Source organism: Pseudomonas sp. PA-1-3F, assembly GCF_021609665.1.
Taxonomy (GTDB): Bacteria; Pseudomonadota; Gammaproteobacteria; order Pseudomonadales; family Pseudomonadaceae; genus Aquipseudomonas; species Aquipseudomonas paracarnis.
In genome coordinates, this window is sequence record NZ_WJZD01000004.1 from 115,343 (window position 1) to 173,013 (window position 57,671).

At 61.8% G+C, this 57,671-nt stretch carries 51 protein-coding genes and 2 pseudogenes (2 of these 53 running past the window's edge); 36 read left to right on the plus strand and 17 right to left on the minus strand.

Annotated features, from left to right (window positions below):
* The 13 genes in view from GIV26_RS03990 to GIV26_RS04050 are tightly spaced (at most 33 nt apart) and all read left to right on the plus strand, a layout consistent with a single transcriptional unit that may run on beyond the window.
* Positions 1 to 886, plus strand: partial view of an LpxL/LpxP family acyltransferase gene (locus GIV26_RS03990; RefSeq protein ID WP_236279535.1) — the 3' portion only. The gene continues 50 nt to the left of window position 1, outside the view; 886 of the gene's 936 nt are visible here — the last part of the coding sequence; its start codon lies off the left edge, out of view; the stop codon is at positions 884 to 886.
* The gene (locus tag GIV26_RS03995) at positions 870 to 2,411 is read left to right on the plus strand and encodes an HAL/PAL/TAL family ammonia-lyase (protein WP_032893923.1); all 1,542 of its coding nucleotides are present in this window, start codon (positions 870 to 872) and stop codon (positions 2,409 to 2,411) included. The genes GIV26_RS03990 and GIV26_RS03995 overlap by 17 nt, the downstream gene beginning before the upstream one ends.
* On the plus strand, positions 2,404 to 2,829 hold the full coding sequence (locus GIV26_RS04000; protein ID WP_034125591.1) for an acyl-CoA thioesterase: 426 nt from the start codon (positions 2,404 to 2,406) through the stop codon (positions 2,827 to 2,829). The genes GIV26_RS03995 and GIV26_RS04000 overlap by 8 nt, the downstream gene beginning before the upstream one ends.
* Entirely contained in the window at positions 2,826 to 3,509 is a 684-nt protein-coding gene (locus GIV26_RS04005; RefSeq protein ID WP_052199929.1) for an outer membrane lipoprotein carrier protein LolA, read from the plus strand. Before GIV26_RS04000 ends, GIV26_RS04005 begins: the two co-directional genes overlap by 4 nt.
* Positions 3,481 to 5,811 carry an MMPL family transporter gene (locus GIV26_RS04010; RefSeq protein WP_236279536.1) on the plus strand — a complete coding sequence of 777 codons (2,331 nt, stop codon included), beginning with the start codon at positions 3,481 to 3,483 and terminating at the stop codon, positions 5,809 to 5,811. Before GIV26_RS04005 ends, GIV26_RS04010 begins: the two co-directional genes overlap by 29 nt.
* A 33-nt stretch (positions 5,812 to 5,844) precedes the next feature.
* Positions 5,845 to 7,092, plus strand: coding sequence for an NAD(P)/FAD-dependent oxidoreductase (locus GIV26_RS04015; RefSeq protein WP_236279537.1), 1,248 nt, complete (start codon positions 5,845 to 5,847; stop codon positions 7,090 to 7,092).
* A complete protein-coding gene (locus tag GIV26_RS04020; protein WP_197900275.1) occupies positions 7,089 to 7,838 on the plus strand; it encodes a class I SAM-dependent methyltransferase in 750 nt (249 codons plus the stop codon). The genes GIV26_RS04015 and GIV26_RS04020 overlap by 4 nt, the downstream gene beginning before the upstream one ends.
* The gene (locus GIV26_RS04025; RefSeq protein ID WP_236279538.1) at positions 7,835 to 8,317 is read left to right on the plus strand and encodes a hypothetical protein; all 483 of its coding nucleotides are present in this window, start codon (positions 7,835 to 7,837) and stop codon (positions 8,315 to 8,317) included. The genes GIV26_RS04020 and GIV26_RS04025 overlap by 4 nt, the downstream gene beginning before the upstream one ends.
* Positions 8,314 to 9,480: a beta-ketoacyl-[acyl-carrier-protein] synthase family protein gene (locus GIV26_RS04030; protein ID WP_236279539.1), complete on the plus strand. Its 1,167-nt coding sequence runs from the start codon at positions 8,314 to 8,316 to the stop codon at positions 9,478 to 9,480. The genes GIV26_RS04025 and GIV26_RS04030 overlap by 4 nt, the downstream gene beginning before the upstream one ends.
* On the plus strand, positions 9,477 to 9,938 hold the full coding sequence (locus GIV26_RS04035) for a hotdog family protein (protein ID WP_236279540.1): 462 nt from the start codon (positions 9,477 to 9,479) through the stop codon (positions 9,936 to 9,938). The genes GIV26_RS04030 and GIV26_RS04035 overlap by 4 nt, the downstream gene beginning before the upstream one ends.
* Positions 9,935 to 10,663: a 3-oxoacyl-ACP reductase FabG gene (gene fabG / locus GIV26_RS04040; RefSeq protein WP_057975401.1), complete on the plus strand. Its 729-nt coding sequence runs from the start codon at positions 9,935 to 9,937 to the stop codon at positions 10,661 to 10,663. Before GIV26_RS04035 ends, fabG begins: the two co-directional genes overlap by 4 nt.
* Complete coding sequence (locus GIV26_RS04045; RefSeq protein WP_032893933.1) at positions 10,663 to 11,889, plus strand: beta-ketoacyl-ACP synthase; 1,227 nt, start codon at positions 10,663 to 10,665, stop codon at positions 11,887 to 11,889. The genes fabG and GIV26_RS04045 overlap by 1 nt, the downstream gene beginning before the upstream one ends.
* A gap of 26 nt (positions 11,890 to 11,915) precedes the next feature.
* A complete protein-coding gene (locus GIV26_RS04050; RefSeq protein WP_003187927.1) occupies positions 11,916 to 12,335 on the plus strand; it encodes a hypothetical protein in 420 nt (139 codons plus the stop codon).
* Between the two features lie 101 nt (positions 12,336 to 12,436).
* On the opposite strand, the gene GIV26_RS04055 is transcribed toward GIV26_RS04050, so the two are convergent.
* Positions 12,437 to 13,330 (minus strand): LysR family transcriptional regulator, encoded by an 894-nt coding sequence (locus tag GIV26_RS04055; protein ID WP_034125583.1) that lies wholly within the window; start codon positions 13,328 to 13,330, stop codon positions 12,437 to 12,439.
* Positions 13,331 to 13,454: 124 nt separating this feature from the next.
* Here GIV26_RS04055 and GIV26_RS04060 point away from each other — a divergent pair, with 124 nt between their 5' ends.
* Complete coding sequence (locus GIV26_RS04060; protein ID WP_236279541.1) at positions 13,455 to 14,729, plus strand: MFS transporter; 1,275 nt, start codon at positions 13,455 to 13,457, stop codon at positions 14,727 to 14,729.
* A 115-nt stretch (positions 14,730 to 14,844) separates the two neighbouring features.
* Here the strand turns inward: GIV26_RS04060 and hemE are convergent, their stop codons facing one another.
* From hemE to pilM, 10 genes and pseudogenes are all read right to left on the minus strand, one after another.
* Positions 14,845 to 15,912 (minus strand): uroporphyrinogen decarboxylase, encoded by a 1,068-nt coding sequence (hemE, locus tag GIV26_RS04065; protein ID WP_034125581.1) that lies wholly within the window; start codon positions 15,910 to 15,912, stop codon positions 14,845 to 14,847.
* Positions 15,913 to 16,108: 196 nt separating this feature from the next.
* Positions 16,109 to 17,527: an FAD-dependent oxidoreductase gene (locus tag GIV26_RS04070; protein WP_034125580.1), complete on the minus strand. Its 1,419-nt coding sequence runs from the start codon at positions 17,525 to 17,527 to the stop codon at positions 16,109 to 16,111.
* Between the two features lie 32 nt (positions 17,528 to 17,559).
* On the minus strand, positions 17,560 to 22,005 hold the full coding sequence (gene gltB / locus GIV26_RS04075; protein ID WP_057709583.1) for a glutamate synthase large subunit: 4,446 nt from the start codon (positions 22,003 to 22,005) through the stop codon (positions 17,560 to 17,562).
* Positions 22,006 to 22,357: 352 nt separating this feature from the next.
* A complete protein-coding gene (locus tag GIV26_RS04080) occupies positions 22,358 to 23,935 on the minus strand; it encodes an SPOR domain-containing protein (RefSeq protein ID WP_054896205.1) in 1,578 nt (525 codons plus the stop codon).
* Positions 23,936 to 23,944: 9 nt separating this feature from the next.
* Positions 23,945 to 25,045 (minus strand): 3-dehydroquinate synthase, encoded by a 1,101-nt coding sequence (gene aroB, locus GIV26_RS04085; protein ID WP_236279542.1) that lies wholly within the window; start codon positions 25,043 to 25,045, stop codon positions 23,945 to 23,947.
* 126 nt (positions 25,046 to 25,171) lie between these two features.
* Entirely contained in the window at positions 25,172 to 25,690 is a 519-nt protein-coding gene (gene aroK, locus GIV26_RS04090) for a shikimate kinase AroK (RefSeq protein WP_003187914.1), read from the minus strand.
* Positions 25,691 to 25,694: 4 nt separating this feature from the next.
* A pseudogene (locus GIV26_RS04095) lies at positions 25,695 to 26,951 on the minus strand (type IV pilus secretin PilQ); the annotation flags it as partial.
* Between the two features lie 138 nt (positions 26,952 to 27,089).
* Positions 27,090 to 28,061, minus strand: coding sequence for a pilus assembly protein PilP (locus GIV26_RS04100; protein ID WP_236279543.1), 972 nt, complete (start codon positions 28,059 to 28,061; stop codon positions 27,090 to 27,092).
* Positions 28,058 to 28,609 (minus strand): PilN domain-containing protein, encoded by a 552-nt coding sequence (locus tag GIV26_RS04105; protein ID WP_034125574.1) that lies wholly within the window; start codon positions 28,607 to 28,609, stop codon positions 28,058 to 28,060. The genes GIV26_RS04100 and GIV26_RS04105 overlap by 4 nt, the downstream gene beginning before the upstream one ends.
* On the minus strand, positions 28,606 to 29,262 hold the full coding sequence (gene pilM, locus GIV26_RS04110; protein WP_034125864.1) for a type IV pilus biogenesis protein PilM: 657 nt from the start codon (positions 29,260 to 29,262) through the stop codon (positions 28,606 to 28,608). Before pilM ends, GIV26_RS04105 begins: the two co-directional genes overlap by 4 nt.
* Positions 29,263 to 29,494: 232 nt before the next feature.
* Between pilM and GIV26_RS04115 the strand changes: the two genes are divergently transcribed.
* A complete protein-coding gene (locus GIV26_RS04115; protein WP_374956610.1) occupies positions 29,495 to 31,957 on the plus strand; it encodes a penicillin-binding protein 1A in 2,463 nt (820 codons plus the stop codon).
* A 212-nt stretch (positions 31,958 to 32,169) separates the two neighbouring features.
* On the opposite strand, the gene GIV26_RS04120 is transcribed toward GIV26_RS04115, so the two are convergent.
* The 3 genes from GIV26_RS04120 to rpmE all read right to left on the minus strand — a co-directional run bounded on the left by GIV26_RS04120 (position 32,170) and on the right by rpmE (position 34,675).
* Positions 32,170 to 33,438, minus strand: a complete 1,269-nt coding sequence (locus tag GIV26_RS04120; protein WP_005784034.1) for a malic enzyme-like NAD(P)-binding protein — start codon at positions 33,436 to 33,438, stop codon at positions 32,170 to 32,172.
* Positions 33,439 to 33,620: 182 nt separating this feature from the next.
* Positions 33,621 to 34,427 carry a thermonuclease family protein gene (locus tag GIV26_RS04125; protein ID WP_236279544.1) on the minus strand — a complete coding sequence of 269 codons (807 nt, stop codon included), beginning with the start codon at positions 34,425 to 34,427 and terminating at the stop codon, positions 33,621 to 33,623.
* Positions 34,428 to 34,441: 14 nt separating this feature from the next.
* Positions 34,442 to 34,675, minus strand: a complete 234-nt coding sequence (gene rpmE / locus GIV26_RS04130; protein ID WP_005784030.1) for a 50S ribosomal protein L31 — start codon at positions 34,673 to 34,675, stop codon at positions 34,442 to 34,444.
* 357 nt (positions 34,676 to 35,032) lie between these two features.
* Between rpmE and GIV26_RS04135 the strand changes: the two genes are divergently transcribed.
* From GIV26_RS04135 to GIV26_RS04180, 10 genes are all read left to right on the plus strand, one after another.
* The gene (locus tag GIV26_RS04135) at positions 35,033 to 37,252 is read left to right on the plus strand and encodes a primosomal protein N' (RefSeq protein ID WP_200583263.1); all 2,220 of its coding nucleotides are present in this window, start codon (positions 35,033 to 35,035) and stop codon (positions 37,250 to 37,252) included.
* Positions 37,253 to 37,456: 204 nt separating this feature from the next.
* Positions 37,457 to 39,193, plus strand: coding sequence for an arginine--tRNA ligase (argS, locus tag GIV26_RS04140; protein WP_236279545.1), 1,737 nt, complete (start codon positions 37,457 to 37,459; stop codon positions 39,191 to 39,193).
* A 1-nt stretch (position 39,194) separates the two neighbouring features.
* A complete protein-coding gene (locus GIV26_RS04145; protein WP_003187899.1) occupies positions 39,195 to 39,896 on the plus strand; it encodes an SPOR domain-containing protein in 702 nt (233 codons plus the stop codon).
* 219 nt (positions 39,897 to 40,115) lie between these two features.
* Positions 40,116 to 40,646, plus strand: coding sequence for an ATP-dependent protease subunit HslV (gene hslV / locus GIV26_RS04150; protein ID WP_003171209.1), 531 nt, complete (start codon positions 40,116 to 40,118; stop codon positions 40,644 to 40,646).
* Between the two features lie 37 nt (positions 40,647 to 40,683).
* Positions 40,684 to 42,021, plus strand: coding sequence for an ATP-dependent protease ATPase subunit HslU (hslU, locus tag GIV26_RS04155; RefSeq protein ID WP_044270712.1), 1,338 nt, complete (start codon positions 40,684 to 40,686; stop codon positions 42,019 to 42,021).
* Between the two features lie 160 nt (positions 42,022 to 42,181).
* On the plus strand, positions 42,182 to 42,559 hold the full coding sequence (locus GIV26_RS04160) for a gamma-butyrobetaine hydroxylase-like domain-containing protein (RefSeq protein WP_236279546.1): 378 nt from the start codon (positions 42,182 to 42,184) through the stop codon (positions 42,557 to 42,559).
* A 249-nt stretch (positions 42,560 to 42,808) separates the two neighbouring features.
* Entirely contained in the window at positions 42,809 to 44,488 is a 1,680-nt protein-coding gene (phaC, locus tag GIV26_RS04165) for a class II poly(R)-hydroxyalkanoic acid synthase (protein WP_054896198.1), read from the plus strand.
* A 165-nt stretch (positions 44,489 to 44,653) separates the two neighbouring features.
* Positions 44,654 to 45,499, plus strand: a complete 846-nt coding sequence (gene phaZ, locus GIV26_RS04170) for a poly(3-hydroxyalkanoate) depolymerase (RefSeq protein WP_019820034.1) — start codon at positions 44,654 to 44,656, stop codon at positions 45,497 to 45,499.
* A gap of 90 nt (positions 45,500 to 45,589) precedes the next feature.
* Positions 45,590 to 47,272, plus strand: coding sequence for a class II poly(R)-hydroxyalkanoic acid synthase (phaC, locus tag GIV26_RS04175; RefSeq protein WP_060764879.1), 1,683 nt, complete (start codon positions 45,590 to 45,592; stop codon positions 47,270 to 47,272).
* A 28-nt stretch (positions 47,273 to 47,300) separates the two neighbouring features.
* Positions 47,301 to 47,921: a TetR/AcrR family transcriptional regulator gene (locus GIV26_RS04180; RefSeq protein ID WP_054919462.1), complete on the plus strand. Its 621-nt coding sequence runs from the start codon at positions 47,301 to 47,303 to the stop codon at positions 47,919 to 47,921.
* A 186-nt stretch (positions 47,922 to 48,107) separates the two neighbouring features.
* On the opposite strand, the gene GIV26_RS04185 is transcribed toward GIV26_RS04180, so the two are convergent.
* The 3 genes from GIV26_RS04185 to GIV26_RS04195 form a co-directional block, all read right to left on the minus strand.
* The gene (locus GIV26_RS04185; protein ID WP_205547791.1) at positions 48,108 to 49,043 is read right to left on the minus strand and encodes a phasin family protein; all 936 of its coding nucleotides are present in this window, start codon (positions 49,041 to 49,043) and stop codon (positions 48,108 to 48,110) included.
* A gap of 12 nt (positions 49,044 to 49,055) precedes the next feature.
* On the minus strand, positions 49,056 to 49,478 hold the full coding sequence (locus GIV26_RS04190; protein ID WP_034125563.1) for a phasin family protein: 423 nt from the start codon (positions 49,476 to 49,478) through the stop codon (positions 49,056 to 49,058).
* 104 nt (positions 49,479 to 49,582) lie between these two features.
* Entirely contained in the window at positions 49,583 to 49,858 is a 276-nt protein-coding gene (locus GIV26_RS04195) for a polyhydroxyalkanoic acid system family protein (RefSeq protein ID WP_034125562.1), read from the minus strand.
* A gap of 145 nt (positions 49,859 to 50,003) precedes the next feature.
* Here GIV26_RS04195 and ubiE point away from each other — a divergent pair, with 145 nt between their 5' ends.
* The 11 genes and pseudogenes from ubiE to GIV26_RS27310 form a co-directional block, all read left to right on the plus strand.
* Entirely contained in the window at positions 50,004 to 50,774 is a 771-nt protein-coding gene (gene ubiE / locus GIV26_RS04200) for a bifunctional demethylmenaquinone methyltransferase/2-methoxy-6-polyprenyl-1,4-benzoquinol methylase UbiE (protein WP_003171186.1), read from the plus strand.
* Complete coding sequence (locus GIV26_RS04205; RefSeq protein WP_054919467.1) at positions 50,774 to 51,397, plus strand: ubiquinone biosynthesis accessory factor UbiJ; 624 nt, start codon at positions 50,774 to 50,776, stop codon at positions 51,395 to 51,397. Before ubiE ends, GIV26_RS04205 begins: the two co-directional genes overlap by 1 nt.
* A complete protein-coding gene (gene ubiB, locus GIV26_RS04210; RefSeq protein ID WP_019820016.1) occupies positions 51,394 to 52,998 on the plus strand; it encodes a ubiquinone biosynthesis regulatory protein kinase UbiB in 1,605 nt (534 codons plus the stop codon). The genes GIV26_RS04205 and ubiB overlap by 4 nt, the downstream gene beginning before the upstream one ends.
* 41 nt (positions 52,999 to 53,039) lie before the next feature.
* Positions 53,040 to 53,432: a phosphoribosyl-AMP cyclohydrolase gene (gene hisI, locus GIV26_RS04215; protein WP_003187884.1), complete on the plus strand. Its 393-nt coding sequence runs from the start codon at positions 53,040 to 53,042 to the stop codon at positions 53,430 to 53,432.
* 2 nt (positions 53,433 to 53,434) lie between these two features.
* Entirely contained in the window at positions 53,435 to 53,767 is a 333-nt protein-coding gene (locus GIV26_RS04220; protein WP_003187881.1) for a phosphoribosyl-ATP diphosphatase, read from the plus strand.
* A gap of 27 nt (positions 53,768 to 53,794) precedes the next feature.
* Positions 53,795 to 54,073 carry a twin-arginine translocase TatA/TatE family subunit gene (locus tag GIV26_RS04225; protein ID WP_003187877.1) on the plus strand — a complete coding sequence of 93 codons (279 nt, stop codon included), beginning with the start codon at positions 53,795 to 53,797 and terminating at the stop codon, positions 54,071 to 54,073.
* A 10-nt stretch (positions 54,074 to 54,083) separates the two neighbouring features.
* A complete protein-coding gene (gene tatB, locus GIV26_RS04230) occupies positions 54,084 to 54,491 on the plus strand; it encodes a Sec-independent protein translocase protein TatB (RefSeq protein ID WP_054897529.1) in 408 nt (135 codons plus the stop codon).
* Positions 54,488 to 55,279, plus strand: a complete 792-nt coding sequence (gene tatC / locus GIV26_RS04235) for a twin-arginine translocase subunit TatC (RefSeq protein WP_034125559.1) — start codon at positions 54,488 to 54,490, stop codon at positions 55,277 to 55,279. The genes tatB and tatC overlap by 4 nt, the downstream gene beginning before the upstream one ends.
* On the plus strand, positions 55,276 to 55,983 hold the full coding sequence (locus GIV26_RS04240; RefSeq protein ID WP_054897530.1) for a 16S rRNA (uracil(1498)-N(3))-methyltransferase: 708 nt from the start codon (positions 55,276 to 55,278) through the stop codon (positions 55,981 to 55,983). The genes tatC and GIV26_RS04240 overlap by 4 nt, the downstream gene beginning before the upstream one ends.
* A gap of 183 nt (positions 55,984 to 56,166) precedes the next feature.
* Positions 56,167 to 57,225 (plus strand): annotated as a pseudogene (locus GIV26_RS27305) (methyl-accepting chemotaxis protein); the annotation flags it as partial.
* A gap of 144 nt (positions 57,226 to 57,369) precedes the next feature.
* Positions 57,370 to 57,671: the 5' end (the start) of a methyl-accepting chemotaxis protein gene (locus tag GIV26_RS27310; RefSeq protein WP_370712509.1), read on the plus strand. Its footprint extends 412 nt past the window's final position; the window shows 302 of its 714 coding nt (coding positions 1–302); the start codon lies at positions 57,370 to 57,372; its stop codon lies off the right edge, out of view.

A 57,671-nucleotide genomic window follows, 5' to 3' on the forward strand; every position in this document is an offset into this window, starting at 1 on the left:
CTGGCTGATGAAATTCACCGCGGTCGCGGTGAAAGTCCTCGGCCGTCGCCTATTGAGCCCGTTGCTCTACAGCATCGTCTTTTACTTCTTCCTGTTCGGCCGCACCGCACGCCACAGCGCCTGGCAATACCAGCAGCGGCTGGCGCAATGGAGCGGGCGCAATGACTTGCTGCCGAGCCACCGCACAGTCTTTGCCCAGTTCATGGCCTTCGCCGATTCGCTGCTCGACAAGCTGGACGTGTGGAACGGCAAGCTGCGCCTGGAGCAAATCGAGATCAACGACCCGGCGCAGTTGCGCAGTCAACTGCGTGGCGAGCGCGGGCAGATGTTGGTGGGTGCGCACCTGGGTAACCTGGAAGTGTGCCGCGCCCTGGCGGAAATTGGTGAACAGGTCACCATGAACGTGCTGGTGCACACCAAGCACGCCGAGCGTTTCAACCGCCTGCTGGGCGAGGCCGGCGCGACCCATTTGCGCCTGATCCAGGTCAGCGAATTGGACCCGGCCACCATGCTGCTGCTCAGCCAGCGCCTGGACGATGGCGAGTGGCTGGCGATTGCCGGCGACCGCATCCCGCTGCACGGCGGGCGTACGGTGCGCGTGGACTTCCTCGGCCATACGGCGGCATTTCCCCAAGGCCCATGGCTGCTGGCGGGCTTGCTCAAGTGCCCGGTCAATCTGCTGATGTGTCTTAAGCACCAGGGCCGCTATCGCCTGACTATCGAGCCCTTTGCCGATTTGATCGAGTGGAAGCGCAGCACCCGCGAGCAGGTCATCGCCCTGTGGACCGCCCGCTACGCCGCACGCCTGGGCCAGTTCTGCCTGCAAGCCCCCCAACAGTGGTCCAACTTTTACCCTTTCTGGAAGACCGATGACGACGCCTCTTGAGCCCATCACCTTTGGTGAACGCCCCCTGCGCATCGAAGACGTGCTGGCCCTGGCCAACCGCCAGGTGCCCACTCGTCTGCAGGACGACGCCGCGTACCGCCAGCGCATCGCCAAGGGCGCGCAGTTCCTCGACTCGCTGCTGGACAAGGAAGGCGTGATCTACGGCGTGACCACCGGCTACGGCGACTCCTGCGTGGTGGCGGTGCCGCTGGAACACGTCGAAGCGTTGCCGCGTCACCTGTACACCTTTCACGGTTGCGGCCTGGGCAAGTTGCTCGACGCCCAGGCTACCCGCGCCGTACTGGCGGCGCGTTTGCAGTCGCTGTGCCATGGCGTGTCCGGGGTGCGTGTGGAACTGCTGGAACGCCTGCACGCCTTCCTCGAAAACGATGTGCTGCCACTGATCCCGGAAGAAGGCTCGGTAGGCGCCAGTGGTGATCTGACGCCGCTGTCCTATGTGGCTGCGACCTTGTCCGGCGAACGTGAAGTGCTGTTCCGTGGCGAACGCCGCCCGGCGGCCGACGTACACCGCGAGCTGGGCTGGGAGCCGCTGGTACTGCGGCCCAAGGAAGCCCTGGCACTGATGAACGGCACCGCAGTGATGACTGGCCTGGCCTGCCTGGCCTTTGCCCGCGCCGACTACCTGTTGCAACTGGCCACGCGCATCACCGCGCTCAACGTGGTGGCGCTGCAAGGCAACCCGGAACACTTCGACGAGCGCCTGTTCGCCGCCAAGCCGCACCCTGGGCAGATGCAAGTCGCCGCGTGGCTGCGCAAGGACCTGGCCATCGACGCGCCCACCGCCCCCCTGCATCGCCTGCAAGACCGTTATTCGTTGCGCTGCGCGCCCCACGTGCTCGGCGTATTGGCCGACAGCCTGAACTGGCTGCGCTCGTTCATCGAGATCGAACTGAACAGCGCCAACGACAACCCGATCATCGACGCCGAAGAAGAACGTGTGCTGCATGGCGGGCACTTCTACGGCGGGCATATCGCCTTCGCCATGGACAGCCTCAAGACCCTGGTCGCCAACGTTGCCGACCTGCTCGACCGCCAGCTCGCACTGTTGGTGGACGTGCGCTACAACCATGGCCTGCCGAGCAACCTCTCAGGCGCCCCGGCTGACCGCGCCATGATCAACCACGGCTTCAAGGCCGTGCAGATCGGCACCAGCGCCTGGACCGCCGAAGCACTGAAAAACACCATGCCGGCCAGCGTGTTCTCGCGCTCCACCGAGTGCCACAACCAGGACAAGGTGAGCATGGGCACCATCGCTGCCCGCGATGCGATCCGCGTGCTGGAGTTGACCGAACAGGTCGCCGCCGCGACCTTGCTCGCCGCCAACCAAGGCGTGTGGCTGCGCGCCCAGGCCGAGGATGCCCGCCCACTGCCACCGGCACTGGCCGCGATGCACGCCGAACTGGCCCAGGACTTTGCGCCGGTCATCGAAGACCGCGCCCTGGAAGGCGAACTGCGCCTGTGCCTGCAACGTATCGCCGCGCAACACTGGAGGCTGCATGCGTAGCCCCGGCGTGTTGCACAGCGACACTGAAATCCTTGTGCCTTTTTTCGACATCGACACCATGAACGTGGTGTGGCACGGGCATTACGTGAAGTACCTGGAAGTGGCGCGCTGTGCGTTGCTGGACAAGATCGGCCATAACTATACGGCGATGCTCGAAGCCGGCTACGCCTGGCCGGTAATCGACATGCAGCTACGCTATGTACGCGGCGCGACCTTCGGCCAGACCATCAACGTGCGCGCCAGCCTGGTGGAGTGGGAGAATCGTTTGAAGGTCAATTATTTGATCACCGACCTGGCCAGCGGCGAGCGCTTGACCCGCGCCAGCACCGTGCAAGTGGCGGTGCAAATCGCCAGTCGCGAAATGCAGCTGGCCTCGCCCAAAGTCTTTACCGACGCCGTAGAGAGAGCCCTGGAATGAGACCCCCTGTAGGAGCGAGCTTGCTCGCGAAGATCGCCAACGATAACGCGGGGCGCCTGACACCCCGTGGGGCCCTCAGGTTTTTCGCGAGCAAGCTCGCTCCTACGGTGGCTGCGTTGTTGCTGAGCTTCAGCGCCCAGGCTTTTGACTTGCAGCAGTTGAGCGATCAGCTTGCCAAACCCTCCGTGATCCACGGCAACTTCACCCAGGAAAAGCACCTGCGCGCCCTGCCCCAGCCATTGGTGAGCAAAGGCACCTTCGTGCTCGCCAAGGATCACGGCCTGCTGTGGCTGTTGAAAACTCCGCTGCAACAGGACTACCGCATCACCTCCCAAGGCATTGCCCGCCGTGACGCCAATGGCTGGCAACTACTGCCAAACAAGAGTGCCGGCGCCGAACAGAATCGTTTGTTCCTGGCGGTACTGCAGGGCGACAGCAGTGGCCTGCAGCGCGACTTCGACCTGCAACTGCAAGGCGAGGCCCAACAATGGAAGCTCACGCTGACCCCGCGTTCGCTGCTGCTCAAGCAAGTGTTCACCCAGATCAATATCGACGGTGGCGCACTGGTGCGCACCATTGAACTGCTGGAAACCCAAGGCGACAGCACGCTGTTGCGCATGCAGGACAGTACCGCCGACCAGCCGTTGAGCAATGCGGAGCAACACGACTTTGCCCAGTGAGCGCCTGCTGCCGCGCCTGTTCCTGACCTTGCTGGTGGCCGTGCTGGCCCTGGCAGGCTGGCAGTGGCGTGACGGCGCGCCGTTGTCGGCCAACCTGATGGAACTGGTGCCCGGCAGCACGCCGGACGCCTTGGAACTGCAAGCCGAACAGCGCATGCAAGAGCCGCTCAACCGCGAAATGCTGGTACTGGTGGGGCATGCCGACCGCCAGCAAGCGGTGGCCGTGGCGCAGCAACTGGGTGAGCGTTGGCAGGCCAGCGGCCTGTTTGAAAAAGTGCAGTGGAACCTGCAAGCCGACTTGCCAGCGTTGCGCGAACAACTGCTGCGTGGGCGTTTGTCGATGCTCTCGTCCAAGGACCGCGAACAACTGATCCAGCAGCCTGAGGCGTTCATCCAGCAACGCGTGCAATCGCTGTTCGACCCCTTCACCGGTTTCAGCCTGGTGCCAAGCCAGGACGATTGGCTCGGCCTCACCGGGCGCATCCAGAACAGCCAACCGCAACACGGTGCGGTGCAAATGGACATCGGTAGCGGCGCCTTGATCGCCGATGCCGACGGCAAAAGCTGGGTGCTGCTGCGGGCCCGCACTACCGGCAACGCCTTCGACATGAAGTTGCCGCTTCAAGTGGCGGACTTGCTGAAGGCCAGCCGCGAGCAAGCCAGCGCACACGGCGCGCAACTGCTCGCCGCCAGCGGTTTGCTCTATGCGGCCAACGGGCAACAGCAGGCCACTCGGGAAATGACCTGGGTCGGCGGCGGCGCCACCCTGGGCATCCTGTTATTGCTGCTGCTGGCGTTCCGACGCTGGCGAGTGTTGCTGGCATTCGTGCCGGTACTGGTGGGCATGCTGTTTGGCGCGGTGGCATGTGTGGCGCTGTTTGGGCATATGCATGTGATGACCCTGGTGCTGGGTTCCAGCCTGATCGGCGTGGCAGTGGATTACCCGCTGCATTACCTGTCCAAAAGCTGGAGCCTGCAGCCGTGGCGCAGTTGGCCGGCGTTGCGCCTGACCCTGCCAGGGCTGAGCCTGAGCCTGGCCACCAGCGCTATCGGCTACCTGGCTCTGGCCTGGACGCCGTTCCCGGCGCTGACCCAGATTGCGGTGTTTTCGGCTGCCGGTTTGGTCGGTGCCTATTTGTGTGCCGTGTGCCTGTTGCCCGCGCTGCTCAAGGGCGTGGAACTGCGCCCGGCGCAATGGCCGCTGCGTGTCGCCCAAAGCCTATGGCAGCTGCGCACGGCCTTGCTCAAACGCGTGCCCAGTTCGGTACTGCTGGTGGGGGTGCTGCTGTTCTGCGCGGCGGGCCTGTGGCAACTGAACACTAAAAACGATATCCGCCAATGGATCGGTGCGCCGCCGCAGTTGCTGCACGAAGCCCAGGCCGTGGCGCGCATCACCGGGTTCCAGCCCACCAGCCAGTTTTTCCTGGTGCGAGCGGACAATCAGCAGCAGTTGCTGGAGCGCCAGGCCGCCCTGGGCAAACGCTTGGACCAGTTGGTGCAGATGGACAAGCTCCAGGGCTACCTGGCGCTCAATCAACTGGTCAACCTGCCCGCCGAACAACAACAGTTGCGCGAGGCGCTGAACAACCTGGCGCCACACTGGCAACCGCTACTGGACCTCGGCGTGCCCCTCAGCGCCCTGCAAGCCGAAGTGGCGCAGTTGCAGGCGCTGCCCACCGCAGACATCGACGCCGCATTGCAAGGCCCGCTGGCCGAGCCGTGGCGCACGCTGTGGCTGGGCCCGGTGGACGGTGGCGTGGCGGCCATGGTCAGCCTGCAAGGCTTGAGCAACCCGGCGCTGCTGCGGGTGCAGGCACTGGACTTGCCCGGCGTGCAGTTGGTGGACCGCTTGGGTGACTTGAACCGGGTGTTTGCCGACACGCAGATCAGCGCTGCCGAATTGAAGTTGCTGTCTTGCGTGCTGATCGTGCTATTGCTGATTGCGCCCTTCGGCTTTGGCGGCGCCTTACGTATCGTTGCCTTGCCGCTGCTGGCTGCGTTGTGCAGCCTGGCCAGCCTCGGTTGGCTGGGCCAGCCGCTGACTTTGTTCAGCCTGTTTGGCCTGCTGCTGGTCACGGCCATCAGCGTCGACTATGCGATTTTGATGCGCGAGCAGATCGGCGGCCCTGCCGTCAGCCTGTTGGGAACACTGCTGGCGGCACTGACGACCTGGTTGTCGTTCGGCCTGCTGGCGGTCTCCAGTACACCGGCCGTGAGCAATTTCGGCTTGTCTGTCAGCCTGGGCCTGGCGTTCAGCTTTATGCTGGCGCCCTGGGCCGGTCGGCAGAAACACGCCTTATGAATGTGATTAGCGCCCATGCGGCAAGGAGCCCTCGTGCCCACAGTTGAAATGGAACGTCGCCAGGTGGTGGTGATCGGTGCCGGGCCTTCCGGTGCCATCGCGGCCGCGCTGTTAAAGCGCAAAGGGCATGATGTATTGATCATCGAGCGCGAGCATTTCCCGCGTTTCTCGATTGGCGAAAGCCTGCTGTCGCACTGCATCGACTTCATCGAAGAAGCCGGCATGCTCGACGCTGTGCAAGCTGCAGGCTTCCAGGTAAAAACCGGCGCGGCCTTCGCCTGGGGCGAGCGCTACAGTGCCTTTGATTTCAGCGACACCTTCAGCAACGGCAAGCCCACCACCTTCCAGGTGCAGCGCGGCGAGTTCGACAAATTGCTGGCCGACCAGGCGGCGTTGCAAGGCGTGGAAATCCGCTACGGCCAAACCATTGTCGGCGTGGATTTTTCTGCCGAGAGCCGGTATTTGCATGTGCGCCGCCAGAATGGCAGCGAGTACCACCTCAAGGCCAGGTTCGTGCTCGATGCCAGCGGCTACGGCCGTGTGTTGCCACGCCTGCTGGACCTGGAAGCACCGTCGAATTTCCCGCTGCGCCAGGCCGTATTCACCCACGTCGAAGACCGTATCGAACACCCAGGCTTTGACCGCAGCAAAATCCTGGTGACCACTCACCCGACCAAGCGCGATATCTGGTTCTGGACCATCCCGTTCAGTAACGGCCGTTGCTCGGTAGGCGTGGTCGCAGCCAAAGAGCATTTCGAGGGTGCCGACAGCGACCTCGACGCCTGCCTGCGCGGCTTTATCGAGCAAACCCCAAGCCTGTCCGCCGTGCTGCAAAATGCCGTCTGGGATACCCCGGCGCGCACCATCGGCGGCTACTCGGCCAACGTCAAAACCCTGCACGGCCCAGGCTTTGCGCTACTGGGCAATGCGGCGGAATTCCTCGACCCGGTGTTCTCTTCCGGCGTGACCATTGCCATGCGTTCGGCCAGCATGGCCGCAGGAGTGCTGCACCGCCAATTGAGCGGAGAAACGGTGGACTGGCAAACCGAGTTCGCCGAACCGCTCAAGCGCGGTGTTGATACCTTCCGCTGCTACGTCGAGGGCTGGTACGCGGGCACGTTCCAGGACGTGATTTTCCATCCTGGCAGTTCACCGGAGATTCGCCGCATGATCAGCTCTATCCTGGCCGGTTACGCCTGGGATGAACACAACCCGTTTGTCAGCGAGCCGAAACGGCGCTTGCGGATGTTGTCGGATATTTGTGCGAGTGAAGCGGTATGAGCAGCCCTGGCGTCGAAAAAAACTACCTGAGTCAAAACTACGTCGAAGAAACCCGCTTCGGCTTCTGGTTCCTGCGCAGCCATACCTGGCAGCATCACGTATTGCGCGTGGCGATCAATGACCTGCGCAGCTTGTTCAGCGAGCCGCTGCCGGTGGCGCCGGTGTTGCTGGATGCCGGTTGCGGCCAGGGCAAATCCTTCCAGTTGCTGCATCAGGTGTTCGCGCCTTCGCGCCTGATCGGCCTGGATGCCGACCCTCACAGCCTGGCACTGAGCCGCGAAGAGGCCGCGCGCCTGGGCCTGGACGTCGAGCTGATCGGCAGCGACTGCGCGACCCTCAACCTAGCGGATGCCAGCGTCGATATCCTGTTCTGCCACCAGACCTTCCATCATCTGGTGGAACAACATCGCGCACTCAAGGAGTTCTATCGGGTGCTCAAGCCGGGCGGCTATCTGCTGTTTGCCGAATCCACCGAAGCCTACATCGACACCTGGGTGATTCGCTGGCTGTTCCGCCACCCGATGCATGTGCAAAAGAGCGCCGACGAGTACTTGGAGATGCTGCGAGAGCAGGGCTTTGAGTTCGCTGCTCAGAACATTTCGTACCCTTACTTGTGGTGGAGCCGTTCCAGTGACTTCGGCCTGCTGGAACGTTGGGGCCTGCGCAAGGCACCGCCGGTGGGTCAGCGCGAGGAAACCCTGGTCAACTGCGTGGCCCGTAAACCTGTGGAGAATGCGGCCCCATGATGCGCCTGCTGTTGATAAGTTGCCTGTTGCTGCTCGGCGCCTGTGCCAGCCAGGCGCCGCTGCCGGAAAAAATGCCGGCCCTGGCCTTGCCGATGCAATTGCATGTGCAGCGCCTGGCGGACAGCCAGAGCCAGGACTGGCTGCTGGTGATCCAGCGCGAAGGCCGCGCGATTCGCTGGTCGATGATGGACCCGCTGGGCATTCCCCTGGCCCGGCAAAAACTGCTTGATGGACAGTGGCAGGCAGACGGCTTGCTGCCGCCCAACCCCCAGGCGCGCACGCTATTTGCCGCGCTGCTGTTTGCCCTGACCGCGCCCGGTGACGTACCGGCGTTGTATCCCACTGCCCAGGCGATGGACCTGACGCGCACGCTGCCGGGCCACTGGCAGATCGTCTATCAGTCTTCCGAGGTGTTCAGCGTGAACATGGCCGACCCGCCGCTGAGTTACCGCATCAGCCCGCTGGGTGTGAGCCGATGACCGCCTACCTCAACGCCCTTGGCGTGATCTGCGCCCTTGGCCGTGGCCAGGCGCAAGTCAGCCGCAAGCTGTTTGCCGGCGACTGTTCGGGCATGCGTGCCGAAAGCGGCTGGGTGCCGGAACGCGTAGTGCCGGTGGCCGCCGTATACGGCGAACTGGCGAGCCTGCCCCCTGAACTGGCCCAGCAAAGCAGTCGCAATAACCAGTTGCTGTTGGAAGCGGCGCTGCAGATCGAAGATCAGATTCGTCAGGCCATCCAAACCTACGGCGCTGACCGGGTCGGGGTTGTGCTCGGCACCAGCACCTCGGGCATTGACGAAGCCAGCCGTGGCATTGCCCATTACCTGCAGAACACGCAGTTCCCCGCTGACTACGACTACCAGCAACAGGAACTCAGCGCTCCGGCCAACTTCCTCGCCGACTGGTTGAACGTGAGCGGCCCGGCCTATGTGATTTCCACCGCCTGCACCTCCAGCGCCCGTGCATTGATGAGTGCCCAGCGCCTGTTGGACCTGGGGGTGTGCGATGCGGTGATCTGCGGCGGCGTGGACAGCCTGTGCAAGCTGACGCTGAACGGGTTTACCGCGCTGGAAGCAGTGTCTGCCGAGCGCTGTAATCCGTTCTCGGTGAACCGCAACGGCATCAATATCGGTGAAGCGGCGGTGCTGTTCCTGATGAGCCGCGAGCCGGCCCCCATCGCCTTGCTGGGCAGCGGCGCCAGTTGCGACGCGCACCATATCTCTGCGCCCGAGCCCAGTGGCAAGGGCGCGTTGCTGGCCATGCGCAAGGCCTTAGCCTGCGCGAAGCTTTCGCCCGAGCAGATCGGCTACCTGAACCTGCACGGCACCGCGACCCAACACAACGACGCCATGGAAAGCCTGGCGGTCGCCAGCCTGTTTCCCGGCGGCGTCGCCTGCTCATCGACCAAGCCCATGACCGGCCACACCCTCGGCGCTGCCGGGGCACTGGAAGCCGCGTTCTGCTGGCTGAGCCTGACCCATCGCCTGCTGCCACCCCACGTATGGGACGGCCATCCCGACCCGGCGCTGCCCGCCTTGCAATGGGTGCGCAGCGGCGACAGCTTGAAAAAACCCTGCCTGATGAGCAACTCGTTTGCATTCGGCGGAAACAATGTCAGCCTGATAATCGCAGAGGCCCCATGATCGATTGGCCACTCGCCGAACTGCTGCCCCATGCGGGCGACATGATCCTGATCGACCAGGTGCTGTCGTTCGATGAAGAGCAGATCCACACCCGCGTCACCGTCAAGCCCGGCGGCCTGTTCAACCGTGCTGACGGCAGCCTGCCAGCCTGGGTCGGCATCGAGCTGATGGCGCAAAGCGTCGCCGCGTATGCCGGTTGCCATGCACGCCAGCAAGGCAAGGCCGTGGAACTCGGTTTCCTGTTGGGCACACGTAAGTTCGAGTGCAACGTGGAGCACTTTCCGGTCGGTGCCGAGCTGCATATCCACGGCCTGCGCTCCCTGGAAGACGACAACGGCATGGGTGTGTTCGAATGCCACCTCACCGGCGACGGTATCCAGGCCAGCGCGCGCCTGAACGTATTTCGACCGCCCCAGGCGGCCAACTATTTAGATGAATCGAAGGACGATACGCCATGACTGAATCCGTACTGGTCACCGGCTCCAGCCGTGGTATCGGCCGCGCCATTGCCCTGCGCCTGGCCCAGGCCGGCCATGACATCGTGCTGCATTGCCGCAGCGGTCGTGCCGAAGCCGACGCGGTACAGCTCGAGGTCCAAGCCCTGGGGCGCGAGGCACGCGTGCTGCAGTTCGACGTGGCGGATCGCGCTGCGTGCAAAGAGATCCTTGAGGCCGATGTGGAGCGGCATGGCGCCTATTACGGCGTGGTGCTCAATGCCGGCCTGACCCGCGACGGCGCCTTTCCTGCGCTGTCGGAAGACGATTGGGATGTGGTGATGCGCACCAACCTGGATGGTTTCTACAACGTGCTGCACCCGGTGATGATGCCGATGATTCGGCGCCGCGCCGCCGGGCGTATCGTGTGCATCACCTCGGTGTCCGGGCTGATCGGCAACCGCGGCCAGGTCAACTACAGCGCCTCCAAAGCCGGCTTGATCGGCGCGGCCAAGGCGCTGGCCATCGAGCTGGGCAAGCGCAAGATCACCGTCAACTGCGTGGCGCCGGGCCTGATCGACACCGCGATGCTGGATGAAAACGTGCCGGTAGAAGAACTGATGAAAATGATCCCGGCCCAACGCATGGGCACGCCGGAAGAAGTCGCCGGCGCCGTGAACTTCCTGATGTCGGCCGAAGCCGGCTATATCACGCGCCAGGTGCTGGCCGTGAACGGGGGCCTGTGCTGATGAAGCGCGTTGTCGTCACCGGCATGGCCGGCGTGACCTCCCTGGGCAGCGACTGGGACACCATCGCCGCCAACTTTCGCGCCAACCGCAGCGGCATTCGGCGCATGGATGAGTGGGACCGTTTCACCGAACTGAACACGCGCCTGGCCGGCCCTATCGACGATTTCGTCGTGCCTGCTCACTGGACGCGCAAGCAACTGCGCAGCATGGGCCGCGTCTCGCGCCTGGCCGTGTGGGCGGCGGAGCAGGCGTTGCAAGACGCCGGCCTGCTCGGTGACGAGTCGATCAAGGACGGGCGCATGGGCGTGGCCTGTGGCTCGTCCACCGGCAGCACCGATGAGATCAAGGCGTTTGGCAATATGCTGCTCAACTCGGTGGCCGAGGGGCTCAATGCCAACTCCTATGTGCGCATGATGCCCCACACCACGGCAGCGAATATCAGCATCTTCTTTGGCCTCACGGGCCGGCTGATTCCTACCTCCAGCGCCTGCACCAGCGGCAGCCAGGGCATCGGCTACGCCTATGAGGCAATCAAGTTCGGGCGCCTGCCGTTGATGCTCGCGGGCGGCGCAGAAGAGCTGTGCCCCACCGAAGCCATGGTCTTCGATGCGCTCTACGCCACCAGCCTGAAGAACGATGCGCCGCAAACCAGCCCGCGTCCCTACGACAGCGGCCGCGATGGCCTGGTGATCGGTGAAGGTGGCGGCATGCTGGTGCTGGAAGAATTGGAGCACGCGTTGGCGCGGGGCGCGCATATTCACGCTGAACTGGTTGGCTTCGGCAGCAATGCCGACGGCCAGCACACCACCCGCCCGGAACAGAAAACCATGCGCCGCGCCATGGAGCTGGCCCTGGAAGACGCAGGTCTTGAACCGTCCGCCATCGGCTACGTGAACGGCCATGGCACGGCTACCGATCAGGGCGACATCGCCGAAACCCTGGCCACCAGCAGCCTGTTTGGCAGCCGCATGCCGATCAGTTCACAGAAGAGTTTCCTCGGCCACACCTTGGGTGCCTGCGGCGCACTGGAGTCGTGGTTCAGCATCGAGATGATGAACCGCGACCAGTACGTGCACACCTTCAACCTGGACGCGGTCGACCCGCAATGCGGCGAGCTGGACTACCTGCAAGGTGGCTTTCGCCAGATGCACAACGACTACGTGATGAACAACAACTTTGCCTTCGGCGGCGTCAACACCTCGTTGATCTTCCGCCGCTGGAGCTGACTTTTTAATCGACTGGAGAAAACGGAATGTCTTCCCTGCTACGCGCTACCCTGATCACGCTGGCCCTGCTGACCACGGCTGGCTGCACCAGCAAACCGGTGCTCAACACCCAGCACGAGTTGCCGGCCACGAGCCAGGTCAGCGAAGAAAAAATGAAACAGGTGATCGTCGCCGCCCTGCAAAAACGCGAGTGGACGGTACAACGCCTGAGCCCGCAACTGGTGCAGGCCGAGATCACCGTGCGCGGCCAGTTCTACGCCGCAATCGACATCCGCTACACCCGCAACAGCTACGCCATCACCTACCGCGACAGCCGCGACCTGGGCTACAAGGACGGTAAGATCCATCGCAACTACAACCGTTGGGTGAGCATGCTGGATCGGGATATTCTGGCGGGGTTGCGTACTTACAGCGTGAATGAAGCAAATACTTCGCCCCAAAACTGACCCCCTTGTGGCGAGGGAGCTTGCTCCCGCTGGACTGCGCAGCAGGCCCATTTTTTAGGGCCGCTACGCGACCCAGCGGGAGCAAGCTCCCTCGCCACAGGTTATTGAGCGGCCTTACGCGTCAACAACTCCACAAACCCTTTCGCCATTGGCGTTTGCGCGCCCTTGCGCTGCACCAGCCACACCGCCGTCACTGCCTGCGGGTCGAGCAAGGTGCGATAGACCACGCCATCAATGCGGATGCGCTGGTAAGACGCCGGCAGCACCGACACCCCCAACCCCGCCGCCACCAGGCCGATGATGGTCATTGCTTCCCCTGCTTCCTGAGCAAAGTGCGGGCTGAACCCGGCGTCGCGAGCGAGGTTGAGCAACTGCGCGTACAAGCCGCTGCCGTAACTGCGCGGGAAGAACACGAAAGGCTCCTCGGCCAATTGCTCCAGATGCAAGCCGCGCTCACTGCCTTGCGCCAACGGGTGGCCGGCGCTCAATACCGCGACCAAGGGTTCGCGCATCAACTCGATCACGTTCAGTGAGTCGGGCAAGGGCAAAGGCCGCATCAACCCAACCTGAATCGACTCGTCCACCAGCGACTCGGCTACTTGGGTGCTGCTCATTTCTTGCAGGTTCAGATGCACCGCCGGGAATGCCTGGCGGAAGGCGAAGATCGCCTGGGGAATGCTGGCGTTGAACGGCGCAGACGAGGTGAAGCCGATCTTCAATTCACCCAGTTCCCCCAACTGCGCACGCCGCGCCACATCTGCCGCCTTGTCGACCTGGGCCAGCACCAACCGTGCCTCTTGCAAGAACAAACGCCCGGCCTCGCTCAGCTCGACCCGACGATTGGTACGCTCGAACAAGCGTGCGCCCAGCTCGTGTTCCAGCGCCTGGATCTGCTGGCTCAGGGGCGGCTGCGAGATGCCCAGCACCTGCGCGGCGCGGCCGAAGTGCAGTTCTTCGGCAACGGCGATGAAGTAGCGCAAATGGCGAAATTCCATGCAAGCCTCATTAGGTCGTAAAAGCTATCAAACAGGTCGAACAATATATTGGAAAGAATCATTAGCCAGCTATATGCTTTTTCGTATTGTCAGTCCTGGCAGACTTTCCTCCCCGAGGTCCCTCGTGAATCCTGCTGTTGCTCCACTTGCCCAACACACCCCGCCCTCAGCCCTTGATGACGTGGTGGCGCAGCTCAACGACGCGTACATCGAAAAAGGCACGCCGATGTTCATCCGCACCGTGCTGGCACTGTTCTCCGGCGGCTTCGCCACCTTTGCGCTGTTGTATTGCGTGCAGCCGATGATGCCGGCGCTGTCCCACGAGTTTTCCATCAATGCGGCGCAAAGCAGCCTGATTTTGTCCGTCGCGACCGCCATGCTCGCCTGCGGCCTGCTGATCACCGGGCCGATATCCGACAGGCTGGGGCGCAAGCCGGTGATGGTCGCTGCGTTGTTCTGTGCGGCGCTGGCCACCATCGCCAGCGGCTTGATGCCGAGCTGGGAGGGCATCCTGTTGATGCGTGCACTGGTGGGCTTGTCCTTGAGCGGCCTGGCCGCCGTGGCCATGACCTACCTCAGCGAAGAGATCCACCCGCAGCACATCGGCCTGGCCATGGGCCTGTACATCGGCGGCAACGCGATTGGGGGCATGAGCGGGCGCCTGATCATCGGCGTGTTGATCGACTTCGTCAGCTGGCACACCGCAATGCTGATCATCGGCGCCCTGGCGTTGATCGCTGCCACGGTGTTCTGGAAGATCCTCCCCGAATCGCGCAACTTCCGCGCCAGCAGCCTCAAGCCACGCAGCCTGGTGGACGGCTTTGTCATGCACTTCAAGGACGCCGGCCTGCCGTGGCTGTTTCTCGAAGCCTTCCTGCTGATGGGCGCGTTCGTGACGATGTTCAACTACATCGGCTATCGCCTGCTGGCCTCCCCCTACGATCTGAGCCAGGCGGTGGTCGGTTTGCTGTCAGTGGTGTACCTCTCGGGCATCTACAGCTCGGCCAAGATCGGCTCACTGGCCGACCGCCTCGGCCGCCGCCGCGTGCTATGGGGCACCATCGTGCTGATGCTCGCCGGCATGGCCCTGACGCTGTTCACCCCGCTGTGGTTGGTGGTGCCAGGCATGCTGGTGTTCACCTTCGGCTTCTTCGGCGCCCACTCGGTCGCCAGCAGCTGGATCGGCCGCCGCGCAGTGAAAGCCAAGGGGCAGGCGTCGTCGCTGTACCTGTTCTGCTATTACGTGGGGTCGAGCATTGCCGGGACTGCGGGTGGGTTTTTCTGGCACTTTGCCGGGTGGAACGGGATTGGCGGGTTTATCGTCGCGCTGCTGATTGGCGCGTTGCTGGTGGCGTTGAAGCTGGCGAAGTTGCCGCCACTGGGCCATGTGAAAGCCTGAGGCGACTGGCTTTATGTGGGAGCTGGCTTGCCTGCGATAGCGGTGTTGAATTCGCCGCCGCCATCGCAGCGATGCGGCGACCCGACAAGCCAGCTCCCACATTTTGTTTTCCGTTTTACTCGTGGTATTGCGCCGACAGTTCGTGCACTGCGCGCAAGAACGCACCCGCGTGCTCCGGGTTCACTTCCGGTGTGATGCCGTGGCCAAGGTTGAACACGTGGCCACTGCCCTTGCCATAGCTGGCCAGGATGCGTCCGACTTCGGCGCGGATCGCTTCTGGCTTGGCGTACAGCACGGTCGGGTCCATGTTGCCTTGCAGGGCAACCTGGTTGCCGACGCGACGGCGCGCTTCGCCGAGGTCGCAGGTCCAGTCCAGGCCCAATGCATCGGCGCCCGCGTCAGCGATGCTTTCCAGCCACAGGCCGCCGCCTTTGGTGAACATGATCACCGGAACCTTGCGGCCTTCGTGTTCACGGATCAGGCCGCTGACGATCTTGCGCATGTAGGCCAGGGAGAACTCCTGGTACGCCGCCGACGACAAGTTGCCACCCCAGGTGTCGAAAATCTGTACCGCTTGGGCGCCTGCCATGATCTGGCCGTTGAGGTAGGACGTGACCGACTGCGCCAGCTTGTCCAGCAACAGGTGCATGGCTTGCGGGTTGTCGTAGAGCATGGCCTTGGTCTTGCGGAAGTCTTTCGACGAGCCGCCTTCAACCATGTAGGTGGCCAGGGTCCAGGGGCTGCCGGAGAAACCGATCAGCGGCACGCGGCCGTTGAGCTCGCGGCGGATGGTGCTCACAGCATCCATCACGTAGCCCAGGTCTTTGTGTGGGTCAGGGATCGGCAGGGCTTCGATATCGGCCAGGGTGCTGACGACTTTCTTGAAGCGCGGGCCTTCGCCGGTTTCGAAGTACAGGCCTTGGCCCATGGCGTCCGGGATGGTGAGGATATCGGAGAAGAGGATGGCCGCATCCAGTTGTGGGTAGCGGTCCAGCGGCTGCATCGTGACTTCGCAGGCGAACTCCGGGTTCATGCACAGGCTCATGAAATCACCGGCGTTGGCGCGACTGGCACGGTATTCCGGCAGATAGCGACCGGCTTGACGCATCATCCACACCGGGGTGACGTCTACGGGTTGCTTGAGCAGGGCACGAAGGAAACGGTCGTTCTTGAGGGCAGTCATGTCGGCATCCGCAAAAAAAGTGCGGGCATTTTCTCAGAGCGCGACGCAAAAGGCACGGAATGCACCGTGCCTTTTGTCTATCGGGTCAATTTGTCGCGGCAATGCCGCCGCAGGATCGCTCCCACGCTCCGCGTCATGCTGTTCGGGACGCGGAGCGTCCCTGGCGGCATTCCCACGCAGAGCGTGGGAACGATCATCAGACTTGCAGGTAGTCCAGGATGCCTTCGGCGGCGTTACGGCCTTCGAAGATCGCGGTGACCACCAGGTCCGACCCGCGCACCATGTCGCCACCGGCGAAGATCTTCGGGTTGCTGGTCTGGTGCTTGTACTGGCCTTGTTCCGGGGCCACGACGCGGCCCTGGCTGTCGGTCTGGATTTCGAACTGCTCGAACCACGACGCCGGGCTTGGACGGAAACCGAAGGCGATGACCACGGCGTCGGCCGGGATGATCTCTTCGGAACCCGGAATCGGCTCGGGGCTGCGACGGCCACGGGCGTCCGGTTCGCCGAGACGGGTCTCGACCACCTTCACACCCTCGACGCGGTCTTCACCGACGATGGCAATCGGCTGGCGGTTGTAGAGAAATCTCACGCCTTCTTCCTTGGCGTTCTTCACCTCTTTGCGCGAGCCGGGCATGTTGGCTTCGTCACGGCGATAAGCGCAGGTCACCGACTTGGCGCCCTGGCGGATCGAGGTGCGGTTGCAATCCATCGCGGTGTCGCCACCGCCCAGCACCACGACCTTCTTGCCCTTCATGTCGACGAAATCTTCCGGCGACTTTTCAAAGCCCAGGTTGCGGTTGACGTTGGCGATCAGGAAGTCGAGCGCGTCATACACGCCGGGCAAGTCCTCACCGGCAAAGCCGCCCTTCATATAGGTGTAGGTGCCCATGCCCATGAACACCGCATCGTATTCGGCGAGCAGTTGCTCCATGGTGATGTCTTTGCCGATTTCGGTATTGAGGCGGAACTCGATACCCATGCCAGTGAACACTTCACGACGGTGGCTGAGTACGGTTTTTTCCAGCTTGAACTCAGGGATACCGAAGGTCAGCAGGCCACCGATTTCTGGGTTCTTGTCGAACACCACCGGAGTCACGCCGCCACGCACCAACACGTCGGCACACCCCAGGCCAGCAGGGCCCGCGCCGATGATCGCGACGCGCTTGCCTGTTGGCTTGACCTTGGACATGTCCGGGCGCCAGCCCATGGCGAACGCCGTATCGGTGATGTACTTCTCCACCGAACCGATGGTCACCGCGCCGAAGCCGTCGTTGAGGGTGCAGGCACCTTCACACAGACGGTCTTGCGGGCACACCCGGCCGCAGACTTCCGGCAGGGTGTTGGTCTGGTGCGACAGCTCGGCGGCGGCGAGGATGTTGCCCTCGGCCACCAGTTTGAGCCAGTTGGGAATGAAGTTGTGCACCGGGCACTTCCATTCGCAATACGGGTTACCGCACCCCAGGCAGCGGTGGGCCTGGTCGGCCGAGTGCTGGGGTTTGAAGGGTTCGTAGATTTCCACGAACTCTTTCTTGCGTTGACGCAACAGTTTCTTCTTCGGATCTTTGCGCCCGACATCGATGAACTGGAAGTCGTTATTCAGACGTTCAGCCATGTTAAAACCTCATCAAACTGTTCAGGCGCATATCACTGCGGGTTGGCACGGATGCTGGAAAGCAACGATTTCAGGTTGGCAGCCTTGGGCTTGACCAGCCAGAAACGACGCAGGTAATCATCGAGGTTTTCGGCGAGGTTACGACCCCATTCGCTGCCGGTTTCCTCGACGTACTCGTCCAGCACGTGCTGCAAGTGGTTCCGGTAGGATTCCATGGCTTCGCCGCTGATACGCTGGATCTCGACCAACTCGTGGTTGACCTTGTCGACGAAGGTGTTGTCCTGGTCGAGCACGTAGGCGAAACCGCCGGTCATGCCCGAACCGAAGTTGTAACCGGTCTTGCCCAGTACCGCGACAAAGCCTCCGGTCATGTACTCGCAGCAGTGATCGCCAGTGCCTTCCACCACGGTGTGGGCACCGGAGTTACGCACGGCGAAACGCTCACCGGCAGTACCTGCGGCAAACAGCTTGCCACCGGTGGCGCCGTACAGGCAGGTGTTGCCGATGATGGCACTGTCCTGGGTCTTGTACACGCTGCCAGCCGGCGGAACGATGACCAGTTTGCCGCCAGTCATGCCCTTGCCCACGTAGTCGTTGGCGTCGCCTTCCAGGTACATGTGCAGGCCGCCGGCGTTCCACACGCCGAAGCTCTGGCCCGCAGTGCCCTTGAAGCGGAAGGTGATCGGCGCTTTCGCCATGCCCTGGTTGCCGTGCTTGCGTGCGATTTCGCCGGAGATGCGTGCGCCGATGGAACGGTCGCAGTTGCAGATATCCAGGGCGAACTCGCCACCGCTGGCGTCGTTGATCGAGGAGCCGGCCATTTCGACCATTTTCTCGGCCAGCAGGCCTTTGTCGAACGGTGGGTTGCGATCCACCTGGCAGAATTGTGGCTTGTCTGCCGGGATGTGATCGCTGCCCAACAGCGGCGTGAGGTCCAGATGTTGTTGCTTGGCGGTCTGGCCTTCGAGGATGTCCAACAGGTCGGTGCGACCGATCAGCTCTTCCAGCGAACGCACGCCCAATTTGGCCAGCCACTCACGGGTTTCTTCGGCGACGTAGGTGAAGAAATTCACCACCATGTCGACGGTGCCGATGTAGTGATCCTTGCGCAGTTTCTCGTTCTGAGTCGCCACGCCGGTGGCGCAGTTGTTCAGGTGGCAGATGCGCAGGTATTTGCAGCCCAGGGCGATCATGGGCGCAGTACCGAAGCCGAAACTTTCGGCTCCGAGGATCGCGGCCTTGATCACATCGAGGCCGGTTTTCAGGCCGCCGTCGGTCTGTACTCGCACCTTGCCGCGCAGGTCGTTGCCGCGCAGGGTCTGGTGGGTTTCGGCCAGGCCGAGTTCCCACGGTGCACCGGCGTACTTGATCGAGGTCAGCGGCGAAGCGCCGGTGCCGCCGTCGTAGCCGGAGATGGTGATCAGGTCGGCATAGGCCTTGGCCACACCGGCGGCGATGGTGCCGACGCCGGCTTCTGCCACCAGTTTCACCGAGACCAGGGCCTGGGGGTTGACTTGTTTCAAGTCGAAAATCAGCTGCGACAAGTCTTCAATCGAGTAAATGTCGTGGTGCGGCGGTGGCGAGATCAACGTCACGCCCGGCACCGCATAGCGCAGCTTGGCGATCAAACCGTTGACCTTACCGCCTGGCAATTGACCACCCTCACCCGGCTTGGCGCCTTGGGCCACCTTGATCTGCAGCACCTCGGCATTCACCAGGTACTCCGGGGTCACCCCGAAACGGCCGGTGGCCACCTGCTTGATCTTCGAGCTTTTGAGCGTGCCGTAGCGCGCCGGGTCTTCACCGCCTTCGCCGGAGTTGGAACGCGCACCCAGGCGGTTCATGGCTTCGGCCAGGGCTTCGTGAGCCTCGGGCGACAGGGCGCCCAGGGAAATACCGGCGGAGTCGAAGCGCTTGAGGATCGACTCCAGCGGCTCGACCTGGCTGATGTCCATCGGCGTGTCCAGGGTCTTCACTTTGAACAGATCGCGGATCATCGACACCGGGCGGTTGTCCACCAGGCTCGTGTATTCCTTGAACTTGGCGTAGTCGCCCTGCTGCACAGCGGCTTGCAGGGTGTTGACCACGTCCGGGTTGTAGGCATGGTATTCGCCACCGTGCACGAACTTGAGCAGGCCACCTTGCTGGATCGGCTTGCGCGCGCTCCAGGCTTCGGCGGCCAGGGCTTTTTGCTCGGCTTCGATGTCGACGAAACGCGCACCCTTGATGCGGCTCGGTACGCCACGGAAACTCAGCTCGCAGACTTCTTCGGACAGGCCGATGGCTTCGAACAACTGCGCGCCACGGTAGGAAGTGACGGTGGAGATACCCATCTTCGAGAGGATCTTCAGCAGGCCCTTGGTGATGCCCTTGCGGTAGTTCTTGAACACCTCATAGAGGTCTCCCAGCACTTCACCGGTACGGATCAGGTCACCCAGCACTTCGTACGCGAGGAACGGGTACACCGCCGAAGCGCCGAAACCGATCAGCACCGCAAAGTGATGCGGGTCGCGGGCAGTGGCGGTTTCCACGAGGATGTTGGAGTCGCAGCGCAGGCCTTTTTCAGTCAGGCGGTGGTGCACCGCGCCGGTCGCCAGGGACGCGTGGATCGGCAACTTGCCCGGCGCGATATGGCGGTCGGTCAGTACGATCTGGGTACGACCGGCACGCACGGCTTCTTCAGCCTGGTCAGCAACGTTACGCACTGCGGCTTCAAGGCCCAGGCTCTCGTCGTAGTTCAGGTCGATGATCTGACGATCGAAGCCCGGACGCTCAAGGGTCATCAGCGAGCGCCATTTGGCCGGGGAAATGACCGGCGAGCTGAGGATCACACGGGAGGCATGCTCAGGCGATTCCTGGAAGATGTTGCGCTCGGCGCCGAGGCACACTTCCAGGGACATCACGATGGCTTCACGCAGCGGGTCGATCGGCGGGTTGGTCACCTGGGCGAACTGCTGGCGGAAGTAGTCGTACGGCGTGCGTACGCGCTGGGACAGCACGGCCATTGGCGTGTCATCGCCCATGGAGCCGACGGCCTCGTAGCCTTGCTCACCGAGCGGACGCAGCACCTGGTCGCGCTCTTCGAACGTGACCTGGTACATCTTCATGTACTGCTTGAGCTGGTCGACGTCATAGAAAGCCGAACCGTGGTCGTTGTCTTCCATGGTCGCCTGGATGCGCAGGGCGTTCTTGCGCAGCCATTGCTTGTACGGGTGACGGGACTTCAAGCGGTTGTCGATGGCGTCGGTGTCGAGGATCTGCCCGGTCTCGGTGTCCACGGCCAGGATCTGGCCAGGGCCCACACGGCCTTTGGCGATCACGTCTTCAGGCTTGTAGTCCCACACGCCGATTTCCGAGGCGAGGGTGATGAAACCGTTGGTGGTGGTCACCCAACGCGCCGGGCGCAGGCCGTTACGGTCGAGCAGGCACACCGCATAGCGGCCGTCGGTCATGACCACGCCGGCCGGGCCGTCCCACGGTTCCATGTGCATCGAGTTGTACTCGTAGAACGCACGCAGGTCCGGGTCCATCGTCTCGACGTTCTGCCACGCTGGCGGAATGATCATGCGCACGCCACGGAACAGGTCGATGCCGCCGGTGACCATCAGTTCGAGCATGTTGTCCATGCTGGAGGAGTCGGAACCCACGCGATTGACCAGCGGGCCGAGCTCTTCGAGGTCCATCAAATCGTTGGCGAACTTGGTGCGACGGGCCTGGGCCCAGTTGCGGTTGCCAGTGATGGTATTGATCTCGCCGTTGTGGGCGAGGAAGCGGAATGGCTGGGCCAGCGGCCATTTCGGCAGGGTATTGGTGGAGAAGCGCTGGTGGAACACGCAGATTGCGGTTTGCAGGCGCTCATCGCTCAGGTCTGGATAGAAGGCGGTGAGGTCCGCCGGCATCATCAGGCCTTTATAAATGATGGTCTTGTGGGAAAAGCTGCAGATGTAATGGTCAGTGTCGGCGGCGTTGAGCACCGACGAACGACGACGGGACGTGAACAGCTTGATCGCCATGTCCTGGTCGCTCAGGCCATCGCCGGCGATGAACACTTGTTCGATCTGCGGCAGGCGCTCCAGGGCCAGGCGGCCGAGTACGCTGGTGTCGATGGGCACTTTGCGCCATCCGACGATTTGCAGGCCGGCGGCGGCGATCTCGCGGTTCATGTTCTCGCGAGCGGCTTCGGCTTTTACCGGGTCCTGGTTGAAAAACACCATGCCCACGGCGTACTGCTTGGGCAGTTCGACCGCGAATTGCTCTTTGGCGACAGCGCGCAGGAACTGGTCGGGCTTTTGAATCAGCAAGCCACAGCCGTCACCGGTCTTGCCGTCGGCGTTGATCCCACCGCGGTGGGTCATGCAGGTCAGGGCCTCGATGGCCGTTTGCAAAAGGGTATGACTGGGTTCGCCCTGCATGTGGGCTATCAGGCCGAAACCGCAGTTATCCTTGAATTCATCGGGTTGGTACAGACCTGCTTTCATAGACACTTTCTCACCAGGCTGCCTCTTTTACCGAGGCAAATTTCTTTTCAATTCAACCGGTTACCTTCCACGCCGAACGTACGCCGGCTTAGCGGGGGCAAAAGGGAGGTCATTGTACACACCGACACAGACGCTCACAAATTTAGCGACGAAATGTCGCAAATCTATGTCGCATTTATGAAAGGTTTAAAGCGATATGCTGTGCTAGTCAAAACTTTTTTAATTCTGACCGCTACGACTCAAAAGCCACTGTGACGCAGACACCACAAAGCGCGCGGTCTCTGGAGACTGCACGCACTTGCGGATTTTTTTGAGGTGCCGGGAGGGCGGCCTGGGTAAGGCCGCCGGATCTTCAGCGAGTTGCTGCCAGTTCTTGTTGAACGCTGGCAACAGTGCGAGGCCAAGGTTTACCAGCCTGAACCTTCGCTGGCAAGGCTTTGATAGCAGAATCGGCTGCGGCGCGGCTTGGGAAGCTGCCGTAGGTGATCACGTAGAGAGGTTTGCCGTTGAGCACTTTCTTGAAATAACGGTACTGGCCGCCCTGCTCTTTGACGAACGCCTGGGCGTTGGCTTCGGAGCTGGTGCCGAGGATCTGTACCACAAAGTTACCGGTAGGCTGGCTGCTGTACCAGCTGCTGCCAGCAGCGCCGGCCTTGGCAACGGTGGCGGCTGGTTTTTCCGCAGGCTTGGCGGCCGGGGCTGGTTTGGCGGCTGGCGCTGGTGCGACAGGCTTGGTCACCGGAGCAGGCTTGGCGGTAGCAACGGTGGGCGCCGGCGTAGGAGTCGGCTTGGCGACCGGAGCAACCGGCGTCGCTGGCACACCGGCCGGTACGCCTGCAGGTGGCGCGGTGGTGGTCACGGTCGGCGGCGTGGCGCTGGAGCCTTCCACCGGCACACCGTCGTCGCCTTCGGAGATGCCACCGGCTTCTTCAGCCAGAGGGCCGCGCATCACAGGTTGGCCGACCATCGGCAGGTTGGTCGGTTGGCCGGAGTTGGCAAATTCGACGTTTGGCGTGGGCTTGCCCAGTGGCAACTGCGCCTGTTCGGTTGGCGCGCCAGTGGTTGTCGGTGCTTTGTTGCGGCCCGGGATCAACCAGGCGGCGGCAACAGCGACCACGACAACGGCGGAAATAGCCAATACGTGCTTCTTAGGCATAGTGAACCCCATCTTTGGACGCTTGACCGCAGAGCGGCTGGCAATCATGGCTTCGATCATGGCATCGCGGGCAACCTGGTTGATGTTTCCAGGCCAGCCATCGGAGCTTTCGTGAATATCAGAGATCTGCGCAGCGGTGAAAAGTTCGATACCCGCCCCTGCGCCTTCAAGACGTTGTGCAAGGTATTCGCGGGTTTCTTCCTCTTCGTACGGCTGCAACTCGATGACGTGAAACAGCTCCTGCTCACCGCTGATCTGCTCCAGATCGGCGATCAACGACGACTCACCGAACAGGAACACATGCGGGCGACCTTCCGGCGTACCCGCTGCCAGCGCCAGCAAGGCTTCCAGGGCCGATTCGTCGAGCTGCTCGGCGTCGTCTACCAGCAGGTAGACTTCCTGGCCGGTCAGGCCCAATTGCACCACCTGCTTGAGAATCGCGTTCGGCTCGGCGTTGGAGACGTTCAACGCTTGCGCCACCTCGCGCAGTACGCCAGCCGCATCACCGGCACCGCGGGCAGACACCACCACGCTCTGCACCGATTGTTTGTTGGTGCTGGCCACCAGCGCCTGGCGCAGCAAGGTCTTGCCGCTGCCCAGAGGGCCGGTCACCACCAGCAGCAACTGGCTGTAGCGCGCAAGGTGATGCAACTGCCCAAGTACCGGCTTGCGCTGGGCGGGGAAGAACTTGAAACCCGGCACCCGTGGTGCGAAGGGGTCGTGGCTCAAGTGATAATGGCCGAGGAACGCCTCGTCGGCATGCAAACTAGTCATCGGGTCTTATTAACCTTTGAGCTGGGCCAGGGCGCGGTAATCCGCTCCCAGCGTGGCCTGTAGAATCTCTTTTGGATAATCGTCGGTCACCACGGCTTCGCCGATGTGGCGCAGCAGTACCAGTCGAAGTCGACCGTCGATCACTTTCTTGTCTATCGCCATATGTTCAAGGAAATCCGCCTCGGCCATCTCCGTGGGCGGAACGACCGGCAAACCGGCACGCTGGAACAGGCGGATACCGCGATCACGCTCTTGGGCGCTGATCCAGCCCAGGCGCTGCGACATATCCAATGCCATCACCGTACCAGCCGCCACGGCCTCCCCATGCAGCCACACACCATAGCCCATGTGCGTTTCGATCGCATGGCCGAAGGTGTGGCCCAGGTTCAGCGTGGCCCGCACGCCGGACTCGCGCTCGTCGGCATTGACCACCAGCGCCTTGGCCGCGCAAGAGCGGGAGATCGCTTCGGTCAGGGCTACCTGATCGAGGGCGCGCAAGGCGTCCATGTGTTCTTCCAGCCAGGTCAGGAACGGCTCATCGCAAATCAGGCCGTACTTGATGACTTCCGCCAGCCCCGCCGACAGCTCGCGCGGCGGCAAGGTGTTGAGGGTAGCGGTGTCGATCAGCACAGCCTGAGGCTGGTAGAACGCGCCGACCATGTTCTTGCCCAACGGGTGGTTGATACCGGTCTTGCCACCCACCGACGAATCGACCTGGGACAGCAAGGTGGTCGGCACCTGGATGAAATCCACGCCGCGCTGGTAGCAGGCCGCGGCAAACCCGGCCATGTCGCCAATCACACCGCCGCCCAGGGCGACCACAGTGGTTCGACGGTCATGGCGCGCAGTCAGCAGGCCATCAAAGATCAGTTGCAGGGTTTCCCAGTTTTTGTGGGCTTCGCCGTCAGGCAACACCACGGAGATCACCGAGTACGCCGCCAGGCTGCGGCTCAGACGCTCAAGGTACAGCGGCGCGACCGTTTCGTTGGAGATGATTGCCACCTGTCGGCCGGCAATATGCGGCGCAAGCAGTTCGGGCTGGTCCAACAGACCTGCGCCAATGTGGATCGGGTAGCTGCGCTCGCCTAGATCGACCTTAAGTGTCTGCATGTGTCCCCGCGTTGAAGATGTATTAACGACCGGCACTGTCGACATCTCGACACCGCCTGGTGGCTCTACGCCATACCTTATAAGGTCATGGCGCGCCGCCGAGAATAGCGCATTTCGGGCCAGGCTTTAACGGGGTGGCAACCGTTGCAGGCGCTCAAGGATGTCAAGTACGACCATCCGAGGTGGCCGTTCATCGGTTTCCACCACCAGATCGGCGATTTCCCGATACAGCGGATCGCGCAGCGCCAGCAGGTCCCGCAGGGTTTTCGCCGGGTCGGCGGTGCGCAGCAACGGGCGATTGCGATCACGGGCGGTACGGCCCACCTGCTGTTCGACCGACGCGTGCAGATACACCACCCGACCACCGGCATGCAGCGCCCGACGGTTTTCATCGCGCATGACGGCGCCACCGCCGGTCGCCAATACCACGCCATCGCAGCCGCACAGCTCGGCAATCATCGCCTGCTCGCGGTCACGAAAGCCCAGCTCGCCTTCTTTATCGAAGATCCATGGGATATTGGCACCCGTGCGCAATTCAATTTCCTTGTCGGAATCTTTGAATGGCAGGCGCAGCTCTTTGGCCAGCAAACGGCCGATGGTGCTTTTTCCAGCCCCCATCGGCCCTACAAGAATCAAATTTCGCACAGAATCAACGACTCACAGCAATCGCCTGGTTATTCATGATACGCGGAGTCAGGAATACCAGCAGCTCGGATTTTTTCTCCGCCAGCACATCGCGCCGGAAAAGGCGGCCAAGATACGGCACATCGCCCAAAAATGGCACTTTATCTACCACTTTGCTTTGGGTGTTGGAGAAAACCCCGCCAATGACGATGGTCTCGCCATCCCTGACCAGAACCTTGGCGTTGACCTCGTTTTTCTTGATCGGCGGCACGTCATTGAGTCGGTTCAGGTAGTCGGGCTCATCCTTGGTGACCTTGACCGCCATGATCACATGGTCGTCGGGAGTGATTTGCGGCGTGACTTCAAGCGACAGCGAGGCCTCTTTGAACGACACCGAGGTGGCACCCTGGGAGGTGGATTCCTGATAAGGAATCTCGGTGCCTTTGAGGATGCGTGCAGTCTCTTTGTCGGAGGTGACGACCTTGGGCTGCGAGACGATCTCACCGTTGCCGGTTTTTTCCATGGCGGTCAGCTCAAGGTCCAGCAACAGGTTGTCGGTGATATAGGCGATCCCCAGGCCCGAGGTTCCGGCCAGCGACCCCAAGTCGACAAAGGGTGAACTGGGTGGGTTTTGCGGCGGCTCGGCACCCTCCGCCAGCGGCTTGCCAATACCGCCAACCCCGCTGTTGCCACGGGTGAGCCGCCCACCCCAGCGCACACCCAGGCTTTTGTCGTAGTCGACATTGGCCTCCACAATCCGCGCCTCGATCATGACCTGGCGTACCGGGATATCCAGTTGCGCCACGATGCGCCGCAGCTCTTCGAGCCGCTCGCCAGTCTGGTAGGCGATGATGTTGTTGGTGCGGTCATCCACCGCCACCGAACCGCGCTCATCGGTGGCGCCCTCAAAGCCGGTCACCGACTGAAACAGCTTGGCCAGGTCGGCGGCCTTGGCGTAATTGACCTGCAGCAGCTCCCGACGCAAGGGCGCCAGCTCGGCCATCTGCTTGCGCGACTCCAGCATCAACAGCTCGCGAGCAGCCAATTCATCGGCGGGCGCCACCAGCAGCACGCCCGCCTTGACTCGCTTGTCCAAGCCCTTGGTTTGCAGTACCAGGTCCAGAGCCTGGTCCCAGGGCACATCCTTGAGCCGCAGGGTGATCGAGCCCTGCACCTCATCGCTGGTCACCAGGTTGAGCCCGGCGACATCGGCAATTTGCTGCAAGACCGCGCGCAGGTCGATGTCCTGGAAATTCAGGGTCAGCTTGGCGCCTGTATAGCTGACCGGCTGGGCACTGTCGGGCGGCGGCAGTTGGATAAGGTCCAGGCGATTGGGCACAGCAGCAGCCATCGGTGCCGTGAACGCTATCCATAGCGCCACACCGAAGGACGAGAAGGTCCTTTTCATTGTTTGATTCCGTTATGAGTTGACGTTCAGCACAAGGGTTCGCGGGCGTTCCAGCCAGGCGCCCTGTCCATCGGGAAACAGCTCCACCAGCTCGACAGCAGCGTCTTGAATGGCCGTGACCTGGCCATGGTCCGGCCCCAGGTAATCACCCACCGCCAGCCGATACACCCTGGCCCCAGCCCGCAACAAGGCAAAGGCCTGCGCACCACGGGACAACGTACCGACCATTTCGAACTGATCGAGGCGCATACCTTCCAACAGTCCCCGTGGCCGGGTGAAATCCGGGGCAAGGGCCGGGCGGCCCGGAACGTGCGGTGCCTGCAAGGCGGGCGGCGTGAACGGATCGCGCAAGGACGAGGGTTCGTAGACAAATTGCGGCCCTGGGTCCAGCACCTGACGGGCCTTGCCGTTTTGCAGGGTGCTGCGATAGGTCTTGGCGAGCATGTTCAGACGCAACAAGGCGCCCTGATGCCCGAGCGCAATATCCTGCACGGTAACGACCCGTGGCAACCCACCCAAGGCACTGACAAACGTCGCCAGGTCGTGGTAAACCCCGGACGCGCCTATCTGCATGGGTTGTTCGATATAAAGCTGCCGAGGCGCTTCATCCAGCACGGTGATGCCTTCGACCCACACCCCATGAACAGCCGCCAGCCGGGCGATGTCTTCCAGCACGGCAGGCACCTCGGACTCGCCGGGCAATTGCCCTAGAAGGCTGGCGAGATTGTCTTCCATGCTCCGGACTTGCCGGGTGCGCAGCTCAAGGCTCGCGGCCAGGCCGGTCTTTTCTGTGAGTTGCTGCTGCAGCGCCTGCTCCCGCGCCTCAAGCCCGTGCAATCGCTCCCGCTGCGGCCCCCCATGCGAAACCTCGCCCAGCACCAGCACCAGGCCGGCCAGCACACAGCCAAGCAGCACCTTGCCCGGCAGGGACCATTTGGCAGCGTTGTAAGAGAGCGTGGAAAAATCGAGCCTGGGCAGGCTCATGGTTGCGCCTCGCTGGACTCTCCCTGGCGCACCATCAGTTGGAATTCACTTTCGCCGCGTGCACCTTCGCTTTGCACGCGCTGCAGACGGGTCGAACTGGAGCCGTGGATTGGCTTGAGTTGCTGCATCAAACGGGCGATATCCTGGTTGCTTTCTGCCGTGCCGCGAATGCTGATGGTGTCGCCGTTGGCAACCACCTCATGCAGATGGACACCTTCAGGCACCGAGCGAGCCAATTGCTCGAACAATCGGGCACCGGAAGAGCGGGCATCGTGCAGGTCCTGAACCACCTTCATGCGTTCGGCCAGTTGCTGGCTTCGCGCCTGCAAGTCGTCGATAGTCCTGATCCGCGAGTCCTGGGTAGCGATGTGCTCTTCCAGGCGGCTGTTGCGGCTTACCTGCCGGTCTATCGCCTGGTCGATCACTTGATCAGCCAACCACAGTGCCGCGAGCGCCACGCAGGCAAACGCCAGCAATAGCACCAACAGGTATTTGCGCCTGCGCTCCGCGAGGGCCTGGCGCCAAGGCAAAAGATTGATTCGTGTCATCCAGCGAAACTCCTAAGGGCCAGCCCGCAAGCCACTCCCATCCCTTGGGCATCCAAGGCCCATTGTGCACCATCGACTCTATGACCCGGCGTGAAGCTGGCAAAATCCTGAAGGCAAGCGCGCTCCAATGCAAACCCTTCTACATCGACCACCCGCGGCACCAGCCCCGCCAGGGCCAAAACCGCCTCGCGCGCTTCGACCTGCTCACGCAGGCACGCCGCCAGCATCACCTCTACCCACTGCGGGCCTTGAGCCGATGGCCCTTGAACCTGAAAGTCGATGGCCACCTCGTCCAATGGATAGGGGATGAACTGGTCGGCTTCCATCTGGATCTTCCAGGCCATTTCCTCATCACTGAGGCCGGCGTCCATGTCAATCAGCCGGGTAATTACCGACGGGCCCGCAACCGCCACGGCGGCGTACCGGGCCGAGGTACCCAGGCGCGACAGTGCCTGTTGCAGCATACGGCCCACTCCCTCAAGGTCCAGCAAGGTGCCGTCCACCACCGCCTGGGGCGGCAGCATTTGCATAACGTAGCCCTGGACGCTGAAACCGCCTGATGAACGGCCCAGTTCGATCAGCTTGATGCCGCTGTCATTGATATCGACCCCCAACACCGTGTCGACTTTTCGCCTGAAAAATCCCTTTCCCATAAAACTCCCCAAAACTTTCCCTGTCATACCGGCTGTCATCTCGCCTGATTGCTGCCAGGCACCTTGCATTCGGTCGGCTTGTTCAAGGCTCGCGAATGACGCCCCAAGCTGAAAAATGCTTTAATGCCCAGCGTTTTTTCCCGCTTTTTATCTGCTGCCCGGGTCGATCCATCGTTTGCCATGCATCCCCGACGCGTAACTCATTCTTTTCTCTGGAAATCCAAAAGCCTTGATTCGTCTGCTGAAGTTTTTCGGGTACTCCATTGTCGCCATCGTTTGCGGGCTGCTGCTCGTACTCAGCGGGGCCTACCTCTACCTTAGTCCGGGTTTGCCCTCCGTAGAGGCCCTCAGAAGTATCCAGTTGCAGATTCCTTTGCGGGTCTACAGCAGCGATGAAAAACTGATCGCGGAGTTCGGCGAAATGCGCCGCACACCGATCCGTTTCGCCGACATTCCACCCAATTTCATCAGCGCTTTGCTGTCTGCCGAAGACGATAATTTCGCCAACCACTACGGCGTAGACCCCAGCAGCCTGGTGCGTGCAGCCACGCAATTGGTAAAAAGTGGACACATTCAATCGGGTGGCAGCACCATCACCATGCAGGTGGCGAAGAACTTCTTCCTCACCAGCGAACGCAGCTTTTCCCGCAAGGCCACCGAAATCCTGCTGGCGCTGCAGATCGAACGCCAGTTGACCAAGGATGAAATCCTCGAGCTGTACGTCAACAAGATCTACTTGGGCAACCGCGCTTACGGCATCGAGGCCGCGTCCCAGGTCTACTATGGCAAGTCGATTCGTGACGCCAGCCTGGCGCAAATGGCGATGATCGCCGGCCTGCCCAAGGCACCGTCGCGCTTCAACCCGCTGGCCAACCCGGCGCGCAGTAAAGAACGCCGTGACTGGATCCTGGGCCGCATGTACAAACTGGGCAAGATCGACCAGGCCGCTTATGAAAGTGCCGTAGCCGAGCCGCTGAACGCCAGCTATCACGTGCCGACCCCAGAAGTGAATGCACCCTATATCGCCGAAATGGCCCGCGCCGAGATGGTTGGCCGTTATGGCAGCGAGGCCTACACCGAAGGTTTCCGCGTCACCACGACGGTGCCGAGCAACTTGCAGGAAATCGCCAACCATTCGGTACATGAAGGCCTGATCACTTATGACCAGCGTCACGGCTACCGTGGCCCCGAGTCGCGCCTGCCGGGCAAGACCCTGAGTGCCTGGACCACCGAATTGGGCAAACAGCGTTCGATCAGCGGCCTGGACCCGGCCATCGTCACCCAGGTAACCAAGGACGGCATCCAAGTGCTGACCCGCTCTGGCGAAGCCCATGTAGCCTGGGACAGCATGAAGTGGGCACGCCCGTTCCTGAACACCAACAGCATGGGCCCGATGCCCAAGCAGCCATCCGACGTGGCCCAGGTGGGTGATTTGATCCGCGTGCAACGCCAAAAGGATGACAGCCTCAAATTCAGCCAGGTGCCGCTCGCCCAGGGCGCCCTGGTGTCCCTGGACCCGCAGAACGGTGCGATCCGCGCACTGGTCGGCGGCTTTGCCTTCGAGCAGAGCAACTACAACCGCGCTACCCAGGCCAAGCGCCAGCCGGGCTCCAGTTTCAAGCCGTTTGTCTACAGTGCCGCGCTGGACAACGGCTACACCGCCGCCAGCCTGGTCAACGACGCGCCAATCGTGTTTGTCGATGAATATCTGGACAAGGTCTGGCGCCCGAAGAATGACACCAACACGTTCCTCGGCCCGATCCGTATCCGCGAGGCGCTGTACAAGTCACGCAACCTGGTGTCGATCCGCCTGTTGCAGGCGATGGGCGTAGGCAAGACCATCGACTATATGACGCGCTTTGGCTTCGCCAAGTCGGACCTGCCGCCAAACCTGTCCCTGGCCCTGGGTACCGCGACCCTCACGCCGATGGAAATCGCCACCGGCTGGAGCACCTTTGCCAACGGCGGCTACAAGATCGCGCCGTACCTGATCGACAAGATCGAAAGCCGCAATGGCGACACCCTGTTCACCGCCAACCCGCCACGGGTACCCGGCGACGTGGTCAATGGTGTGGCCGCGACCGACGGGCTTGCGGTACCGAGCAACGGCGGTATCACCATCGAGGCGACGCCAGGCACACCGCCGGCCGCAAACGCCGGCGCACCGGCCGAACCGCAAGCGCCAGCGGTTGCCGAGCGCATCGTGGACGGCCGCACTACCTACATCCTCAACAGCATCCTGCAAGACGTGATCAAGAAGGGCACCGGCCGCCGCGCACTGGCTCTGGGCCGTGCGGATATCGCTGGCAAGACCGGTACCACCAACGAGTCCAAGGACGCGTGGTTCTCCGGCTACAACGGCGACTACGTGACCACCGTGTGGACCGGCTATGACCAGCCTGAAAGCCTGGGCCGCCGCGAGTTTGGTGGCACCGTCGCCCTGCCGATCTGGATGAGCTACATGGGCGCAGCGCTCAAGGACAAGCCGCTGCACACCCAGCCAGAGCCAGAAGGCATCCTCAGCCTGCGCATCGACCCGATCAGTGGCCGCGCAGCTTCACCGAGCACGCCGAATGCGTACTTCGAGCTGTTCAAGAGCGAAGACACACCGCCATCGGTCAACGAACTGGGCAACGGCGCAGTGCCGGGCAGCCCGCTGCCGGCGGATGAAGGCGCGCCGATCGATTTGTTCTGACCTGATCACGCTGATCGGCCGATCGTTCCCACGCTCCGCGTGGGAATGCATCCTGTGACGCTCTGCGTCACGATCTTAAAAGCAGACGCGGAGCGTCCAGGTGGGCATTCCCACGCAGAGCGTGGGAAAGATCAGCCACGGGACATCAGCCACAAAAAAGCCCCGACTGATCACTCAGTCGGGGCTTTTTTTGCGGGTGTGTCTACAACGGCTTAGCCGTTGAACACATCATCCACGCTTTGCAGCGGGTAGTTCTTTGGATACGGCAGGGTAGCCACACCAGTCTCGATAGCGGCCTTGGCCACGGCATCGGAGATCAGGGTGATCAGGCGCTTGTCCATTGGTTTCGGAATAATGTACTCACGACCGAATTCCAGCTTGGCGCCACCGTAGGCGTCACACACATCCTGAGGTACCGGCAGCTTGGCCAGTTCACGCAGGGCGTTGGCAGCGGCCACTTTCATTTCTTCGTTGATGCGCTTGGCGCGAACGTCCAGGGCACCACGGAAGATGAACGGGAAGCCCAATACGTTGTTGACCTGGTTCGGGTAGTCCGAACGGCCGGTGGCCATGATCACGTCGCTGCGAGTGGCGTGGGCCAGTTCTGGAGAGATTTCCGGATCCGGGTTGGAGCAGGCGAACACGATAGGGTTCGGCGCCATGGATTTGAGGCCTTCAGCGCTCAGCAGGTTCGGGCCGGACAGGCCAACGAACACGTCGGCACCGTCGAGGGCGTCAGCCAGGGTGCGCTTGGAGGACGGATGGGCAAACATCGCCTTGTACTGGTTCAGGTCGGTGCGCTCGGACTGAATCACGCCCTTGCTGTCGACCATGTAGATGTTTTCCAGCTTGGCGCCCATGCTGATGATCAGCTTCATGCAGGAAATGGCCGCGGCACCGGCGCCCAGGCAGACGATTTTCGCCTCGCCCAGGGTTTTGCCAGCAATTTCCAGGGCGTTGATCATGCCGGCTGCGGTAACGATCGCGGTGCCGTGTTGGTCATCGTGGAATACCGGAATGTCGCACTGCTCGATCAGGGCCTTTTCGATCTCGAAGCACTCAGGTGCCTTGATGTCTTCCAGGTTGATGCCACCGAACGTGATGGAAATGCGCTTGACGGTGTCGATGAACGCCTGCGGGCTTTCGGAATCGACTTCGATGTCGAAAACGTCGATGCCGGCAAAGCGCTTGAACAGCACGCCCTTGCCTTCCATGACTGGCTTGGAAGCCAATGGGCCGAGGTTACCCAGGCCCAGAATCGCGGTGCCATCGGAAATCACTGCAACCAGGTTGCCTTTGCCGGTGTACTTGTACGCCAGCTCTGGGTCACGGGCGATTTCACGTACGGGTTCGGCAACACCAGGGCTGTAGGCCAGCGACAGGTCGCGGGCAGTGGCAGTGGCTTTGGTGAGCTCTACACTCAGCTTTCCTGGACGAGGATGGGCATGGTATTCGAGAGCGGCAGTTTTCAAATCAGACATATCGGCATTCCGCTTTTACTGTTGGTCGACGGACCGCCGAGGATACGCGTGTCGTAAAGTCCCTACAAGACTGGGCAGTCACAGGTGTCAAGGGCCCTGCGCTACGACTTTTGGCCAAGAGCCACGGGATACAAGGGCTAAACTGTTCACAATCGAAATAAAAAATGTCTACAATTTTTTATTCAAAGCGCCGATTTCAGCATGCCGGGGTCGGTTATTGGCAACAGCCAGCGCGCTTGGCCTTTTTTCAGGCCGCCACGGCGGGCTCGATCCTGCACCCAACCGCGCGCCTCAATGGTGCGGCCTTGCAGACCATCGAGCATGGCCGTATCGAACTGGCTGATCAGCTCGGGCGCAATACGCAATACCAGTGAGCCCTGCAGCTCAATCCAGATTCCACCGCGATTACGCTCGATCTTGCTGACCCGACCGGCCACCAGCGCAAACCCGGAGCGCTTGAGATTCGCCACGCTGTGCACTGGCGATTGGCGCCACAGGCCGAGCCGTGCCTGGCGGGCGCTGTTTTCGGCCGCCTGCTGGCAGGCAACCAGGTCCACATTCGGCGCCACGCCCACTTGGTACCCCAGGCCCTCGGCCAGCAGTTGCGCCTCCAGGTTCTCGCCATTGGCTCCGTAGAGGTGAGCCAGGGTGCGCCCGTAATGGTCTTTGGCTTCGCGCCCCGCCACCAGGCCGACACGCCCATCGCTGGCCTTGACCAACGCCTGCAGGCGCTGGCGGGCGGCGACAGCGAATGGCTCGTCAGGGCGGCCCTTCTTGCCGGTTTCCGGCGCGTTGAGGCCGATCATGCGCACGCTGCGACCGTCCTTGAGGCGCACCGTGTCGCCATCCACCACGCGCTGCACATCGACGCGGACGACGGCTGCCGGCGCGGGGCAGAATGCATCGGCCTGAGCGGTTGCCAGCCAAATTCCAGGCACAAAAAAGGCGCCCACAAGGGACGCCTTTTTCAACAGCAGGTAAAAGCCCATAAGGCTCTTGAATCTTACTCTGCTGGAGTAGCAGCAGGCTTCTTGCCGAAAGCACCAAAGCGATCTGCGAAGCGCTGTACGCGGCCGCCGGTGTCCAGAGTTTTCTGCTTACCGGTGTAGAACGGGTGGCACTCGTTGCATACGTCAGTACCCAGTGGCTTGCACAGGTTCGAACGAGTTTCGAACTTGTTGCCGCAGCTGCAGGTGACTTCGATGGTTTCGTACGCTGGATGGATATCGGCTTTCATGGCACTTCCTCGGGCTAGCGTGCCGCCACTCGACACTATTGTCGAATACCGCACGTAATTAGGCCGCGGATTCTACCAGACCTTTTTAATCACGCAAGCGGCGGTAATGGCCGAAAACTCCCTTTCATCAGATATTCCTGACACACCGCCGTCAATGTGGGAGCCGGGCTTGCCCGCGAAGGCGGTGTGTCAGTCACTGCATCTGTTACTGCACTAGCGCTTTCGCAGGCAAGCCAGCTCCCACAGGAGGCTGAGCCGTTCTGGAGATCCGATTCCAGTACTGAAGACGGGACACCCCCGGTCTGCTAGGCTCGCGCCCCTGCGCCACCGCTTGCCTTTATTGATGAGACTCCTCGCGTGCCCGACGCCATTTTGCGCCTAGCCCTGCCCTCACCCCTGCGCCGCCTGTTCGATTACCGGGCCCCGCCCGGCGTGTCGCGTGCGCAGTTGCAACCGGGCATGCGCGTGCGCGTGCCGTTCGGACGCCGGGAAATGATCGGCATTCTGGTGGAAGTCACCGACCACAGCGAAGTGCCTGCCGAAAAGCTCAAGCCGGCAATTGCCCTGCTCGACGCCACACCACCGCTGCCGCCCGCGCTGTTCAAGCTGTGCCTGTGGACCGCGCAGTATTACCAACACAGCCTGGGCGATACCTTGAGCTGGGCGCTGCCGGTGCTGCTGCGCCAGGGCGAACTGGCCGAAGCGCGCCAGGAGCGTTTCTGGTCGATGGTGCCGGGCGCACGCCTCGACGACCCGCGCATCGCCCGCGCCCCGCGCCAGCGTGAGGCCCTGGCCACCTTGGCACAACACCCACACGGCGTGGCCCATCAGCTATTAAGCAAGCTGATGCTGAGCAAAGACAGCCTCGACCTGCTGCTGGCCAAGGGCCTGGTGCAGGTGGAAATCCGCAAACACGCCCCGGACCCGCGCCACGAACACTGGCTGGCCCAGCCGGAGTTGCCGCTGAACCCCGAGCAACGCGCCGCGTATGAGGCGATTCGCGCCGGTTTCGACAGTTTCCACGCGTTCCTGCTGGCCGGCGTCACTGGCAGCGGCAAGACCGAGGTCTATTTGCAGCTGATCCGCGAAACCCTGCAGGCGGGCAAGCAGGCACTGGTGCTGATCCCCGAGATCAACCTGGGCCCTCAGACCGTGGCGCGTTTCGAGCAACGCTTCAATGCCCGGATCGCCTTGGTGCACTCGGCAGTCAATGACCGTGAACGCCTGGAGTCGTGGCTGGCGGCGCGGGATGGCGAGGCCGACATTATTATCGGCACGCGCTCAGCACTGTTCACGCCGATGAAAAACCCCGGGCTGATCATCGTCGACGAGGAGCACGATAGCTCCTATAAACAGCAGGAAGGTTTGCGCTACCACGCCCGCGACCTCGCGCTGGTACGCGCCCGCCAGGAAGACATCCCGATTGTGCTGGGCTCGGCCACGCCGTCCCTGGAAAGCCTGCACAACGCCTACACCGGCCGTTACGGGCTGCTGCGCCTGAACGAGCGTGCTGGCGGCGCCAAACAACCGCGCTTCCTGCGCCTGGACGTGAAAAGCCGCCCGCTGGACAGCGGTATTTCCGGCCCGATGCAACAGGCCATTGGCCAGACCCTGGCCGCCGGCCAGCAAGTATTGGTATTTCTCAACCGCCGCGGCTTTGCCCCGACGTTGCTGTGCCATGACTGCGGCTGGATGTCCGGGTGCGAGCGCTGCGATGCGCGCATGACGGTGCATCAGCGCCACGGCGAGTTACGCTGCCATCACTGCGGCCATGTGGAACGGGTACCGCGCCATTGCCCGCAGTGCGGCAAGGTGGACCTGCGGCCCGTGGGCGCCGGCACCGAGCGCGCCGAAGAACGCCTCGGCATCCTGTTCCCGGACTACCCGGTGCTACGGGTGGACCGCGACAGCACGTCGCGCAAAGACGCCATGAACCAACTGTTCGCCACCATCCACAAAGGCCAACCGTGCATCCTGGTGGGCACGCAGATGCTTGCCAAGGGGCATCACTTCCCACGGGTGACCCTGGTGTCGATCCTGGATGCCGATGGCGGGTTGTTCTCCGGGGATTTTCGCGCCAGCGAACGCATGGCGCAGTTGATCGTGCAGGTGGCAGGACGCGCCGGTCGGGCCGAAGAGCCAGGCAGGGTGATTATCCAGACGCACCTGGCCGACCACCCGCTGCTGATTCAACTGACGGAACAAGGCTACTTTGCCTTCGCCGAACAGGCCTTGAGCGAACGCCGCGCCGCCGGCCTCCCGCCCTTTGCGCACCTGGCGCTGCTGCGTGCCGAAGCCCACAAACCCGGGCAGGCCGAAGGCTTTCTTGATGAGGCCTGCAGCGCCGCCGAACGTTTATTGGGCGAACTGGCCCTCAGTGGCATCGAACTACTCGGCCCGGTGCCAGCGCCCATGGAGCGGCGCGCCGGACGTTATCGCGCTCAGCTACTCTTGCAGGCAACCTCCCGCGCCCCGCTGCATCGGCTATTAAGTCGCTGGATGCTTGAGCTGGAGCAACTGCCCAGCGGTCGGCAGGTGCGATGGTCGTTGGATGTAGACCCGGTAGATTTGTATTGAGGGTAATTACGTCATCGCAGGCAAGCCAGCTCGCACATTATGAAATGTGAATACCCTTAAATGTGGGAGCGGGCTTGCCCGCGAAGAGGCCCGCAGGTCCGCCATATAGTCTGAACGGTTGGCAAGCCCGCCCTCGCCACGGATAATGCCCAGTTTTTCCACCTGCGCATCGCGCGCCGCCGCTTGCGGTCGAAAGAGAACACCATGAAAGACACCATTCGCCAGCTGATCCAACAAGCCCTCACCCAACTCGTCAACGAAGGTGTGTTGCCTGAAGGCCTGTCGCCGGCGATCCAGGTGGAGAACACCCGCGACAAGACCCATGGCGACTTCGCCAGCAACATCGCGATGATGCTGTCCAAGCCGGCCGGCATGAAGCCGCGTGACCTGGCAGAAAAAATCATCGCAGCCCTGCCGGCTGACGCCAGTGTCACCAAGGCCGAAATCGCCGGCCCAGGCTTTATCAACTTCTTCCAGAACACCCAGGCCCTGGCGTCACGCCTGGATGCCGCCCTGGCCGATGCGCGCATCGGTGCACGCAAGGCCGGCGACAGCCAGCGCGTGGTCATCGACCTGTCGGCACCGAACCTGGCCAAGGAAATGCACGTGGGCCACCTGCGCTCCACTATCATTGGCGATGGCGTGGCACGCGTGCTGGAATTCCTCGGCGACACCGTGATCCGCCAGAACCACGTGGGCGACTGGGGTACCCAGTTCGGCATGCTGATGGCCTATCTGCAGGAAAACCCGATCACCAGCAACGAGCTGGCCGACCTGGAAAATTTCTACCGTGCTGCCAAAAAGCGTTTCGATGAATCCGAAGAGTTCGCTGACCGCGCCCGCGGCCTGGTGGTCAAGCTGCAAGCCGGCGACGAAGAATGCCTGGCGCTGTGGAACCGCTTCCGTGAAATTTCCCTGTCTCATTGCCAGGAAATCTACGAGCTGCTCAATGTGAAACTGACCATGGCCGACGTGATGGGCGAAAGCGCCTACAACGACGACCTGATCAACGTGGTCAACGACCTCAAGGCCAAGGGCCTGCTGGTCGAAAGCAACGGCGCCCAGTGCGTGTTCCTCGAAGAATTCAAGACCGCCGACGGCGAGCCGCTGCCGGTGATCATCGTCAAGGCCGATGGCGGCTACCTCTACGCCACCACTGACCTGGCCGCCGTGCGTTACCGCAGTGGCGTGCTCAAGGCTGACCGTGCGCTGTACTTCGTCGACCAGCGCCAGGCCCTGCACTTCCAGCAGGTGTTCGAAGTGGCGCGTCGCGCCGGTTTCGTCACCCACCCGATGCACATGGAGCACATGGGCTTTGGCACCATGAACGGCGCCGATGGCCGCCCCTTCAAGACCCGCGACGGCGGCACCGTGAAGCTGATCGACCTGCTGACCGAAGCCCAGGAACGTGCCTACAACCTGGTGAAGGAAAAGAACCCGGAGCTGGCCGAGACCGACTTGCGCAACATCGCCCGCGTGGTGGGCATTGGCGCGGTGAAATACGCCGATCTGTCCAAGCACCGCACCAGCGACTACAGCTTCAACTTCGACCTGATGCTCAACTTCGAAGGCAACACCGCGCCGTACCTGCTGTACGCCTACACTCGCGTGGCCGGGGTATTCCGCAAGCTGGGCAAGGACTTCAGCGAAGTCGAAGGCCAGATCGCGCTGGACGCCGCCCACGAACAGGAACTGGCGGCCAAGCTCGCGCAATTTGGCGAGGTGCTCAACAGCGTTGGCGAAAAAGGCACGCCGCACATCCTGTGCACCTATTTGTACGAAGTGGCCGGCCTGTTCTCCAGTTTCTACGAGAACTGCCCGATCCTGACCGCCGACGACGAAGCCCAGAAACAAAGTCGCCTGCGCCTTGCCGCATTGGCTGGACGCACCCTCAAGCAAGGCCTGGAACTCTTGGGCCTGGAAACTCTGGAGCGTATGTAAGTTGGCTGCCAAGAAAAAACCTGCACCCAAGCGCGGCGCCAGCCGCTACCAGGCCCCGGCGAAGCAACCGATTCCGGGTTGGCTGTGGATGGCCATCGGCCTTACGGTCGGCGCATTTATCGTGTTTCTGATGAAGCTGGAGCCCGGCCAGGGCGATGACGTCAAGCGCGTCAAACAGGAGCAGCAAAAGGCCACGAAAATCGCCGAAGCCAACAAGACCGCGCCGAGCCCGACCGCACCGGTAAAGCCCAAGTACGACTTCTACACGCTGCTGCCGGAATCGGAAGTGATCGTGCCGCCTGACGCCGTGCCGGAAAAAACCCTGCCGACGCCACAAGTGCCGACCACGCCGGTAACCCCAGCGGAAGCGGCAAAAATCGACACGGCGCGCGCCCAGGCCGCGCTGGCCGGTATCACGCCGCCGCCAGCACCGCCAGTGGCAGCCACCAAGGCTGCGCCGGTGACCAAGTTCTTCCTGCAAGCGGGCTCGTTCCCGAAACAGGCGGATGCGGACCGTGTACGCGCACAGATCATTCTGTTGGGCCAATCGGTATCGGTTGAGTCCGGCACGGTGAAGGACGCGACCTGGTATCGCGTATTGGTGGGGCCGTTCAGCAACCGCGAACAGCTGACCGTGGCGCAAAAGCAATTGGCCGGCGCCGGGTTTAGCAACCTGTTGTTACAACAACGCCAGAGCCGCTGACTCATACTCACTGATCGTTCCCACGCTCCGCGTGGGAACGTGTCCCTTGACGCTCTGCGTCACAGAGCAGGCGCAGAGCGTCAAGGCGGCATTACCACGCGGAGCGTGGGAGCGATCACCACTCGTCTGCCCTGCCTTCCTACGGTTGAAATCCCCCTCGCCACCCCCATATGAGTTTCCATCAGGGCATTTTCGCCCCGCTGCGTGGAGACTCTCCCCTTGACCACCATCGTTTCAGTACGTCGCCACGGCAAAGTTGTCATGGGCGGCGACGGCCAGGTTTCCCTGGGCAACACCGTGATGAAAGGCAACGCCAAGAAAGTGCGCCGCCTGTACCACGGCCAGGTGCTTGCCGGCTTCGCAGGCGCAACCGCCGACGCCTTTACCCTGTTCGAGCGTTTCGAAGGCCAGCTTGAGAAACACCAGGGCCACCTGGTGCGCGCCGCTGTCGAACTTGCCAAAGAATGGCGCACCGACCGCTCCCTCAGCCGCCTGGAGGCCATGCTCGCGGTTGCGAACAAAGACGCTTCCCTGATCATCACCGGCAACGGCGACGTGGTTGAACCCGAGCATGGCCTGATCGCCATGGGTTCAGGTGGCGGCTACGCCCAGGCTGCGGCCAGCGCGCTGCTGAAGAAAACCGACCTGTCAGCCCGTGAAATCGTCGAGACCGCCCTGGGTATCGCTGGCGATATCTGCGTGTTCACCAACCACAATCAGACCATTGAGGAGCAGGACCTCGCCGAATAAGCCCTGGGCTTATTCAGGCTTGAGGCCGCCAAACACTATGTCCATGACTCCCCGCGAAATCGTCCATGAACTCAACCGCCATATCATCGGCCAGGACGATGCCAAGCGCGCCGTTGCCATTGCGCTGCGTAACCGCTGGCGCCGGATGCAACTGCCGGAAGAACTGCGCGTTGAAGTAACGCCCAAGAACATCCTGATGATCGGCCCTACCGGCGTCGGCAAAACCGAGATCGCCCGACGCCTGGCCAAATTAGCCAATGCACCGTTCATCAAGGTCGAAGCGACCAAATTCACCGAAGTCGGTTATGTGGGCCGCGATGTCGAGTCGATCATTCGCGACCTGGCTGACGCCGCCCTGAAGATGCTGCGCGAACAGGAAGTGACCAAGGTCAGCCATCGCGCGGAAGACGCCGCTGAAGAGCGCATCCTCGACGCCCTGCTGCCACCGGCACGCATGGGTTTCAACGAAGACGCCGCACCTTCGTCGGATTCCAACACCCGTCAGCTGTTCCGCAAGCGCCTGCGTGAAGGCCAGTTGGATGACAAGGAAATCGAGATCGAAGTGGCCGAAGTGTCCGGCGTGGATATCTCTGCCCCGCCTGGCATGGAAGAAATGACCAGCCAGTTGCAAAACCTGTTCGCCAACATGGGCAAGGGCAAGAAGAAAAGCCGCAAGCTCAAGGTCAAGGATGCGCTCAAGCTGGTGCGCGACGAAGAAGCCGGGCGCCTGGTCAATGAGGAAGAACTCAAGGCCAAGGCCCTGGAAGCGGTCGAGCAACATGGCATTGTGTTTATCGATGAGATCGACAAGGTGGCCAAGCGTGGCAACTCCGGCGGCGTGGATGTCTCCCGCGAAGGCGTGCAGCGCGATTTGCTGCCGCTGATCGAAGGGTGCACGGTCAACACCAAGCTGGGCATGGTCAAGACTGACCACATCCTGTTTATCGCCTCCGGTGCCTTCCACCTGAGCAAGCCGAGCGACCTGGTGCCCGAGCTGCAAGGCCGCCTGCCGATTCGGGTGGAGCTCAAGGCACTGACGCCGGGCGACTTCGAGCGCATCCTCAGCGAACCGCATGCCTCGCTCACCGAGCAGTACCGCGAGCTGCTGAAAACCGAAGGGCTGGGTATCGAATTCCAGGCTGACGGTATCAAGCGTCTGGCGGAGATCGCCTGGCAGGTCAACGAGAAGACCGAGAACATCGGTGCCCGTCGCCTGCATACCTTGCTTGAGCGCCTGCTTGAGGAAGTGTCTTTCAGCGCCGGCGACATGGCCGGTGCGCAGAATGGCGAAGCGATCAAGATCGATGCTGACTACGTCAACAGCCACTTGGGCGAATTGGCGCAGAACGAAGACTTGTCTCGTTATATCCTGTAAGCCTCACTCAATGTGGGAGTGGCTTGTGTGGGAACTGGCTTGCCTGCGATAGCATCACTTCAGTGTTCCTGAAACACCGAGGTGCCTGCATCGCGGGCAAGCCCGGCTCCCACGTTGGTCCCTTCCACATTTTGGGCCGGTTCCTTCAGGGTTATCTCCAATGTCGAAATTTCCTACCGCAGTAAACCTGCACAAAACCTCCAACACCCTCGGCCTGACCTACGGGCCAGACGAAACCTACCAGTTGCCCGCCGAATTCCTGCGGGTGCACTCCCCTTCTGCCGAGGTCCAGGGCCACGGCAAACCCATCCTGCAATTCGGCAAGCTCAACGTCCGGTTGATCAAGCTGGAACCCGCCGGCCAGTACGCACTGAAATTGACCTTCGACGACGGTCATGACAGCGGACTGTTCACCTGGGACTATCTCTATCAGCTGGCCGTACGTCAGGACGCTCTATGGGCCGACTACCTGGACGAGCTCACAGCCGCTGGAAAAACCCGCGACCCGAGTGAGTCGGTCGTGCGGCTGATGCTCTAGCACAGGGGTCTTGCTGTTTAGAGCGCATTTTCTAATTTCATCTGCTTGAATGCCCTGTCGCGTGGCCAACGATTGGCCCGCTTGCGAAAAAAAATAAACTCGGGTAACCAATGGAGCTGGCAAGTTCCCTGCATTTGACGATGCGGTATCAACGGTCACCCGAGTCGCAGTACCAGGCTGGTGTCGTGTATCGAAATTGGGTGCGCAGCAATCGCCGGTACTCGTCTTTCGGACAATGGAGCGTCGTAGATGAGTAACAAGAATAACGATGACTTGAAACGCCAGGCCTCGGAAAACACCCTGGGGTTGAACCCGATCATCGCGTTACGCAAAAAGGATTTATTGGCCTCGGCCAAGATGGTGCTGACCCAAGCCATCAAGCAACCGTTGCACAGCGTCAAGCACGTCGCCCACTTTGGCGTTGAATTGAAGAATGTGATGTTCGGCAAATCCGCGCTGGTGCCCGAGGGCGACGACCGTCGCTTCAACGACCCAGCCTGGAGCCAGAACCCGCTCTACAAACGTTATTTGCAGACTTACCTGGCGTGGCGCAAGGAGCTTCACGACTGGATCGACGACAGCAACCTGTCGGCACAAGACATCAGCCGCGGCCACTTCGTGATCAACCTGATGACCGAAGCCATGGCCCCCACCAACAGCGCGGCCAACCCGGCGGCGGTCAAACGCTTCTTTGAAACCGGCGGCAAAAGCCTGCTCGACGGCCTTTCCCACCTGGCCAAGGACATGGTGCACAACGGCGGTATGCCCAGCCAGGTCAACATGGGCGCCTTTGAAGTCGGCAAGACCCTGGGCACCAGCGAAGGCGCGGTGGTGTTTCGCAACGATGTACTGGAGCTGATCCAATACAAGCCCATCACCGAACAGGTACACGAACGCCCGCTGCTGGTGGTACCGCCGCAGATCAACAAATTCTATGTCTTCGACCTGTGCCCGGATAAGAGCCTGGCGCGCTTCTGCCTGCGCAATGGCCAGCAGACCTTTATCGTCAGTTGGCGCAACCCCACCAAGGCCCAACGCGAATGGGGCCTGTCGACTTATATCGAGGCGCTCAAGGAAGCAGTGGATGTGGTCACGGCGATTACGGGCAGCAAGGATGTGAATATGCTCGGTGCCTGCTCCGGCGGCATCACCTGCACCGCACTGTTGGGCCACTACGCGGCGCTGGGCGAGAAGAAGGTCAACGCCCTGACGCTGCTAGTGAGCGTGCTGGATACCACCCTGGACACCCAGGTGGCGCTGTTTGTGGATGAACAGACCCTGGAAGCGGCCAAGCGCCATTCTTACCAGGCCGGCGTGCTGGAAGGCCGCGACATGGCCAAGGTATTCGCCTGGATGCGCCCCAACGATCTGATCTGGAACTATTGGGTCAACAACTACCTGCTGGGCAACGAGCCACCGGTGTTCGACATCCTGTTCTGGAACAACGACACCACACGCTTGCCGGCCGCGTTCCATGGCGACCTGATCGAACTGTTCAAGAACAACCCACTGGTACGCGCCAACGCCCTGGAAGTGTGCGGCACGCCCATCGACCTCAAGCAGGTCACCGCCGATATCTACTCCCTGGCCGGCACCAACGACCACATCACGCCGTGGCAGTCCTGCTACAAGTCAGCGCAGTTGTTCGGCGGCAAGGTCGAGTTTGTACTGTCCAGCAGTGGGCATATCCAGAGCATCCTCAACCCGCCGGGCAACCCCAAGGCACGCTACCAGACCAGTGAGGGCCTGGCCGGCAGTGCGTTGGAGTGGCAGGAGAATGCGACCAAGCACACCGATTCGTGGTGGCTGCACTGGCAGGTGTGGCAGGCGGAGCGGGCGGGAAAACTGAAAAAAGCCCCGACGACATTAGGCAATAAAACCTATGCAGCCGCTGAAGCGGCGCCGGGTACCTATGTACATGAGCGCTAGGCATTCTTGTGATTGAAATGAGATCAGATGTGGGAGCTGGCTTGCCTGCGATAGCGATGGGCCTGCTCACTAATCGTGGCCTGAAAGAATGCCATCGCAGGCAAGCCAGCTCCCACACTGACCGAGTTCCTACAGACCAATAGCACCACTTCACAGGGCTTGAGCATGGCGCAACCGTTCATCTTCCGTACCATCGACCTGGATGGCCAGACCATCCGCACGGCGGTACGCCCGGGCAAGCCGCACTTGACCCCGCTGCTGATCTTCAACGGCATCGGCGCCAACCTTGAGCTGGTGTTTCCGTTCGTCCAGGCCCTGGACCCGGACCTGGAAGTGATCGCCTTCGACGTGCCCGGCGTGGGCGGCTCCTCGACGCCGAACCGACCCTATCGCTTCCCCGGTCTGGCCAAACTCACCGCGCGTATGCTCGATTACCTCGACTATGGCCAAGTGAACGCCGTGGGCGTGTCCTGGGGCGGAGCGCTGGCCCAGCAATTTGCGTATGACTACCCCGAGCGCTGCAAGAAATTGATCCTCGCGGCCACCGCGGCCGGGGCCTTCATGGTGCCGGGCAAGCCCAAGGTGTTGTGGCTGATGGCAAGCCCCAGGCGTTATATCCAGCCGTCCCACGTGGTGCGCATTGCACCGATGATTTATGGCGGTTCGTTCCGCCGTGATTCCAAACTGGCCGCCGAGCACGCCAGCAAAGTGCGCTCGGCCGGCAAGCTGGGCTACTACTGGCAGCTGTTCGCGGGCCTGGGCTGGACCAGCATTCATTGGTTGCACAAGATCCGCCAGCCCACCCTGGTGCTGGCCGGGGACGATGACCCGCTGATCCCGCTGGTCAACATGCGCATGCTCGCCTGGCGCATCCCCAATGCACAGTTGCACATCATCGATGACGGCCACCTGTTCCTGATCACCCGGGCCGAAGCCGTGGCGCCGATCATCATGAAGTTTCTGGAGGAGGAGCGCCTGCGCGCCGTGATACATCCGCGACCGGCGGTGTGAAGGAACACACCACCGCGCAACTTGCCAGGAACCGACTATGGTTCTGGATTGGCGTGCCTGCTTGATGACTTGACGAAGGAGTGTTGGCTCATGCGAGAAAGACCCGTGACGAACCCGGCGCCCACCCCCGCTGCGTTCATCAACGCGCAAAATGCGATCACCGGCCTGCGCGGCCGGGACTTGCTGTCGACCCTGCGTACCGTCGCCGCGCACGGCCTGCGCAACCCGGTGCACACCGCCCGCCACGCCCTGGCCCTGGGCGGCCAGCTGGGCCGCGTGCTGCTGGGTGAGACCGTGCACGAACCCAACCCCAGGGACCATCGCTTCAGCGACCCCACCTGGAAGCTCAACCCACTGTACCGGCGCAGCTTGCAAGCCTATCTGAGCTGGCAAAAACAGACACGGCAGTGGATCGACGACAGCACCCTCAGTGACGATGATCGCGCCCGCGCGCAGTTCGCCTTCGCCCTACTCAACGATGCTGTCTCCCCTTCCAACACCCTGCTCAACCCGCTGGCGATCAAGGAGCTGCTCAACTCTGGCGGCAACAGCGTGGTGCGCGGCGTGAGCAACTTGTTCGAAGACCTGCTGCACAACCACGGTTTGCCGCGTCAGGTCAGCAAGCACGCCTTTGAAGTGGGCAAGACCGTGGCGACCACGCCCGGTTCGGTGGTGTTTCGCAACGAACTGCTGGAGCTGATCCAGTACAAGCCCATGAGCGAAAAACAATACGCCAAGCCGCTGCTGGTAGTGCCGCCGCAAATCAACAAGTACTACATCTTCGACCTGAGCCCGGCCAACAGCTTTGTGCAATACGCACTGAAAAACGGCCTGCAGACCTTTATGGTCAGCTGGCGCAACCCGGACGTGCGGCATCGCGAATGGGGCCTGTCCACCTACGTCGCGGCGCTGGAAGAAGCGCTCAACGTATGCCGGGCCATCACTGGCGCCCGCGAGGTCAACCTGATGGGCGCCTGCGCCGGCGGCCTGACCATCGCCGCGCTGCAAGGCCACCTGCAAGCCAAGCGCCAGTTGCGGCGCATCTCCAGCGCCAGTTACCTGGTAAGCCTGCTGGACAGCCAAATCGACAGCCCCGCAACATTGTTCGCTGATGAACAAACCCTGGAAGCCGCCAAGCGCCGCTCCTACCAGCAAGGCGTGCTGGATGGCCGCGACATGGCCAAGATATTTGCCTGGATGCGCCCCAACGACCTGATCTGGAATTACTGGATCAATAATTACCTGCTGGGCAAGGAACCACCGGCGTTCGACATCCTGTACTGGAACAACGACAACACGCGTCTGCCCGCCGCCCTGCACGGCGACCTGCTGGACTTCTTCAAGCACAACCCCCTGAGCCATCCCGGTGGCCTGGAGGTATGCGGCACGCCCATCGACTTGCGCAAGGTCTCGGTGGACAGCTTCAGCGTGGCCGGCATCAATGACCACATTACGCCGTGGGACGCGGTGTACCGCTCCACGCAACTGCTGGGCGGCGAGCGACGCTTTGTGCTCTCCAACAGCGGGCATATCCAGAGCATCCTCAACCCACCGGGCAACCCCAAGGCCAACTATGTCGAGAACCTCAAGCTGAGCAGCGACCCACGGGCCTGGTATTACGACGCCCAGCACGTCGAAGGCAGTTGGTGGCCACAATGGCTGGAGTGGGTACAAAAACGCTCCGGCGTACAACGCGAAACCCTCACCGCCCTGGGCAACCAGAATTACCCACCGATGGAAGCGGCGCCGGGTACTTACGTGCGTGTGCGCTGAGCTCAGCAATCAACTTTAAGAAGACTGGATGAAGACTCGCGACCGTATCCTTGAATGCGCCCTGCAGTTGTTCAACCACAAGGGCGAACCGAACGTATCGACCATGGAGGTGGCCAATGAAATGGGGATCAGCCCCGGCAACCTCTACTATCACTTCCATGGCAAGGAGCCGTTGGTGCTGGGGCTGTTCGAGCGTTTTCAGTGTGAGCTGGCGCCACTGCTGGACCCTCCTGCGGATGCGCAACTGGAAGCTGAGGACTACTGGCTGTTTTTGCACCTGATTGTCGAGCGCATGGCCCACTATCGGTTCCTGTTCCAGGACTTGTCGAACCTGGCGGGGCGCTTGCCCAAGCTGGCCAAGGGGATCCGTCACTTGCTCACGGCGCTCAAGCGCACCTTGGCGTCATTGCTTGCGCGGCTGAAGGCGGCAGGGCAACTGGTCAGCGATACCCAGGCGTTGGGGCAACTGGTGGAGCAGATCACCCTGACCTTGCTGTTTTCCCTGGATTACCAACGGATCCTGGACCGTGAAGGTGAAGTGCGGGTTGTGGTGTACCAGATCATGATGTTGGTGGCACCGCATCTGCTGCCGACAGCGCGGCAGGCGACCGAGCGGTTCGCCTTGAAGTACCTGGATGACACCGATTAAACATGTAGGAGCGAGCTTGCTCGCGAAAAACGTCAACGATAACGAGTGCCTCCTGAATAAACGCGGCGTCTTTGAGTTTTTCGCGAGCAAGCTCGCTCCTACAAAATGGGGAATGCGGCGTTTTTGAGGCTTGCATAAAAAACGCCCAATCTTCGCAGACCGGGCGTTTTATGTGTCCCGTAAAAATCAGGACTGACTGGATGGCGTCGGGGTAACCGGCGTTGCAGTCGGGGTAGCAGCCGCATGCGTCGGCGCGGACACCGAATTGGCGGTAGAAGCGGCCGGTGCTGGTGCCGTGGCTGGCTTGGCCGCCGCGGCAGGCTTTGCGGCTGCCGGTTTTTTCGCCACCGCAGGCTTTTTGGCCGCTGCAGGCTTGGCAGCGGGTTTCGCAGCGGCGGGCTTGGCAGCAGGTTTAGCGGCAGCGGTTTTAGCCGCAGGTTTGGCAGCCGGTTTAGCCGCAGGTTTCGCGGCGGCTTTAGCGGCCACTGGCTTAGCGGCAGGCTTGGTAGCCGGTTTGGCGGCAGCAGTTTTAGCCGCTGGCTTGGCCGCAGGTTTCGCCGCGGCTTTGGCCGGCGCTTTGGCAGCGGGTTTGGCAGCTGGCTTGGCGGCGGCTTTAACCAGAGGCTTGGCGGCAGTTTTGGCGGCGGGTTTTGCAGCTGCGGTTTTAGCTGCTGGTTTGGCCGCCGGTTTTGCTGCAGGCTTGGCCGCGGCGGTCTTGGCGGGAGCCGCTTTGGCGCCGGTGAGTTTTTCGATTTGCTTGGTCAAGGTATCAACCTTGCTATGCAGCGCCTTCAACTCAGCCTTGCTCGGTACGCCCAGTCGCGAAATAGCACTGTTGAGGCGCTTGTCGAACGTTTCTTCCAACTTGCCCCAGGTATCCGAAATACTCGATTTGGCGGAACCCGCACTCGCCTTGGCAGCGTCGACTTTTTTACCGACCGTGCTCTTGGTCAACTTCTCGGCCTTCTCGCCGTCTTTGACCAAGGTCTCGAAGAGTTTGCTGCCGTCACTGTCGATCTTCGAGTACACGCCTAAACCAGCGAGCCAGATTTTGCGGGAATATTCTTCAACTTTCCCGACCCACGAGCTGCCTTCTTTCTGAGTAGTCTTTTTAACAGCCATCCCGATGTCTCCTTAGTGTTTACGCGCGACACGTTCGAGCAATGCCGTCAGCTCTTCGAGCTTAGCAGAGAGTGTCTCCACGTCATGTTTAGACGCAATGCCGATCCGATTCAAGGCACTGCCGACACGAGTATCAAAAGCTTTTTCAACTTTATCCAGTTGAACTTCGACCAGGCCTTTGACGCCGGAGACGTTACTCTTTACTTGGTCAATCTGACTGTTGGCGGCATCAAGTTGTTCAACTACAACTTTTTTACCTTTACTTTCAACACGTTGACCGCTTCTAACGAGTTCCTTGAAGTACTCGCCGCCTTCGCTGCCGACCTTGGCATAGGCGCCAAGACCCGCCAGCCAGATCTTGCGGGCGTAGCTTTTAACCTCACTCAGGGGGGTGGTCTGAACGTCGATTTTTTTCTTCAAAATAACTTTGGCCATGGTACACCTCACACAGAATTGGGTGGCGGACGGCCCGCAAGAGTTGAGGGCTTGGGCACAAAGTAAAGTTTAAAATTAGAATCGGCACCCTAAGCACAGCCGTATCAAGCCAGGGCCTTATCCAGGGCCTTTTCGATTTCGGACTTGATCGTGCCACTCATGGCCGACATCAGCAGGCCAAGTTCCACATCAATGCGCAGCGAATCATCGGCCACCAATACCGTGCCTTTAACCCCGGAGCGCTTGAGCTTCAGGGTGTCGCCAGCCCACGAAGACTCCACCCCATATTTATCCTCGAGTTTGCGCGCCAATTGCTCCGCCTTGGCCCGCGCCTGTTCTTTTCCCAGGGTATGTTCACGCTCAACGGTAATACGGGCCATTGCAATGACTCCTCTTTATAACGACTCAGAACACCCGCCATGCGGCAAAAGGTCTCGATGAGCGTCTATCTTACCTGCAGCCTTGCCAAGACAAAGCAGGCCTTGGGGATTATCATGTCCCGCATTCTCTTTTGGTGACAGCGATATGACTGATCAGCGCAAAGGCAGCGATGCCGAACCCACCACTCACTTCGGCTTCAAGAACGTCCCGGAAAGCCAAAAGGCGGAAAAAGTCGCTGAGGTGTTCCACTCCGTGGCAGCCAAGTACGACCTGATGAACGACGTGCTCTCCGGCGGCATGCACCGCCTGTGGAAGCGCTTCACCATCGAGTTGTCGGGCGTACGCACCGGCAACCGGGTGCTGGACATCGCCGGTGGCACAGGCGACCTGGCGGCCAAGTTCTCCAAGCTGGTTGGCCCCACCGGCCAGGTGGTATTGGCCGATATCAACGGCTCGATGCTCAAGGTTGGCCGCGACCGCCTGCTCGACAAAGGCGTGGCCGGCAATATCGAGTTCGTCCAGGCCGATGCCGAGAAGCTGCCGTTCCCCGACAACCATTTCGACTGCGTGACCATCGCGTTCGGCCTGCGTAACGTGACTCACAAGGAAGACGCGATCCGCTCGATGCTGCGCGTACTCAAGCCGGGTGGCCGCCTGCTGGTGCTGGAATTCTCCAAGCCGACCAACGCGCTGATGTCCAAGGTCTACGACACCTATTCGTTCGCCTTCATGCCACTGATGGGCAAGCTGATCACCAACGACGCCGAGAGCTACCGCTACCTGGCCGAGTCGATCCGCATGCACCCGGACCAGGAAACCCTGAAGTCGATGATGGTGGAGGCCGGTTTCGACCGCGTGACCTACCACAACATGACGTCCGGCATCGTTGCCCTACACCGCGGCATCAAGCCCTGATGCTGCTGCAAGGTCTTCTCGCCAGCGTTGAGCACGGTATCAACCGTGTACTGCGCCTGGACAGCACCGCCCTGGCGCGGCTCGCGCACCTGACCGGCAAAGTCATTGCCGTTGATTGCCGCAGCCCCGCAGTGCAGCTGTTTATCCTGCCCAGCGATGAAGGCCTGCTGCTCGCCACCCAATGGGCCGCTGAAGCCGACTGCACCCTGCGTGCACCAGCCTCAAGCCTGTTGCACCTGGCACTGAGCCGCAACAAGACCGCCATCCTCCACAGCCCCGAGGTGGAGCTGGAAGGCGACAGTGCGGTGCTGATGGACTTGGCCGCCGTGCTGCAAGACCTGGAGCTGGACTGGGAATATGAACTGTCGCGCTGGATCGGCCCCGTCGCCACCCAGTTGATCAGTGGGCACCTGCGCAGCCGCTCGCGCTGGTACCAGCAAGGGTTCGCCAGCCTCAACCAGAACCTTGCCGAATACCTGAGCGAAGAATCGCGCACCCTGGTCGGGCAACGGGAAGCGCAAGCGCGCTTTCGCGAGCTCGACAAGGCCAAAATCGACCTGGAACGCCTCGAGGCCCGCTTCGAGCGCTTGAGCCGTTCCCTTGATCCAAGCGATAACGCATGAAGCTGCTCGCCGTCCGCCGTTTGTTTCGTATCCAGCGCGTCGTAATCCGCTACCGTCTCGATGACCTGCTGTTTGCCCTGCCCTTGCCGTGGTTCCTGCTGGCGGTGCGTTATGTGCTGCCGTGGCGCTGGTTGCCCCGCAAGCCGTCGCCGTTGAGCCGTGGCGCCAGCCTGCGCTTGGCGTTGCAGGATTTGGGGCCTATCTTCATCAAGTTCGGGCAGATCCTCTCCACCCGCCGCGACCTGTTGCCCGAAGACATCGCCGACGAGCTGATGCTGCTGCAGGACCGCGTGCCGCCGTTCGATTCGCAGCAGTCGATGGCGCTGATCGAAGAACAGCTGGGCCAGAAGATCAGCGAGGTGTTCAGCCGCTTCGACGTCGAGCCCCTGGCCTCGGCGTCAGTGGCGCAAGTGCACGCCGCGCAGCTCAAGACCGGCGAAGAAGTGGTGGTGAAAGTCATTCGCCCAGGCCTCAAGCCGATCATCGGCCAGGACCTGGCATGGCTGTTTATCCTCGCCCGCGCCGCCGAACGCTTCTCCGCCGATGCGCGCCTGCTGCACCCGGTGGACGTGGTCGCCGACTACGAAAAAACCATCTACGACGAACTCGACCTGCTGCGCGAAGCGGCCAATGCCAGCCAATTGCGACGCAACTTCGAAGGCTCGCAACTGCTGTATGTGCCGCAGGTGTATTGGGACTGGTGCCGGCCAAAAGTGCTGGTGATGGAGCGCATCTACGGCGTGCAGGTCACCGACCTCGCGACCCTGGCCGACCAGCGCACCGACATGAAGATGTTGGCAGAACGCGGTGTGGAGATTTTCTTCACCCAAGTGTTCCGCGACAGTTTCTTCCACGCCGACATGCACCCGGGCAACATCTTCGTCAGCACCGTCAACCCGTGGAGCCCGCAGTACATCGCCATCGACTGCGGTATCGTCGGCAGCCTCACCCCGGAAGACCAGGATTACCTGGCGCGCAACCTGTTTGCCTTCTTCAAGCGCGACTATCGCCGTGTGGCGCAGTTGCACATTGATTCGGGTTGGGTGCCAGCGGAAACCAAACTCAACGAATTCGAAGCGGCGATCCGCACCGTGTGCGAGCCGATCTTCGAAAAACCGTTAAAGGATATTTCGTTCGGCCAAGTGCTGATGCGCCTGTTCCAGACCGCGCGGCGCTTCAATATGGAAGTGCAGCCGCAACTGGTGCTGTTGCAGAAGACCCTGCTGAACATCGAAGGCCTGGGCCGCCAGCTCTACCCGGACCTCGACCTGTGGAACACTGCGCAACCCTTCCTGGAACGCTGGATGCGCGAGCGCATGAGCCCGAAAACCATGCTGGGCAACCTGCACAGCCAGTTCGAGCAACTGCCGCACCTGGCCAACATGACCCGCGACCTGCTGGAGCGCATGTCCCAGCCCCATGCCAAGGACCCTGAGCCACCGTGGCGCAAGCGCAAGGACGACTGGTTCCTGCGCCTGCTCGGCGCCGCGCACCTGGTGGGCGGCGTGATGCTGGCGATTGGTGGGCCATTGAACCAACTAGGCCACTGGCCAGCGGGCATCATGGTCGCCGTGGGCGTTTATCTGATCGTGCGTCGATAGCCCATCCGGTTATACACTGTCGCAAATTGCCGGAGCCGAACATGAAAGACTGGCTGGATGAGATCAAGTGGGACAGTGACGGCCTGGTGCCGGCCATTGCCCAGGACTACAAGACCGGGCGCGTGCTGATGATGGCCTGGATGAACCGCGAGGCCCTGAGCCTCACAGCCGCCGAGCAGCGCGCCATCTACTGGTCACGTTCACGTGGCAAACTGTGGCGCAAGGGCGAAGAGTCCGGGCACGTGCAGACCCTGCACGAGCTGCGCCTGGACTGCGATGCCGACGTGGTAATCCTCAAGGTCGAGCAGATCGGCGGCATTGCCTGCCACACTGGCCGCCACAGTTGCTTCTATCGCGTGTTCGAGAATGGCGAATGGAAGGTTGTGGAGCCGGTGCTCAAAGACCCGCACGCCATCTACCCAGCAGGACACTGAACATGAGCGATACCCTGAACCGTGTGGCCCAGGTGCTGGAAGACCGCAAAGGCGCGGATGCCGACAGCTCCTACGTCGCCAGCCTGTACCACAAGGGCCTGAACAAGATTCTGGAAAAACTCGGCGAAGAATCCGTCGAGACCATCATTGCGGCCAAGGACGCGCAAATCAGCGGTGATTACAGCGATGTAATCTATGAGACCGCAGACTTGTGGTTCCATAGCCTGGTGATGCTCGCCCAACTGGGGCAGCACCCACAGGCCGTGCTGGATGAACTGGACCGTCGCTTCGGCTTGTCCGGGCACGCCGAGAAGGCCTCGCGCCCGTCCGCCTGAATAACGTAAGACTTGAGGATTTGAAGCATGGGCATTTTTGACTGGAAACACTGGATCGTCATTCTGGTGGTGGTGGTATTGGTGTTCGGCACCAAGAAGCTCAAGAACCTGGGCACCGATGTGGGCGAGTCGATCAAGGGCTTTCGCAAAGCCATGAACGATGATGAAAAGCCGGCCGAGCCAAGCGCCAACCCGGTGCCACCGGCCCAGCCTGTTCACCCGCAGGCCACCCAGCCGATCACCGAGCGCCGTACCTTCGACGTGCAGGCTGAAAAGGTCCAAGAGCCGACCCGCAAAGACTCGTGAGCACTGACTAATGTTTGGTATCAGCTTCTCTGAACTGCTGCTCGTCGGCCTGGTGGCCCTGCTGGTACTGGGGCCGGAACGCCTGCCCGGTGCCGCACGCACCGCCGGCTTGTGGATCGGGCGCCTCAAGCGCAGTTTCAACGCGATCAAACAGGAAGTTGAACGGGAAATCGGTGCCGACGAAATCCGTCGGCAATTGCACAACGAGCACATCCTCTCGTTGGAGCAGGAAGCCCGCAAGATTCTTTCCCCGGTGCAAGAGCCGGCCAAGCCGGTAACGCCGGTGGCCGAGCACAGCATCGCGCCAGCCCCTGTGGCCGACGCCACACCGGCAGCGCCCGCCCCACCGACGCCTGCGCCGACGCCCGTCGCGTCGCCCGCGCCCCATGACCCTACATTGCCGCCGCGAGCCCCATGAGCGCTGATAAACCGGAAAACGACCAGCACATGCCGCTGGTCTCGCACCTCACCGAGTTGCGAACCCGCCTGCTGCGTTGCGTGGCGGCGATCTTCATCATCTTTGCCGGGCTGTTCGCCTTTACCCAGCAGATCTACACCTTCGTCTCGACGCCCCTGCGCCAGTACCTGCCGGCCGGCGCGACGATGATCGCCACCGATGTGTCGTCGCCGTTCCTGACCCCCTTGAAACTGACCATGATGGTCTCACTGTTCCTGGCGATCCCGGTGATCCTGCATCAGATCTGGGGCTTTATCGCGCCGGGCCTGTACAAGCACGAGAAGCGCATCGCTGTGCCATTGCTGGTGTCGAGCATCTTGCTCTTCTACACCGGCATGGCCTTCGCCTACTTCCTGGTGTTCCCGCTGATCTTCAAGTTCTTCGCTGCCGCCACCCCGGCCGGCGTGGAGATGATGACCGATATCACCAGCTACCTCGATTTCGTGATGACGCTGTTCTTCGCCTTTGGCGTGGCATTCGAAATTCCGGTAGCGGTAGTGTTGCTGGTGTGGATCGGCGTGGTCGACGTCAAGTACCTGAAAAAGATCCGCCCGTACGTGATCATCGGCTGCTTCGTGGTCGGCATGATCCTCACGCCACCGGACATCTTCTCCCAGACCTTGCTGGCCGTGCCGATGTGGATGCTGTTCGAAGTGGGCATCCTGTTCAGCGGCCTGATCAGCAAGCGTGGCGAACACCCGGATGACGCGCCTGCCGACGACGACCAACCGCCAGCGACCCAGCCGTGAACCTGCTGCTGCTCGAAGAGGCCGACTTTATCGCGGCCGACCGCGTAGTGCTGCGTGATCGTCGCCTGGTGCATATGCAGGAGGTTCACCGCGCCGCCGTCGGTGACACCCTGCGTGTGGGCCGCATTGGCGGGCTGATGGGCAATGCCCAACTGCTGCGCCTGGAAGCCACTGAAGCCGAACTGCAAGTGAGCTTCGACCAACCGCCACCGAGCAAACTACCCCTGACCTTGCTGCTGGCCCTGCCCCGCCCGAAGATGCTGCGCCGGGTGCTGCAAACCGTGGCGGCCATGGGCGTGCCCAAGGTGGTACTGGTCAACAGCTACCGCGTGGAAAAAAGCTTCTGGCAAACCCCGTTCCTGGAGCCGGAAGCGGTGCGCGAGCAACTGATTCTCGGCCTGGAACAAGCGCGGGACACGGTGCTGCCCGAGATCATTATCGAGAAACGCTTCAAGCCGTTTGTGGAAGATCGTCTGCCGGCCATGGCGGCTGGCACCTTGGGCCTGATCGGCCATCCGGGCGATTACCCGGCCTGCCCCCGAGCCCTCGAGGAACCGGTGACCCTCGCGATCGGCCCGGAAGGCGGCTGGATTCCCTATGAAGTGGACCTGCTGGCCAAGGCTGGTTTACAGCCGGTGCAACTGGGTGCACGTATTTTACGCGTCGAAACCGCCGTAACGGCCCTGCTCGCCCGTCTGTTCTAACCCCCGACTGATCGTTCCCATGCTCTGCGTGGGAATGCCGCTCAGGACGCTCTGCGTCCGCCCTTGTGACGCAGAGCGTCACGCCATTCATTCCCACGCAGAGCGTGGGAACGATCAAGTATCCCCGTGCGTTGCCGATAGCCTTTGAATAAGTCCAAGCCTTGTTCCAGGGGAGTTCGCAGCATGTATCGTTGGTTAGCCGAGAAGTTGGGGAATGTAAGCGTCAACCGCAAGCTGAGCGTGGGCTTTGGCCTGGTGTTGCTCCTGACGCTGTTGATCACCTTTACCGGCTGGACCGGCCTGGGGGATGTGATCAGTCGCGGCGACAAGCTGGGCTTCATTTCCAGCCTCAATGGCCTGACCAAAGACCTGCGCCTGGCACGCCTGGACTTCGATATGCGCCGTGGCGAGCAAGGCACGGACAAGGTCGACGGCCTGCTCGCCCACCTCGACAGCGGCCTGAAGACCGCCGCCGAGCTGATCGAGCAACCTGACGACAAAGCCCTGGTCGAGCAACAGCAGGAAGCCTTGAACCAATACAAAAAGGCCTTCGCCGCCATGGTCCAGGCGGGCCTCAAACGTGAGGGCGCCCGCAGCAAGCTCGGAGACACCGCCGACAATGCCGTCGCCAAGATCAACGAAATCGAAAAAGCCCTGCTGCAAGGTGACAGCCTCGCCCAGTTCAACAGCGTGGTCGAGCAGAGCAAGCTGATCCAGCAATCGCGCTTCCAGGTACGCGGCTACACCTACAGCGGCAAGGTCGAAGCCGAGCAACCGGCCCTGGATGCCATCGACAACGCCCTGAAAAAAATCACCGAACTGCAAGGCCAGTTGCCTGCGCAATACCAGGCCAACCTGCAAGAAGCCGGGGCTTCACTGCAAGCCTACCGCGCTGCCGTCAGCCAGTATCGCGATTCCCAGGTCGCCAGCGCAGCAGCGCTGAAAACCATGATCGCCCAAGGCGACATCCTGCTGGGCCACAGTGAAAAACTCACCGTCTCCCAGACCGCCGTGCGTGACGCAGATGCCGCGCAGGCCAAATACCTGTTGCTGCTTGCCACCGTACTGGCGCTGATCGTCGGCGTCTTCGCGGCCTGGGCCATCACCCGCCAGATCGTCATCCCGCTGAACCAGACCCTCGAAGTCGCCGAGCGTGTGGCCTCCGGCGATCTGAGCCACAACCTGGAATCGGGCCGCCAGGACGAACTGGGTCAATTACAGCGTGCCATGCAAAGCATGACCGTGGGCCTGCGCGAGTTGATCGGCGGGATCAGCGACGGGGTCACCCAGATCGCCAGCGCCGCTGAGCAGTTGTCAGCCGTGACCGAACAAACCAGCGCCGGGGTCAACAGCCAGAAGGTCGAGACCGATCAGGTGGCCACCGCCATGAACGAAATGGCGGCCACCGTGCAGGAAGTGGCGCGCAATGCCGAAGAGGCCTCGGAAGCCGCCGTGGCTGCCGACCAGCAAGCCCGTGAAGGCGACCAGGTGGTGGGTGAAGCCATCGCCCAGATCGAGCGCTTGGCCACCGAAGTGGGTAATTCCACGGTGGCCATGGGTGAACTCAAGCGCGAAAGCGACAAGATCGGCAGTGTGCTCGACGTGATCAAATCCGTGGCCCAGCAAACCAACCTGCTGGCCCTTAACGCCGCCATTGAGGCGGCGCGTGCCGGTGAGGCCGGGCGCGG

Coding starts and splice junctions, on each gene's coding strand:
- GIV26_RS03995 (WP_032893923.1), top strand. CDS start 870: ATGACGACGCCTCTTGAGCCCATCACCTTTGGTGAACGCCCCCTGCGC.
- GIV26_RS04000 (WP_034125591.1), top strand. CDS start 2,404: ATGCGTAGCCCCGGCGTGTTGCACAGCGACACTGAAATCCTTGTGCCT.
- GIV26_RS04005 (WP_052199929.1), top strand. CDS start 2,826: ATGAGACCCCCTGTAGGAGCGAGCTTGCTCGCGAAGATCGCCAACGAT.
- GIV26_RS04010 (WP_236279536.1), top strand. CDS start 3,481: ATGCGGAGCAACACGACTTTGCCCAGTGAGCGCCTGCTGCCGCGCCTG.
- GIV26_RS04020 (WP_197900275.1), top strand. CDS start 7,089: ATGAGCAGCCCTGGCGTCGAAAAAAACTACCTGAGTCAAAACTACGTC.
- GIV26_RS04025 (WP_236279538.1), top strand. CDS start 7,835: ATGATGCGCCTGCTGTTGATAAGTTGCCTGTTGCTGCTCGGCGCCTGT.
- GIV26_RS04030 (WP_236279539.1), top strand. CDS start 8,314: ATGACCGCCTACCTCAACGCCCTTGGCGTGATCTGCGCCCTTGGCCGT.
- GIV26_RS04035 (WP_236279540.1), top strand. CDS start 9,477: ATGATCGATTGGCCACTCGCCGAACTGCTGCCCCATGCGGGCGACATG.
- fabG (WP_057975401.1), top strand. CDS start 9,935: ATGACTGAATCCGTACTGGTCACCGGCTCCAGCCGTGGTATCGGCCGC.
- GIV26_RS04045 (WP_032893933.1), top strand. CDS start 10,663: ATGAAGCGCGTTGTCGTCACCGGCATGGCCGGCGTGACCTCCCTGGGC.
- GIV26_RS04050 (WP_003187927.1), top strand. CDS start 11,916: ATGTCTTCCCTGCTACGCGCTACCCTGATCACGCTGGCCCTGCTGACC.
- GIV26_RS04055 (WP_034125583.1), bottom strand. CDS start 13,330: ATGGAATTTCGCCATTTGCGCTACTTCATCGCCGTTGCCGAAGAACTG.
- hemE (WP_034125581.1), bottom strand. CDS start 15,912: ATGACTGCCCTCAAGAACGACCGTTTCCTTCGTGCCCTGCTCAAGCAA.
- GIV26_RS04070 (WP_034125580.1), bottom strand. CDS start 17,527: ATGGCTGAACGTCTGAATAACGACTTCCAGTTCATCGATGTCGGGCGC.
- gltB (WP_057709583.1), bottom strand. CDS start 22,005: ATGAAAGCAGGTCTGTACCAACCCGATGAATTCAAGGATAACTGCGGT.
- GIV26_RS04080 (WP_054896205.1), bottom strand. CDS start 23,935: ATGACTAGTTTGCATGCCGACGAGGCGTTCCTCGGCCATTATCACTTG.
- aroB (WP_236279542.1), bottom strand. CDS start 25,045: ATGCAGACACTTAAGGTCGATCTAGGCGAGCGCAGCTACCCGATCCAC.
- GIV26_RS04100 (WP_236279543.1), bottom strand. CDS start 28,061: ATGAGCCTGCCCAGGCTCGATTTTTCCACGCTCTCTTACAACGCTGCC.
- GIV26_RS04105 (WP_034125574.1), bottom strand. CDS start 28,609: ATGACACGAATCAATCTTTTGCCTTGGCGCCAGGCCCTCGCGGAGCGC.
- pilM (WP_034125864.1), bottom strand. CDS start 29,262: ATGGGAAAGGGATTTTTCAGGCGAAAAGTCGACACGGTGTTGGGGGTC.
- GIV26_RS04120 (WP_005784034.1), bottom strand. CDS start 33,438: ATGTCTGATTTGAAAACTGCCGCTCTCGAATACCATGCCCATCCTCGT.
- GIV26_RS04125 (WP_236279544.1), bottom strand. CDS start 34,427: ATGGGCTTTTACCTGCTGTTGAAAAAGGCGTCCCTTGTGGGCGCCTTT.
- rpmE (WP_005784030.1), bottom strand. CDS start 34,675: ATGAAAGCCGATATCCATCCAGCGTACGAAACCATCGAAGTCACCTGC.
- argS (WP_236279545.1), top strand. CDS start 37,457: ATGAAAGACACCATTCGCCAGCTGATCCAACAAGCCCTCACCCAACTC.
- hslU (WP_044270712.1), top strand. CDS start 40,684: ATGTCCATGACTCCCCGCGAAATCGTCCATGAACTCAACCGCCATATC.
- GIV26_RS04160 (WP_236279546.1), top strand. CDS start 42,182: ATGTCGAAATTTCCTACCGCAGTAAACCTGCACAAAACCTCCAACACC.
- phaC (WP_054896198.1), top strand. CDS start 42,809: ATGAGTAACAAGAATAACGATGACTTGAAACGCCAGGCCTCGGAAAAC.
- phaZ (WP_019820034.1), top strand. CDS start 44,654: ATGGCGCAACCGTTCATCTTCCGTACCATCGACCTGGATGGCCAGACC.
- phaC (WP_060764879.1), top strand. CDS start 45,590: ATGCGAGAAAGACCCGTGACGAACCCGGCGCCCACCCCCGCTGCGTTC.
- GIV26_RS04180 (WP_054919462.1), top strand. CDS start 47,301: ATGAAGACTCGCGACCGTATCCTTGAATGCGCCCTGCAGTTGTTCAAC.
- GIV26_RS04185 (WP_205547791.1), bottom strand. CDS start 49,043: ATGGCTGTTAAAAAGACTACTCAGAAAGAAGGCAGCTCGTGGGTCGGG.
- GIV26_RS04190 (WP_034125563.1), bottom strand. CDS start 49,478: ATGGCCAAAGTTATTTTGAAGAAAAAAATCGACGTTCAGACCACCCCC.
- GIV26_RS04195 (WP_034125562.1), bottom strand. CDS start 49,858: ATGGCCCGTATTACCGTTGAGCGTGAACATACCCTGGGAAAAGAACAG.
- ubiE (WP_003171186.1), top strand. CDS start 50,004: ATGACTGATCAGCGCAAAGGCAGCGATGCCGAACCCACCACTCACTTC.
- GIV26_RS04205 (WP_054919467.1), top strand. CDS start 50,774: ATGCTGCTGCAAGGTCTTCTCGCCAGCGTTGAGCACGGTATCAACCGT.
- ubiB (WP_019820016.1), top strand. CDS start 51,394: ATGAAGCTGCTCGCCGTCCGCCGTTTGTTTCGTATCCAGCGCGTCGTA.
- hisI (WP_003187884.1), top strand. CDS start 53,040: ATGAAAGACTGGCTGGATGAGATCAAGTGGGACAGTGACGGCCTGGTG.
- GIV26_RS04220 (WP_003187881.1), top strand. CDS start 53,435: ATGAGCGATACCCTGAACCGTGTGGCCCAGGTGCTGGAAGACCGCAAA.
- GIV26_RS04225 (WP_003187877.1), top strand. CDS start 53,795: ATGGGCATTTTTGACTGGAAACACTGGATCGTCATTCTGGTGGTGGTG.
- tatB (WP_054897529.1), top strand. CDS start 54,084: ATGTTTGGTATCAGCTTCTCTGAACTGCTGCTCGTCGGCCTGGTGGCC.
- tatC (WP_034125559.1), top strand. CDS start 54,488: ATGAGCGCTGATAAACCGGAAAACGACCAGCACATGCCGCTGGTCTCG.